Genomic DNA, 55,216 nt, shown 5'->3' on the forward strand with positions numbered 1-55,216 from the left:
CTTGTTCCAATAGGTAAAGGATCACCAGCTTTATGAATTTTAAAATCATGATCCCTGCCTTTATATGATTTCGAAACATTGCGAATTTGTCCAAATGAATTTACCCTTATTTCTGTTTTAAACGTATACTTCCTTTTCTTGCCTGAAAAATATTCCCTCTGTTTTTTGATAGGCTTTTCTATTATTTGCTCAGTAACATCAATTAGCTGGGCCGCCTCTTCGTAACTTAATTCTCGATTCTTCTCAATTGCAACTAGACCAGCCATAAGCGGCTCTAGCTTCTTTATTATTATTTCAAACTTTTCTAGCTCCATGCCTTCTAGCCCCATGTCAAATAATCTTAAAAAAACTCTTGGATGTTTAGCAATTTTACTGTATCTTATCATTGTGTGTAGTCTCTTGTTGGTTAAAAATCAAGTTCTATACACGCTTTATAAAAAATATCAACCCCTCCCTGTAAGTAATTTCCAATTCTATATACTTACGCAAGAGGTCTACTGAAAGGAAAAATGACAAAAAGTTATAGCAATGATTTAAGAGAAGAAGTAGTAGAATATTTAGAAGCTGGGAATAGTTATGACCAAGCATCTGAATTATTTAAAATACCTAATTCAACCTAAATTACTATAATGCCAAATAATCTTAAAAAAATTCTTGGATGTTTCCTGATTTTTGTGTATGATATTGCCATATATGAGGTAGTTTTGTGTTGAAATAAACTCCGTATATACCCTTGTCTTGAAAAATCAAGACTTCTTTCTATCATTAGGCGATATATTCTCACTTACGCAACAGGTCTACTATAAATCTTGCGTCAATTTCTACTAAATTCTTATCTGGATTTGCTATCACATACCCTTTTAAGGTAGCTATGTCTATCTTGCCCTTACTGCCCAATTTAGGCTTTGTTGCAACTTGTTTATCTTCTTTATAACGGATCCACCACCTATTTACAGCGCTCTTACTTACTCAAAATAATAACGCAGCTGAAGCTTGACTCTTTCCTGATGCAATATGTCTGATCACCCTAATTCTTATGTCCGTATTAAAGCCTTTGTATTCATTTTTTCATTTGAGCATACCACATATTATCCCTAATTCAAGTTAATTGACTATATATGCATCATGCCTCTTTCGAAACGCCACTCCTTCACATCAACGACGTTTGTCGATTCGAACCCCTTACGTTAACTCCATGTATACTCAACACCAAACTTCATTTCTCCTTACATTAGCTCCTCATGAGTGCATTTAGCAAGAGGTTCTTCACTCATTTTTCGTAAATTAGCGCTTGTCACGACCTACAAGACTGAAGCCATTAGCCTTCATACAGCAAGTAAACAAATCCTCATTTGTTTTTGTGTCACTCACGCTGGGCACAATCCATCTCCCTATTTTATAGGATTGCTGCGCTTTTTGTAGGCAACAATAGATCGCCTCATCCCTCTGCTGGACCGTCACCCCCTCTTTACTCCAGTTGCGCTGCCAGATTTTCTTAGCGCAACCAAAAAGAATAAGAGACAAAAAGAAAATTAAAAAAACTTTATGTAAAAAAACTTTATATATATTGTGAATATTATTGGACACGTTACGCTATATTATAAAATAAAACCTGTGTATATATGCAAATCCTCACCCCACACTCGTTCTTGATCTGAACGAGTTGCGCAAATGATTTGTTATTTACTTACCGACTACTTATCGATGACTTATCGATTATTTACTTACCGACTACTTTTTTGTTAATTGACGTTAGACATTTTATTAAAATAATAAACGCAACACGGAATAGATAGAAAATACAATATGATGCAAGCGGCAAGAGTATGCCAAGGATAGGTGATTATGCCTATGATAAACGCAAAGAAGAGAACTATGCAGTAGATAAGATATTTCGGTTGTATTCTACAATGCTTGATAATGAGAGTGGGCACGCGACTAATTACCAGCGCAGAAACAAACGAAGAATAACAGAAGATAAAAATAGAAGTTGTAGGCACAGCATTCATTTTTACATCACAAGCAAAATCAAAAATCATTGGAGCAAGCAAAAGAAGGGCGCCACACGGCGCAGGTACGCCTCTGGAGAAATATTTATCCTTTGATGTGAATTTATCAAGAAAAATTGCAGAATTGAACCGCGCGAGACGCAGTGCCATACACGAAACAAAAAGAAGCATAGCAGACCATAGCAAAAGATCGCTAGTTGTAGTTCCGTGCCACAGATATAAAACCAAAACCGGAGCTACACCAAAATTCACTAAATCACACAAAGAATCCAACTCAGCGCCGAATATACTAGTGCGATTCAACAACCTAGCTATTCTCCCATCTAATCCATCAATCATACCGCCTACTAAGATGCAGGTTACAGACTCATGCCATCTACACTCTATAGCAAGTCGTATAGAAGTCACGCCTATTAACAATCCCAAGATAGTAATCATATTAGGTAAAAGATAACTGAAAGGAATAGGCTTACTAAACGCAATCTTGTTAATTTTAAACATAAGGTTTTTATATGCAATACAGGAGATTAAAAAATAGAAAATCACAGTAAACACAGCACCTTTCAGTTACCAATGCTTATACTGACAGAGTTTATATCATAAGTAAAGAGGTAATCACAAAAACTCATAAAATATTATTACAACCCACCTCTCATTATCGCAGCAGTAAGAAAGTAATTTACGCCTAAATCATTAATCAAACGCCATTCTTGCTGCAAAAAACTATAAGATAGTCCAGTTAAATCTAATAATCGCATGTTGTATTTAGTAAACATTTCTACGATTTCAGATGGACGCAATAACTTAGCATAGCTATGAGTATTCTTAGGAATGATGCGTAAAATATATTCCGCCATCAGCACTGCGGTAAAATAAGACTTCGGAGTTCTATTAATCGTAGACAGCACAACAATACCGGCAGAATCTACTAATTGCGAAATCAGACCTACGAGATTCTGTGCACTTTGCACATGCTCTATCATCTCTAAGCACAATACCACATCAAAACACATTTTTAACTCTGCTAACCGAGAAAAGGTAATATAATTCACTTTAGAATTAGGATATTGTTTTTGAACAATCTTAACATGCCCTTCAGAAGCGTCAGCCCCAACCACATCATATCCCAAATTACTCAACGCCTCAGAAGCTAAGCCTCCACCACAACCTAAGTCTAATATTTTAATAGACCTCTTTCGAGAACGATTCTCGGCGGAACTTAATTCCTCAACCTGCACACGCAAGCAATAAGTAGCAATCATACGCTCTATATATTGAATGCGGATGGGGTTAATGCGATGTAAGGTTTTAAAACTACCGTTTACATCAAACCAATCATGCCCAGTGGCATCAAACTTCTTCACTTCATCTGAATTCAGGATATCAGCGAAATTTAAAAATGGCGCTTCATCTACGCTAGACATTAATTTTTATAACCATAGTTTTAGCAGTTTTAGCATGTATCAGTTGGCATGTACTAGTTAGTTTATGTAAATGCTGTTTAGTAAATATTTAAGCAATATTAAACATTTTATTTAATTCACCACTCTCATACATTTCAACAAAAATATCGCAACCACCAATAAACTGCGCATCGATAAAAATTTGTGGAATTGTTGGCCAATCTGTAAATTTTTTAATTGCAGATCTGATGTTCGGTTTTGAAATCACATCAATATAGGTATATTCAATACCTAAAGTCTTAGCAATATTAGTAATTTTAACTGTAAAACCACACGCGGGGCTTTCAGGAGTACCTTTAATAAAAAAAACCATTTTATTATTTTGAATGATAGAACGAATTTCATCTAATGCTAATGATTCGTCACTCATGTCCTTACTCGTCTCATCCTGCGTATTGAGAGGGGATTGAGCAATGAATTGATCGGAGTCAGCGGAGGTGTTGTGCATATCTATATATGTTTATATTGTGTTTATATTAATTAATAAAGGTAAGCAAATGGATGAAAAATAACTATATAACAATCAATGCTAAAGTCAGTTCACTATCTAGTTTATCGCATATTTACGTAATACGTTCTACAGCAGAACGCACTAAATGAAGAAGTGTATAGAAACTACCAAGAGAAATAAAATGAACTTCAGCCCAGAAACCAAGCTAACAGATGGGAAGATGAATGGCTCCCCGAGCTGGATTCGAACCAGCGACCGAACGGTTAACAGCCGTTAGCTCTACCGCTGAGCTATCGAGGAATAAACGCCATCGAGACTGAATGTATCATGTTTTTTTTTGAGCGTCAAGCAACTTAAGGGAAAAATATGTTATTTTTATTTTTTTCTCTGCAAGCCTTGAAAGCTGTGACTCTGAGTATTATAATATATATGTAGTTAGATTTGTGCTGCGCCCCTTTTTGCAAAAGTCTTCAATGAGATAGGCGTAAGCGTTAATTGCGCTATAATTAAAAATTATTTTATTATTTTTTTATTATTTAGTTGATCTTTGATTGATCTTTTAAAAAAGGCCTCTGTTATTTGCGTTTTTTCCTGAGTTGCCTTATCTATTTTTAAATATTTTAAATCTAAGAACCTATTAATTAAGCAATTTTTTAAGAATTTTTTAAGAGGTATAGTTTATGAATATGTTAGCATCCATAGATAATAATTGCTCTTCTAGCTTAGGTCTAACACATCTAGAAGGCTTAGGAAACTTAAATATTACTGAATATATTAGAAAAATTAATGCCATTCCATCTCTTTCTAAAGAAGAAGAATTAGATCTGTCCAATAAATATATTCAATTCGCTGATTTAAAAGCCGCCGCAGCGCTCGTTACGAGTCACTTAAAATTGGTAGTAAAGGTAGCTTTTGCTTATCAAAGCTCGGGGTTGCTCTTGTCTGACTTAATCTCTGAGGGGACCTTAGGCCTGATGCATGCAGTAAAAAAATATAAGCCAGATTTAGGTTTTAGACTTTCTACATACGCTACCTGGTGGATTAAGGCTTATGTGAAAGAATTTATTTTGCGCTCCTGGTCCTTGGTGAAGGTGGCTAGTACAGTGAGCCAGAGAAAGCTCTTCTTCAGTCTAAATAAAATTAAAAATAAATTGCGCCAAATACATTGCAGAGACATCGGGTATGATGATTTCCAAGAAATCGCAAAAAGTACTAATGCTTCTATAAGTGATATAGTAGAAATGGATGCTAGATTAAGTAAACGTGACGTTTCATTGGATGGAATAGTTTCTCATTCATCAGACGGCACTCCATGCAAATTAGTAGACTTGTTGCCATCTAACGCACCAAGCCAAGAAGCCGTAGTGATTGCGGAAGAAGAAACTGCGCTGCGCAAGGCGTTGTTACAGCAAGCCATCAACTCTCTGCATCCCCGAGAGGCTGAAATTTTTGTGGGGCGCATATTATCAAACCCCGCCTTGCCATTAAGGGAGCTGAGCGAAGCGCATGGTATTTCTAAAGAAAGAGTGAGGCAGATAGCAGAGAAAGCGCTAGAAAAGGTGAAGGCGTTCGTGCTATCCAACGCTTCGCATCTCCTGCATTCTACCGATAAATAGGCATTTGCAAATAGACCTCTTTCGAAACTCGCTCCTGAAAAACGCCGACTGTGTTTCGCTTTGAAACCATCACTTATGCTTTGTGCGCGCTCGAAGTTCCCCACCTTCACTCGTTTTTGCGTTTGTTTATGATTGAGCAGGTTTCGAAAGAGGTCCAATCAAGCTCATTGCAGATTGATTCGGCTGGTTGATTCGACCATTTATATCAGTAATACATCTAAAGGTTTTGTTTATGACTAGTGGTTTTTGTGTTTATATGTAATATGCGCAGCGCCCTGCCCTTATTCTCGCTCTTGCTTGTAGCGACATTGTTGTGTAGCTGCAAACCTATCGCAGATTTAACAGAAGTAGTATATAACGATTCATGGAGTAAGTCGGAATCTGACTCTAGCAACATACCGCTCACTCAGGAAAAAGGCGAAAATATCATGCATTTCGCCATCCAGAAATATGGGGAAAGCAATAAATATTCTTTAAAACTATATTGGCGCACCAATATGAACGAGAGGTTGTTTAGCGTTAAAAATAACCATCTGTCATTTCTTATAGACAAATCTGAAATTTATAATCTTGAGCCCATCACAGCACCAACCATCTTATCTTATAATCATGATAGAGGGCATGTTGAAGTCGCTGTCTTTGAGCTCACATTCGAACAAATCTATCGTCTCAGTTCAGCGAAAGATGTGCAAGTGCAAATCAAAAGCGCTACCCATTGTTCAAGCGCCGTTTTTAGTAGAAGAACTTTTATTGAATTCCGCGACTTCTTATCTTCTGCACATTTCTAATAGCACTTCAAACTTAATAGTGAATCAGAACTTAAAAAGTTAAACTAAATAGTAGACCTCTTTCCTAACTCTACTCCTGATGGCAACTTTGGCGACGCTGTCGATGCGCAAGTCCTCACGTACTTCAGTACGCTGCGGCTCTGTGCTTCGTATACTCCTCGCATTTGCTCATCAATGAGCGAGTTTCGAAAGAGGTCTAGTTAATAATTAGATAATCATCACAATTTGACTATTAAACATGAAACCTCTTTCCAAACCAGTTCATGATTAGACCTGTTGCGTAAGTGAGAATATATCGCCTAATGATAGGAAGAGGCCTTGATTTTTTAAGACAGAAGGTATATATGGAGTTTATTTCAACACAAAACTACTCCATATATGGCAATATCATACACAAAAATCAGGAAACATCCAGGATTTTTTTTAAGATTATTTGGCATTAGTTGCGAAGAATTTGATATTTTAGTGAAGAAACTTGAAGTATCATGAGCAAAGAAAGTCGTTGGCAAATACAAGAGGCCTGGTAGGTTTTATACTATAGTAATTTAGATTGAATTAGATATAATTTTTCGTTATAATGAAGGAAAAATGACAAAAAGCTATAGCAATGATTCAAGAGAAAAGGTAGTGTAGAATATTTAGAAGCTGGGAATGGTTATGACCAAGCATCTAAATTATTTAAAATAAGTGTATCAGCAATAGGAAGGTGGTACCGAAAATATAAAAAAGAAGGCAATTATCTTCTGGCCAAGTTGTAATTATGGACAATGCTTTTTTTCATAAATCTAAAAAGACAAAAGAATTGATTGAATCAGTAAATTGCAGAATCATTTTTTTGCCTCCATATTCACCAGATCTGAATCCAATAGAGAAATTTTGGGCTAATATGAAATGTTGGATTAAAAATCAAATTACTGAATTTGATCAATTATATGAGGCTATTTCTTATTTCTTTAAAATACCTAATTCAACCTAAATTACTATATCGTACTTACAGCACTCAAATGCAGATAGATTTTATGTTTGGGATCGATGTTTCGAGGGTATGCAGAATAATTAAAACTTTGAAACGATTGGTCGCGAAGTTGGTTGCGATAGAAAAAGATCGCGTCCTAAGCTATGAAGAGACTGAACAGTTAATAGATGTAACGGAGCAAATAATTGAAAGGCCTAGCAAGAAGCAAAAAGATTCTGGTAAGAAACGTAGGCACACGCTCAAGACTAAAACCCTACCACGGCAAGGTTCATGATTTTAAAATTCATAAACAAAAAGATCGTCTTCCGATAGATACCAATATTTATGCCGATTCCGGATATCAGGGGTTAAAGAAACTTTGCAAGAACGCCAAGACACCGATAAAAACACGAAAGAAAAAGCCCTTGAGTTACTGGCAAAAATATATATTGCTAAAAGACGTATAAAAGTTGAAAATATTATCGCTCAACTTAAAAACTTTCGCATTTTATCGAATCGTTACCGTAATAAATGCAAGGCTATTAATTTCAAGAATGGATTTTATAATAAAGCATTAGCGGCATAAAACACATCAGCTCTATACCTAACATACTCTGTATTTTTTAAGTTCATAACTACTTTCTTACTTACACAGCAGCTCTATTGACAAATGCGAGGAGCATACGAAGCGCAGAGCAGCAGCGTACATAAAAAGTATGTGAGGATATTCACACATCGACAGCGACGAAGCAGTTGCCATCAGGAGTAGAGCTAAGAAAGGGGTCCATTAAAAAAAGCAAAAGATTAATAATTCAATTCACCGCACGGTTCGATAATTTTCGTACCTAAATACGGCACCAAAACCGGCGGTACGGTGATAGATCCATCAAAATTTTGATAATTTTCCATAATAGCGATCATAGTCCTGCCAACTGCTAATCCAGAACCATTTAACGTATGCACTAGGCTATTAGTACCATCGCGAGATTTCAAACGAATCTTCCCCCTCCTGGCCTGAAAATCGGTACAATTAGAGCAGCTTGATATTTCACGATACTTACCCTGCGAAGGCATCCATACTTCTATATCATATGTTTTTGCCGCCGCAAAGCCAGTGTCTTTGCTACATAATAACATTATTCTATAAGGTAACTCTAAGCGTTTTAATATTTCTTCGGCGGAATTTAGGATATATTCCAGCTCCTGATGAGAGTCTCTAGGATTAGTAATAGATACTAACTCCACCTTAGTAAATTGATGCATTCTAATCATGCCCACAGTATCCTTGCCACTCGCGCCAGCCTCCGATCTAAAACAATGAGTAGCTGCTGTGCATCTTATAGGCAATTGCTCTTGCGGCGTAATGCTGTCCATAAACATACTCACTAATGGCACCTCGGAAGTAGGAATTAATCTGCGTCCATCGGTAGTGCTAAAAGATTCTTCCTCAAATTTAGGCAATTGACCAGAACAAAACATGGCGTGATCTCGCACAAGTAATGGTGGGGCAAATTCTTTGAAGCCAAATTCATTCACGTGCACATCTATCATATAAGATACTAACGCCCTTTCCATTTTTGCTAGCCACGAAGAAAGAATCACGAAGCGCGAACCTGATATTTTAGCAGCATGAGCAAAATTCATCATACCCAATTTCTGCCCTATAATGTTATGGGCGAGCGGATCTTCGATTTCTGGAATCTTACCAAAATCACGAATTAAAACGTTCATCTCCTCGCTTTCACCATATGGCACGCTCTCATCCAAAATATTAGGAATAACTTCTAGTAATGCTTGCAACGCATTATCATCTTCTTCTATTTGCGATTCCAGCTCACTAATTTGACTCGTGATATCAGCAATTTGATTTTTTAACTCCGCTAATGTTTCATGATTAGCCTGCGAAAACTGTTTACTGTATGTGTTTTTTGCATTTTGCAAATTTTGCATAGAAGTAATTTTTTCTCTTCTGCTTTTATCTAATGCAATAATCTGTGATGCAGCGGATGCTAAACCTCTTTTATTTAAAGCTTCATCAAAATCTTGTGGATGATCACAAATCCATTTTACATCTATCATACGCTCTCACTCTCATTATTTAATTAAAATTTTATTCTTAATTTAACTTATTAGCTACTCTCTTACAAGAGACCAACTGTCAAATCTCCCTTTTTTTCTTTTCCTGGACGTGCTTAAGATGATTATAATTATCTCTATCAGGTTCTATACCATATAAAACAATCATCCTCTGAATAATTTTACTCGCTGTAGGCGCAACATTCCAACCGGCAGTTGTAAAACCAAAAGTATTAGGTGTAGCTTGGGGGTTATCTAATAACACATACACCACATATTTAGGATTATTCATGGGAAAGGCTCCAATAAAAGAAGCTACGCGAGCATTGCCAGAATATTTACCGCCACTTACTTTATTTGCGGTACCAGTTTTACCACCTATCAAATACATATCAACATTAGCTTTTTTTGCAGTACCATCGGCCACAACTGCTCTTAATAGCCGACGCATAGTATCGGACGTTTCAGGCCTTAACACTCGCTTTGGTTCAATGCCGTCATTTTTATTTTTAATTATAGTAATTGGAAACATCAACCCACCATTCACTATTGGCAGAAAAGCTTTTAACAAATGCAATGGAGTAACCGACAAACTATAACCAAAAGAAACAGTAGCCAAAGTAATATCGGACCAATGATTTGGCGTAATTGGTATACCACGTTCAGCTAACTCTATTTCAATTTGCTTCAAAAAACCAAATTTCTCTAAATATTCTTTAAATGTATCCTTACCAACATCTAGGGCAACTTGGCTAACACCAATATTAGAAGATTGACAAAATACTTCATATAAACTGTGCATTCCCTTCTTAGGGCGGTGATCTTTAATAGAAAACCCGCCAATCTTCAAAGAATCTAAATTATATAATTTGTCTAAATTAGTTGTGTTTGTATCAAGTCCTATGGCTACAGTAAAAATTTTAAATACAGAACCTAACTCATACACTCCTAAAGAATTTACATGAAATAAATTTTCCGCTGCAAAAGATGCTGGATGATGGGGGTTAAAATCAGGTTTACTAACCATTGCTAATATTTCGCCATTGTTAGGGTTTGCAATAATTACAGCTCCTCCAATAGCTTTAAACTCTTCAATCGCTTTAGTTAATTCTTCATTTGCGATATTTTGCAATCTTATATCAATAGATAACTGTAGCGTTGGCTTTTCTGTGGCAGCAAACACATCTTGCTCAGGTTGTAGCATCGAATCGCAAAATTTCTCTAAACCGCTCAAACCTTTCTGATCTCTGCCAACATATCCTATTACATGAGAGAGTAAGTGGGAAAATAAATAAAATCTTTTATATTCTTTTTGAATCTCGAATCCTGGCAATGGAGTTTTTTCTATTTTAAATTGCAGTTCTGGCGTTAAATCACGCTGTACCCACACAAAGGTCTTATTTTGTCGCAATATCTTCTTAACTTTAGAGCGATCTAAATCTGGTAATAATTGCGATAACTTTTCTACTGCATGATCCACATCAGGTATTTTTTTAGGATTAGCGAAGAGCGAAGCAGAAGGGAGATTAACAGCAAGAAAAGTATTGTTCCTGTCCACAATCTCACGTCTTTGTTGAATTAATGTGCTTAATGATTCATTATATTTGCTACTATAATCACTATTCACTTGTCTCGTCATCACTTGCACTAAACGTATAGACAGAATGATAAAGACTAGACTAAAAACAACAATCAAAGTAAAGATTCGTTTTTTAGTAGTATGGGCGGAGTAATGGAAACGCCAGAACATTGAGTAAATGATATGAAAAATGAACGATAGTTACGGAAAATTCAAAAACCCACGCCAAAACTAGCTCTATACACACCGTTAGGATTATCGCTAAACTGATCGCTGAATTCCGAAAGAGGATTGGGCACAATCTGCGTTACTTTAATCGATCGCAAATCTTCGCGTAACGCAGCGATATTTGCAAGACTATCCGGCGATACTAAAAATGTTAACTCTGCTTTTAATATACGCAAGTTCACGCTTTCCTTCTCTATCTGCATTTTAAGTAAATCTAGCTGACGAGATACTTGTTCCACCCTGTCTTTTATGCAAAATAAACTACATACTATAGCAAGGTATACAGACAATACAATGAATAAAACTGGTTTAATCTTTATTAACATCTAATTTTATACATATGTTCTTGGTTCATACACAGCTACCCGCATCTTTGCAGAGCGCGCTTTATAATTTCTAACTATCTCTTGCCCTGATGGAGTAAGGGGTTTGGGATATACCAAATTAAGATATTCATCTCTCCGCGCTTCCTGTTCTATATCAACCTCTTCTGGTGCTATCATAGGTTTGGCACCCCCCCCACTATCTAGTATAACGTCATTGTTAGACCATTTACTCTTTTTTACCTTAGAAATTTTATGTAATTTGAAAAAATTTTTTACTATCCTATCTTCTAGTGAGTGAAAGTTAACTATTATTATTCTCGCTCCTATATTTAAAATCTTATGCATATTATAGCAAAAATATTCTAGCTCTTGCAGCTCTTGGTTCACGTGTATCCTTAATGCCTGAAAGGTCTTGGTTGCGTTGTCTATCTTACCTCTCTTAGGTAGTGATTTGCGCACTATATGGGCTAAATCGCGAGTATTTTTAATATTATCTTTATGCAAAAACACGGCTTTTGCTACTCGCCTTGCGCCAGTCTCTTCGCCATAATGATAAATCACGTCAGCTATTTGTTGTTGCGTTGCGGAATGTATAAAATCTAAAACATCATAATCATTCAATCCCATAGCCATACTTAGCTTTCCCGACGAATTGAATGAAAACCCGCGATTTTCATCGTCTAGCTGCATTTGCGATAAGCCAAGATCCATCACAATACCATCAAAGCGAATCTGCTGATCGCTACGTGTAAAAAGATTAATTGCGGAAGAATAGCGGGAATGTATAAAACGAAAACGACTGCCGTATTGCAATTCCATAGCTTTCGCAGTTTGCTTCGTCACTTCATCTCTATCAATCGCTATTACATTACAATTTGAGTAATTTAAGATAGCTGAGCTATACCCACCTCCACCAAAAGTACAATCTAAGTAAATCTCGTCATCTCTTGGCTCAAGACATTGCAGCATCTGTTCCAACATCACTGGCACATGAACACTTGCGTTACTAGCGCAAAGACTATCTGGTTGTATTGAGGATGAATTAGGCATAAAGTAGCAAATATAATCTAACTGTTACTTATATTTGCATATTTGTTAATTGTTCCCATGCCTTAGTAAAGGCATCGCGTAGCTTTGCGAGCGTAGCAAGTGTTTGTTGAGCGCTGCTCAAGGCTTTGTTTAATTCTATTACATTGTTGCTAAGCATAGCACTCCTTGCAGCCTCTACCTGTTTGCTCCACGAACTAACGCATGTTTTAACTATATTATCAGACGCAGCAATTTCATCGATAACGATAGGTTTGCTAGGCATAGAATTCCTTGCGTTGGGTGCAATACCCACACTGTCAATAATGTTCACTCCCTGCAATACGTTATGAGAAAGTTCTACTTGATCTTTTGGCATGAAGGTAGAATCTACGCTTCCTACAGACTGTTTATAGGAGTTGACGCGATCAATTATTTCCTCTGGCGTAAGTTTATGCAATCTATTAAAACTTACTTGCATTTGTTTATGAAACTCCACCGCATCTTGCACAATATTTTTCGACTCCTTGGCGTGCTCCTGATGATTTATCTTAGAAGCGTTGTATGCGTTTTGAGCTAGTAAAAAATCAAGAGAATTCATGGTCTTTATGCAATATTTTGTAATTTTGTATTTTATATAAGCTTTATTCTGGTAATACTGGTAATAGTAATGTAGCTTATTTAATAGAATCTATGGTTTTTTGTATCATATTTTTTGCAACGTCAGTTATAGCAAGATTCAACTCATAACTCCGCTGCGCTTCGGTTGCATCCGTCACTTCTATTTCGCGTTCTATATTTGGATAAACTACATATCCATCATCATTCGCATTAGGATGATTGGGATCATATCTATATCTAAATCTATCGCTCTTAGATTTATTAATTTTTTTTACCGAAATTAAATGGGCGCCAAGACGCTTGTTGTATTTATTTTGAACCACTACTACCCTTCTCACGTAAGCATCGCTGCCGTTAGTTACAGGCGTATCTATATTAGCAATATTTTCTGAAGCAACTTTCAATCTTTCTGACTGCAAATTCATTCCATTTATACCAACATTCATTGCCGCAGTTAAACCATCAACACGCTCGCCACTCTCCTGTTCGCGACTACTCTTGGCTATAACATTATAAGCGATACAGAAAGATATAGCTAATAACAATATTCTCATCATTTTCAACGCAAAAATCTACCTCGCTCCAATCACCGTATCTATGTATCCACGCATAGCATTACGCACGGCCAAGGCAGTATCATACTCACTTTTTGTTTTAGCAATCTTTTCGGCTTGTTCTATACTAGAAACATTATTGCCATTAATTTTTGTGTACTTGTCCTGAGTACCATCTACACTATTTTTCGCAATGTTTTTTAACTGAGGCGCAAGAATTCTACCATCATAACCATCCGGAACCCTTTTTAAACCAGAAGCAAAATGATGACTGTGTGGTTGAGCTAATTCTAAATCTGGCAAATCTTCATCTTTTAATGCTATATACAAATCGCGAGCTTTATAACCAGGGGTATTAACGTTAGCTGCATTCTCTGATAGAATTTTTAACCTCTCGGCGGCAGCGAGCATTTTTTTATCAGCTAGATCCATTGCATCGCGAGATACCGCAGACCACACGCTGCCTTCGGCGTAATCATCAGAATATGCGTAACACTGAGCGACACACACGCAGCACGAAAACAGAAATATTTTTAACAATTGCATCGCAAAATAAATAACAAATATAAGAGCGTATCAACAATTTTGGTAGTTTTTTGTAGACAATTTTACTACATAACTCATCCCATAGCAAGAGAATAGAATAACAAGATCGTATTTACTACTCTTCATCTTCGCTAACATCGGTAGTATTTTCGTCAATATTTTTAGCACCGTGAATATCACTCTCCTGCTTGTCATTATTGTCCGATTGAATCACGCGCACTTTTTTTGCTGGCTGTTGTTCTTCTACTGGTATTCCCTGCCCCTGCCATTGCGCTTCTTGTTGAGAGTCTATGCCGCCGCGTGCCAGGCAGTGATTAGCATAACACAACATATAAAAACTAAATAAAGAAAGGAATATCCATGCATGCTTTAGAAAAGATTTAGATATAGAGAACATAGAGTTATTGATTATAAATAATTATCCCTTACAATATATTGATGTAATTTACCGAATTAATAAAGTCAAGTTTTTGTTTACCTTTTTATAGATTGTAAAAAAAATATTTTAGATGTATATATATCTGTACTAAAAATATATAAAATAATCATATAAAATTTAATAAAAAAAATAGCAAAATGAGTGAAGTAATAGCAAAAAATGAACTACTTGCAATAGTGAATAAAATTGAAAAACTTGAAACTGATAAACAGGATATTAATCAAGAAATAAAAGATGTATATGCTGATGCAAAAAACCAAGGTTTTGACGTTAAAGCTTTAAAGCAAATTATAAAGTTAAAAAAAATGAAAAGGGATGAATTAATTCAACAAGATGAGATGCTAGAGTTATATCGAGAAGTTTTGAATATTTAACTTGTCGATTTTGCGCATTTGCCATTTAGGTAATGCGTAATGCTTAGAGCTATGCAACTCACTAAAGCGCCAATAAATACGCCTTTGATGTTACAGATGGTCATGTGAGCGTGCCAACTAGCAAACGCTACCCCGCCCAAAAACGAACAGATGCCCATCTGCCATTTACTCACCACTACTTTATATAGCGCGAATACTAAAGGCACGCAAACAATAGGCACCCAAAAACCAGTAATAAACACTACTAGATCCACAACATGCTCAAATTTCAATGCTAGTAAGATCGCGACAAGGGCTATTACTATATTAGCGATTTTAGCAAACATCAATAACTTTGTATTATTTTTAATATTAAAAATAGGGCTGATGATATCTTTGGTTAAACTGATTGAAATAACATTTAAATCTGAATCTGCGGTAGACATAGTGGCAGAAAGCAAACCGATAATCACTAAACCCTTCAACCCCACCGGAATAGTATCGTCTATCATATTACAAAATGCTAAGGCTGGGTCTTGCCCTGGAAATAGATAAGAAACAATCACGCCATTAGCCATGATTATTGCAATAAAAAAGAAGTATATTATAGACTTTATATAAATAGCCTTAGTAGTATTGCGCGCTTCTTTATCTAATAATATTCTTTGTATAAATGTAGGATAGATAGTGATAACACTAAAACTAATAGAGAGTGCCAAAACTTCTTGCGCTAGATTGTTGGTGATAAATTTACTATCCGTCATAAAATATTCTACTACGCTACTCCATCCCACAGTCTTTATTCCAATAATTGCAATTATAGGAACGGCGATGATCATAGTAAAAAACTGCAATAAATTAGTGAATACGATAGATTTTAATCCACCAAAAGTTGTATAAGCAATAACTATCGCATAACTAAAAAAAATGGCATATATTTTATTAATCTCTAATATATATTGAAAGATAGTGCCAGACACCAAAATCTGCGCAGCCAAATATCCCATAGAGCTAATAATAGTTCCTATGCCGGCGATAATTCTACCTAAAGTACCATAATACTGCGCCATAATATCTCCAGGCGTTTGTTTCTGATAATGCAGCGCTAATCTAGGCACGATATACTTAGCAATTAAAACATCGAACACCACATTAAACATAAAAGCGATGGGATATGCAATTGCCCCAATATAAGCTTTTTGCGTTAATCCAAAGACAGTACCACCACCAACAGCAGAAGCAAAAATAGTGGCTATCATTAATATACCGTATCCTCTAGAAATGTTCGCAATTGAAGAATAAGTTTTTAAATCCTTATTCTTCGCTCTATTCAGCAAACCAGTGAATAAAATGGATATTAAATAAACAAAGACAACTAAATTATCTATCATGTATATAAGAGCGGTAAATTTTATTAATGATAATCCAAGAGGGTACAAAAGTAAAAGTAGCCGCCAAAAAGAACAAGCGCCAACCACACAGTTCTACTAGATAACCAGAAATACTTGGCAAAATCGCGCGCGCTAAACCAAGAAAAGAAGTGAAGAGTGAATATTGCGTCGCTTTAAATTTACCGGTACACAAGGAATTAATGAAAGCCAGATATGCGCTCATCGTCATGCCGCAAGTAATGCTTTCTAAAATTGTAGTAATGATAAATAACCAGTAACATTTCTGAAGATCTTGATAGATATATAGTACATGGGCAAGGGAATGCACTGCACAAAACCAAATCAAGCAAAAACGAATCGTTTTTTTACTTAATATAGCCCCACCCACAACCCCTCCTAATATTGCTCCTATAGAACCTAATAACTTGCCAGATATAGCGATATCCTGAGCATTATAACCTACATGCAGTAAGAATGGAGTAAGTATTAAATTTAAACAATTATCTGGCAATCTGTATACTATTAAGAATAGTACTATCAAAGCAAATTTAATGCCAGAGTTGTAATGCGCATTATTGCTATCAAATTCCGGCCATAAAGCAGATAAGTATCTTTTAATTATAGACTTAGCGCTATTTTTGCGCGTTGACACAATAGCATCATATACAGTTACAATCTCTCTTTCATTTAAAGATTCTTGATTTTCTTGAAACCAACCACGAAAAAACAAAAACAATAATCCTGCATTAAACAAAAGCACTATGAGACTTAAACAACGATATATCTCTTGCCAAGAATAAAAGGCCGAGTAATAGATAGCTCCACTACTACAACATAACATTCCAGCTCTATAACCACACACATAAAAACCACAGGAAAATGGCTGATTTTGCTTCGCAACAATCCTCCCTCTCATACCCCCAAGCAACCCATCTTGTATAGAACTTAGTGATGCAATACAGAACGAAATAGAGCCGATTGCAACTATCTCCTGATGTGTATTAACATTATTGGATAATAGATAAATCAGCAGAGCTAAGCTATATTGCACAAAGCAAATACAAAGCAAGTTATTCGCCAACACCCTATGACCAGATAGTGAACTAAAGTATTCAATTATGGGTAACCAGAAAAAACTAATAGAGTATGGTAGAGAAACTAAAGAAAATAAACCTACGGTAGATAATGACACCCCATTTGCAGCTAAGAGGTAATTCAAATTGCTGCTAGTAATAACTAAACTAAAACCACTAATAATCCCAAAATAAAAAACTATTGCATGATCTTTGGAAAAGATTTTTGGCATAGAGCCTCACTTGTATTAACTGGTATTCTTTGATTGAATCTCATTCTCCATGTATTTGTAGGTTAATTATGAAATTTATACTGTTGATAGATGATCATAAAGAACATCATATTTCCTTCGCTTTTGCTCTATCCTGTTATCACGATAAAATTCACCTCTATCATGCATATTCTTACGATCAAGCCATGCGCCTTATGCATCAACATCATATCGATCTAATACTTTTGGATATTATGATAGAAGACAAATTCATAGAGCTCTACTGTTTCATCATGAAATTACAATCAACTCATCTTATATTACAAACTGGGCTAAACGAAGGATACGTCCGAACAACTTTTCCCAAAGAAAGCAATAAACATATTGTATTATACAAACCATACCACTTAACTCAATTATATGAAACCTTAGACTTTTATCTTAAAAAACATTAACATGTTTTTCATCATCAAAATTATCGATAACACCACACTAACATTTTTTCATACTTTATGCCAACAAAAACACAGATCATTCTAGCATCCTCCTCAAAAACAAGAATAAAATTGTTGCACAGTATATGCATTGAGCCCAATATGATCATCGCGCCGGAATTAAATGAAACCCCTATGAAACACGAACAAGCGCACCATTTAGCTACTCGTCTTGCTTATGCTAAAAGCAATAAAGTATTTGTACAAATTAGCACAGATAGCATAAATTGTCCAGAACAAGCGGTGATCATCGCTGCTGATACCGTGGCATGCGTGGGTCGCAAAATTCTGCCAAAGGCAATGAACAATTCAGATGTACAGAATTGTTTACAACTTTTGTCTGGCAAGAGACATCAAGTATATACCTCTCTATCTGTATTAAAGTTTGTCAAATGTCAAGACAAAGTATTAATATTACAAAAATCTCATAAAACTGTCAAAACTATTGTGAAATTCAAAACACTAAGTAAACAAGAAATCGAACGTTATTTGCTACTAGAGCAAGGCATTGGTAAGGCTGGTGGGTATGGTATAGATGGTTTTGCACAAAGTTTTGTAGAATTTATCTCCGGCTCCTTTTCTAATGTTTTGGGATTACCTCTATGTTCACTTACTAATATATTGCTGTCATATGGTGCATATTAAAAAAATCTTGCACAAAAAAGCTCACTCTTAACAAGAGACCTTTTGCATAGCTCGCGCGGTCAAGGGCGAATGAAAGTGCGAGACTTCAAGTGTGCATATAAGTCAAACGAGAGTTTTGAATTAGACCTCTTTCGAAACTCGCTCATGATGAGCAAATGCGAGAAGTATACGAAGCACAGAGCCGCAGCGTACATGAAGTACGCGAGGACTCGAGTATCGACAGCGTCGCCACAGTTGCTATCAGGAGTAGAGTTAGGAAAGAGGTCCATTGAAGCAACGCGGCAATTGGTGTGAAGGAGCAGCAATTGGCGTGAAGGAGTAGAATCTGAAAGGAGGTCTAATAAATAACTTGCGCTAAATTGGTTGCAATGCGTTTCGCCACGTGTTATCATTGCAAGTGAGTCATGTGGTGATGATAGTCTCTAAATTTTTAGTACCGCTGGTACTAGTTGCTATTTCTATCAGCAATATGATGCACCCCCTCCGTTTTTAATAATATATAAAGGTATAGTATTTCAATGAGCGACGATCAAGATTTAGAAGAACACGATATGCAAAACACCGACGAAATGAAAGATGACGCAGAGCAAGAAACCTTAACGGACGAAGAATTTCAAAAGATTATTGAGAATTTTGATACAGCCATAAAATACATAAAGGATGGTATGTATAGCGAAGATGCAACCAAGTTCTTGGATAATTTTTTTACTAATCTTAGCACTTTAGTAGATAGGGTTTCATTAGAACAATCTTATATCTTGCAAGAAAAAAATAAGGAATTATTAGATCTAGTGAGTGATTTTCAATCTACGGGTGATGCAAATTAATAACAATATTGCTAAATACACCTTAACGCACAAAACTTTAATTCTTAATGGCAGTGGCTTTGTATGTTTCTAATTATCCACTGCTCTGAGAATTCTTATATAGGCTATATTTTTAGAATATACTCTCCCCCCTCTCGACTAAAGAACAGTTGTCTCTTATGATGTATACAGTGTTACTCGCTCTTGCAGCAGTGCTTATAGCTGTTTATTTATTTGCTAGAGTGCTGCGCATAGTATACGCCAGGTATCATTTGCGCACTAACCACCTAAGCATGAATAACGTTGAACTCATCACTCATATCGACTCAGTTACAAAAGTAGTAAAATTACGTTATCTCGGTAAATCCTATCTAGTGCTAATGAACCCGAGTTCTGTGTTATTACTGGATAAATATGAAGAAAATTAAACAAGTAAATGGTGCGTCATGCACTACTTTCATCATCTTAACATCACTACTGATTTTTTTGCCATACACCACGGCAGTGGCGGACACAACTGTAGCCAAAAATATAGAGCATCTCATTAGTTCTGGCCCATTTAGCGCAAGAGTCATGGAGTTGCTGGTGCTGTTTGGGGTGCTATCAATCGCTCCATCTTTAGTGGTAATGACTACCTCTTACATCCGCATTAGTATAGTACTATCAGTTCTAAGAACTGCCTTAGGCCTGCAGCAATCCCCTCCAAACCAAGTACTAACGTCTTTAGCTCTATTTCTAACATTCTTCATCATGTCTCCTAACATTGAAACAGCCTATAATAATGGCATTAGGCCAATGCTTAATGATGAAATGGATATCGGAGATGCAATGCCTCATATTACTCAGCCATTTAAACAATTTATGCTAGACAACGCTCAACAAAAAGATATAGATCTTTTCTCTGGTATCGCAAAAATTTCCATTCAAAACCCAGAAGATCTGCCGTTTAGGGTGGTAATTCCAGCCTTTATCATTAGTGAGCTAAAAAGAGGGTTTGAAATAGCATTTTTAATCTTCCTGCCTTTCTTAATTATAGATATTGTAGTGTCTTCTGTGTTAATGGCTATGGGTATGATGATGATGCCTCCAGCCACAATCGCTTTACCCTTTAAGATAATATTTTTTGTTATAATAGATGGTTGGTATTTGCTCGCGGGTAGTCTTGTAAAAAGCTTCGGATTAGGATAATCTTGAGAATCACAGCGCCTACTCATTCTTTAGTTCAAACATGTGTAATTAAAGATATACGTCGCTTTTTACATTTTATATTTCTTTTTATATGATCAATCTCACTTTCCCAGACGGTAGCATCAAATCTTTCGACCAAAACATCACTGGCCAACAACTAGCGACAAGCATCTCAACCTCGCTTGCAAAAAAAGCGTTTTTGCTGGAAATCGATTCACAGATTGTTGACCTAAACCGCCTTATCACGCGCGATGCGAAAGTGAGAATCATTACCGAGCAGGATCAAGAAAGCGTAGAAATTATAAGGCATGATTGCGCACATCTACTTGCCCAGGCCGTTCAAAAACTCTTCCCTCAAGCTAAACCAACTATAGGCCCGGTTGTTGAGCATGGTTTTTATTATGATTTCGCAGATATATCATTCGCTCTAGAAGATCTGCAAAGAATTGAAGATGAAATGCATGTCCTGTCTAAAGCTAATCTCGAAATCAAGCGTTTAGTATATTCGCGACAAGAAGCTATTAATTTATTTAAAAACTTAAAACAGGAATATAAGGTAGAGCTCATAGAAAGCATCCCAGCAGGAGAAGAGGTGAGTTTATATCAGCAGGGCGATTTTATAGATTTATGCAGAGGACCACATGGCCCATCCACTGCTAGATTAAAACATTTTAAACTCACCAAACTCGCCGGAGCATACTGGCGCGGAGATAGTAGCAAGCCGATGCTGCAAAGAATTTATGGGGTCGCTTTTGCATCCAAGGAAGATCTAGATAATTATTTCGTTATGCTAGAAGAGGCGGCAGCGAGAGATCATAGAAAAATCGGTAAAGATATGCAACTTTTTCATCTTCAAGAAGAAGCACCTGGCATGGTATTTTGGCATCCAAAAGGTAGAGAACTTTATTTGATAATAGAACAATATATACGTCAAAAGCTTAAAAATGCTGGCTATGTAGAGGTTAAAACTCCCGTGTTGCTTAGCAAAAGCCTATGGGAAAAATCAGGCCATTGGGATAAATTTCGCGAAAATATGTTTGTGGTGGAAGATGATGGTTTTACTTCATCTCTAAAACCCATGAGTTGCCCGTGTCATATTCAAATTTTTAAACAAAATATCAAAAGTTATCGCGATCTACCAATGCGTATGGCGGAATTTGGGTTTTGTCATAGAAATGAACCATCTGGCTCATTGCATGGGTTGATGCGCGTACGAGGTTTTGTGCAAGATGACGCCCATATCTTCTGTACGCCTGAGCAGGTAATAGACGAAACCATCGCTTTTTGTGACCTACTTAAAGAAATGTATACAGACTTCGGCTTCCATGACGTGCAAGTGAAATTTTCCGATAGGCCAGAGGCGCGCGCTGGTAGTGATGAGGTGTGGGATAAGGCGGAAAAAGCATTAAAAGACGCTGTACAGGCGGTGGGGTTAGAATATTCCGATAATAAAGGAGAAGGTGCGTTCTATGGCCCTAAGTTAGAGTTTGTTCTAAAAGATGCCATAGGCAGAGACTGGCAGTGTGGTACATTGCAGGTAGACTTTGTGCTACCAGAAAGGCTCGATGCATCCTATACTGCAAGTAATGGCAAAAAGGAGCGTCCAGTAATGTTACATAGAGCTATTATAGGTACCTTTGAAAGGTTCATTGGTATATTAATAGAGCAATATAAAGGGCGTTTGCCGCTGTGGTTGGCGCCTGTGCAAATAGTGGTGGCCACTATTACTCAAGCATACGAAGAATATGCGCGGCAAATTTTTGAACTGTTGCGTGCCGCGGGTATAAGATGCGAGTTGGATATTGAAAATGAAAAAATAGGGTACAAAATACGCAAACACGCGTGTGCCAAGGTGCCATTTATCGCTATTATAGGTAAAAAAGAAACGCAAGAGTGCGGAGTAACCATCTCTAGTACTTCTACGGCACAAACGGAGGATGAATGGGTTATGAAAGATGATTTAGTAAGCTGGATACAAAATATCGTAAAACAAAATAACTAAACTCTTATTAATTAATTCTTTTTAACTAAATCCTCTTGGCGAACTCCTATAACTAACCCTTATATTGTATAGAGTGATGTTTTTATTCAAAATACTGTTCTGGTGCAGCCATTATCAAATCTTCATTAAAAATAATGGCATACTGAAACTTTCACTCCAAACCAAAATTCTCGCTTTCATCATCAATCTTCTTTTTGCACCCTATAGCTTCTTCTTGCCACGCACTTCGTTTGAAGATCGGTTGGTGCTATGCATACAAAAAATTGGATGCATCTATATTAAATTTGCGCAAATACTATCTACCAGGAGTGACCTGCTTGGTCATGATCTAGCAGTCGCTCTATCTCTCTGTCAAAATAGCCCAATGTTACGCGAACACATCAACATTACACAAACTATTCAAAATAACTTGCACACCCCCCCCTTCTCCTTTATCTGCCCAACGCCGATAGCATCAGCATCTATCGCTCAGGTTTACTCTGCTCAAATGCGCGATGGTAGCAAGGTTGTTATCAAGATATTAAAACCTAAAATTCGCGCAAACTACCATCAATGTATCAAACATATGGCGAGTTTGTTAAGGATGTGGAGTTGGTTAAACAATAATACTAATCACGAATCATATGATGATAAACCATATGATGATAAGGAAGGCAATCATAGTCTTCTCATGAGAGGTGCGGGAATAATATCGCAATTAAAACAAATCATGTTACAAGAACTTGATTTGCGATTAGAAGCTGCAAACATAGAGCAGATGCGTCAAACAAACAAGACATGTATTATACCGTGCGTATATTGGCAAGCCACTTGCTCTAACCTCATTACTATGGAAATGATGGAGGGCGTGAGCGTGAGTGAATATATCAAGAGTTGCACGAGTCAAACAAGAAAATCTAAGGTTGCAAAAAATATGATTTTAACCTTCTTGCAGCAAGTGTTTGATGATGGACTATTTCACGCAGATTTACATCATAGCAATATACTTATTAGCCCACATGATGAGATAATTTTATTAGATTTTGGTATAGTTAGTTACATAGAAAAAAAAGAAAGAATTGCGATAGCACAAATTCTATTCAGTTTAATAAAGAAAGATTATTTGCGCGTTGCTCGCATTCATAGAGACATAGGTTTTATTCCAAGCTCGACGAATCTACATCTCTTTGCGCAAAGTTGTAGGGCCGTGGTAGAACCAATCTTAAACTTGCCAGCGAACCAAATCTCCGTTGCAACTCTTATGGCTGATTTATTGCGTTTGAGTCGAAACTTTAATATGCCAACACAGCCACAACTTTTTTTATTACATAAATCATTATTTATGTTAGAAGGAATGGTGAGGGAATTGAACTCAGAAATTAATTTATGGAATATAGCAGCGCCCTGGATTGCATCGTGGGTGCAGCGCAATTTTGTGCATATCAATAAAACTGATAGGGATGGAGGGATAGATAATGGTTTAATATCAGAAATCCTTAATAAGCTAAGTAGTGTCGACATTTATTTCAGCCATAGATAGTGTACCAATTCAAACTTCATCTGACGGATAGTATTTTTTTACAAGTGATAGTCAGATAAGTTAAGACTGTCAGATGTGTTATTATTATACATAGACTCATTAGATTTTTCAAGACAGAAGGTATATATGAAGTTTATTTCAACACAAAACTACTCCATGTATGGCAATATCATACACAAAAATCATGAAACATCCAGAAATTTTTTAAGATTATTTGGCATTATAGTAATTTAGGTTGAATTAGGTATTTTAAAGAAATAAGAAATAGCCTCATATAATTGATCAAATGCAGTAATTTGATTTTTAATCCAACATTTCATATTAGCTCAAAATTTCTCTATTGGACTCAGATCTGGTGAATAGACCTCTTGCATAACCTAAAAATGAGGAAGGCAGCATACTCTAGTATGTGAGGAGCGCAAAGGAGTTTTGACAACAAAATTACCATTTAGAATAGGTTATGCAAGAGGTCTATTTTATCGCATTATATACTCAAATTTCAACTTAATTTACTATATCACCTCAAATTTCATATTTATAGGTGAGATTGTAAACTTGAAAAATGACTTCTTGAATCAACGGATAGTTTTTTAGATAAAAAACATATATAGATCTATACATCTAGACCTCCTAAGATAAACATTACACTCCGTTGACTTATGCGGTAGATCCGCTGTTAGAACACAGTATTACCGGTATCTTTGCTATGTCCAGTAATCATACCTAAAATAGATTGCGCATAAGCATTCAGAGCACTCACAGTCATACAGTATAGAAAAAAAGAGAATACTCGCTGCGTATATGACAACAGATATAAAAACACATCCTCGTTTTGCGCCGTCATTACTACGCTAAAAAATGATATACACGTAAATGTTTTACACTCCATTGTAAACGGAAGAAATAAAGCAGCCATAGAATTAGCGATAATGCCTGAGAAAAATACTAAAAATACTAACATCAATATTGGACGTAACGCCTGAAAAAATAAAATAGATAACCATTGCTTTGTAATATCTTTCGTAGTTTCAAACATAAAACAGATTATTACTAAAGGACCAACGCATATCATTACCATAATACCTAAATAACTAGTTATAAATGAAAGCAGGACGCTCAAGAATACAATAGAAAAGCAGCATATACCTATTATAATTAACATCGCATAAAAAGTAGACCAGGAACTGAACAGCTCCGACAACAAAGACATAATCGTGTGATTCTGTTGAAAGATGCTGAGTATTGTAGTGACGATATCACTCAATACATACAGCGCGCCCTGATCTCCAGTATCTTGTATATAATATAAAATGTTATCAACAAAAGAAGTAAAAAAATCTAAGAAATAATAATTAAAAATATACCAACTCTCAGGTTTGATCAAAAGCACAACCAATATAACTTTCATGATACGTGATATCAACTCGTCAAATTTAATGCTTGCATACCCCGTCAGCACTAATAAAGAATACAAAGAGATGTAAAGAGCGGCAGCTATCATTGCTAAGTTCTGAAAGTTACCGTCTCTTACGAGATTCGAATAAAAGTCCATACTTGCTTGCTTAATCATGGCTTTAGTTGTGTCTAATATATTATCTCGTATCCATAACAATACATTAGAACCAGATATCTTATTCTTAATGTTTACAACTACAGAGCCGCTTAAATTCTTATCGCTCGCGCTAGCTCTCAGCCATAAAGACCCAGCCTCTTGCGCAATAAATATCTTGGCATCTTTGTCTATTGGAGTTCCGGCCATACTACTAGGAGGTGCGGAGTAACCCGAGCCAGGACTAAAGTTATTATGCACTAAGTATTCTGTGCGCACGCTAGCCTCCTTCACGGGCGCTCCCCCTATCTCTACTAAAAAAGCATATCTACCAAAATGTACTCGCTTTATTTTGCCATTAGCTGTGGTAGCGCGTAACTCATTTAGGGAACGATAATCCCATTGATTCATTATGGAATTAAATCCACTGATCGCTCCTTCCGTTTCAAACGCACTCTCAAAGCTCAAAAACCCATCTTGCGTGACGATAAAATCACAAAAATTATCTCCACTGCACAAACTAATATTTTGTTGCCCTGAATTAAGCTCATTTTTTTGGACATCCTTGTGTATAAAACTAATAGATCCATCTTTTATAACCTGCTTGGGTTTAAGAGAGTTATCTAATATCACAACCTTCACTCCTACTCCTTTGTCTAAGTAACACACTCCACCAGGATTATCACCGCAAGCCAAAATAGATTGAAATGGTATATTGGCATCTACAACATTCCCGGTAACCCATCCAGATGGATCATTGGAAATTTTATAACTCATATCGCCCATCTCATCCTTCTCGCAATAATTCGCTTGGATATTTTTTGGTAGCGCATTACACCAATCGCGCATATTATCGCAATAAATAATACGATTATCAAAACTACCACTACCAGTATATGTGATACTAGGTACGTTTTTCTGGTTACCGATAGCAGTTAATTCTGGCCCGAATACATTAAAAAAATCGGTGACGGGAACAATCTCTATATGTACTACATCACCAGTTTGCACTTTCATTAGCGTTGGCGCTCTTTGATTGAAATATTCAGAATAGTCACGAAACATCGCTGGGTAGTTATCACTACTCTCATAATTAGCTTGATATTGAGAAATATCGCCATTCCGTCCCTTGTACTCTAAAAAATCTTTATCCACAAAAACCTGCGCCCTTTTAAACCTAGAATCTACTCTATATAGCACCAAATATTTCTTCGGTTTCTTATGCACAGCAACAGTGTCCCAATTTATTTCGAAAACAGAAGAAGTGAAATCTTTGATACCAGTATTATACCACATTGGATCATTAAGAGTTAATTCTTCGGTTTTTAGTACCGTCTTACCATCAGGAGCTTCTATATACTTTCCACTATATTTTGCAATAAATGATTGAAAAAACTCTGCGCCATATACATTATTTGTGATCAAAAAACACAACAGAAATGCCGCATGTATCAGAGGATATCTTAACAATTTTATATAAAAATGCATGATCAACTGGTATAACAACATTGCTTTAAACCTGAGGAAATGTAATCGGGCTTTACTAATATAAAAATTATATAACAAATTTTTATATTAATATGCATAAAATTGATTTTTAGTTGCAAACAAAGTTTTGAATAACTATAAGTTAATTGTATTTTGTTTGCATTTTGATATAAGTATGCCAATGAAATTCCTTAGCAAGTGTATGAAGTATATGTTCGCACACTCTTGGACCATAAAAAGATAATGCATCAGGATGTATGCAAACAGAGAGGATGAGAGCGGGTTGCGACAGATGCATTTGTTGCAAAAATTTTCTAGCTTCTAATAGCGATAACACTTGGTACAAACAAGCATCAACATCAAACATTTGTTTCAAACGAGAAAAGGTATTGGAGAGCGTAAACAATAGACCTCTTGCATAACCTAAAAATGAAAGAGGAATTTTTAGGAAAAATGATGTTGAGCGCCGCAGCATACTCTAGTATATGAGGAGCGCAAAGGAGTTTTGACAACAAAATTACCTCACGGAATAGGTTATGCAAGAGGTCTAATAAATAAAAGCGAGTAACTCCCATCATACACAGAGTAGCGAGGATTTGAGCGTGGGAGCAACAGCGCAGTTGCCATCAAGAGTAGAGTTATGTAATGGATTTAATAAAACAGCAAAAACTCGCATATATTCTTTAGAAGATATACTCGCTTTTTTGCATAACTTTCTGTAAAAATTGATAATTAAGAGCATGGCTCGGTTTGTAAGACGTAACATTTGCAACTAAGTTACCGACACAATAAAAATCACCTATGCTATCCAACATTTTGTGCCTCACAAATTCATCATGATAACGCAGCCCCTCTTGATTCAACACATTAGTCTCGTCTAACGCTATAGCATTTTCTAGTTTCGCGCCTAAGGCAACACCCCTACTTTTTAAAACATCTAATTCCTTCACGAAACCAAAAGTACGTGCTTTAGATATCTCGGACTCAAAAGATTTATCGCTAGAAAAAGTAAGAGCTTGGTGACCTATGAGTGGATGATCAAAATTAATACTAAGAGTGATGTTCAGGGCCTTAGAATCGCAAGGAACGCCAACAATATAGCTGCCCCCACACTCTACCCTCACTTCTTTGGTAAGTTTAAGATATCTCTTATAAAACGCCTGCTCAACAACACCTGCGCAATGCATCAGAAAAAGAAATGGCTGGCTACTACCATCCATAATAGGAATTTCGCGACCATCTACCTCCACCACAGCATTGTCTATACCAAGAGCCCACATAGCAGAAAGTAGATGCTCAACGGTCATAATTTGTACATATCCATTAGTAATGGAAGTGCATAGCTGAGATTCTATAATATTAGACAGATTGAGCGGGATAACATTATTTTTGCTACAATCGGTGCGGATAAACACTATCCCTGTGTCTGCTGGCGCTGGTTTGATGGTTAAATTAATCAAATCGCCGGAATGTATACCTATACCACAGCAATTCACTAGATTACATATTGTGCGCTGCGTTTCTTTTCTCATATTTTTTTATAACAATAAATATCTTCACAACTAATCACGAACTTCTATCTTCTAAACGCATACCGTCAATATGAATAATAGAAAGAGTGCGAAGTGCGAGTGTTTTACCGCAGCACATCATCTGAATTATCATGCAAAAAGTCTCGCTTTGTAAGAAGCTTGTCTTACTCAAGATCATACTCCATATATCCCGTAGAACCAAACCCACCTTCTCCCCTAATAGATTCCGATAAATCATCTACCACAAGCCATTCTATCTTCTGATAAGGCGCCACAACCATTTGAGCAACTTTCATACCATCAGTCACTACGAATTGCTCTTTAGTATGATTCATTAATATCACTTTTATCTCCCCACGATAATCGCAATCAATAGTTCCCGGAGAATTAAGAACAGATATTCCTTTACTAGCTAAGCCAGACCTACTACGTATTTGCGCTTCAAACCCACGAGGAAGTTCTATGCCAAATCCGCACGGCACTATTACTATTCCTTGTGGAAAAAGCACCACTTCTTCTCCCCCTAAAGTCGCCACAAGATCCATACCAGCACTATCAGGTGTAGCATATTTTGGTATTGATGCAAATTCCAATATTTTTTTAATTTTTATTAACATACTTACACTATTTATAAAAGAATCAAATGAGCTTCTCATAGGTGCGTTAACACCTAATAACTATAGAATCCTGCCTAAAACTTTTAGTATTGTAATGAATCATATGATATAATTCAACTCTATAATAAAAATTTTATTACTCGCATGATTATACCTCTTACAAAACTCTATTCCCAACGATAACTGCGCCGTTGATTCGAAACCTACGCTTAATTTCACGTACATTCGAAGCTCCACGCTTGCATTTGCTCTTTACCTTAAGTGAGTTTTGCAAGAGGTCTATTATTATATTTTATCAATCCTTTATCTACTCTTCTTTGCTCGCTTGTATCTTCTGAGTAAGATTTTTTAGCAACTGCTCTGCACCTTGAGAATTAATCACAGAATCAAATTCTGCCATTTGAGTATTAATTAAGCTAATACCTTCCGTAATAATATCAATGACTTTATACGTACCATCTCCTTCAGCGCGTACAAGATAGGCGACATTCACTGGTTGGCCACTACCTTTGATTTGCGTTTGAATCAAAAAATCATTTCCATTCATATGCCGCACATTCATGATTTGAATTTCTTGGTTTTTATACGAAGACACTAAGTTAGTATAAGTTTGTATTATGTATTCTTTATACAACTTTGCCATATTTTCTAATTGCTCTGGCTGCATGCTTTTTTTATGAAATCCTAGAGCCGAATTCATCATTGCTTCAGTATTGAGGTTAACGACAATCAATTCCCGAATATTTTTCTTTTTCGACGCTTTATCAAGAGTTATATCATTCAATATACTCTTACCCTGCTCTATGAGTTTATGTACATAATTTTTCACCTTTTCACCCGCACCAGAGTCATCTTGTGGGCTAGCCGCGCTAATATTAGCTAGACTTAAAGTAAATGTTAAACAAAACATACATAACATTTTGAGGAGAGAGGAGAGTGTGTTATTAGTAGTATTATTAGTAAAATATTGCATATAAATACCTATGATTTTGTTAATTTTTAGTCTTGATAGGAGATATCAGTTGCCCATTAGGTCTCTTTCCAAACTCACGCAAGATCAGGCACAAATGCAAGAATCATACGAAGCGCAGAACGCTAAAACATACATGCAACACAAAAGATTCAAGAATCGTCAGCAACGATGCAGTTACCATCGGTGATAGAGTTTGCAAGAGGTCTACTATAAGGTATTTATCGCCTATTACTTCGGGCATATAAAACCATCTGGATAACGTACCATAAATTCTGCGCGCTGAATAATTGCCGAACGCATTGCAATATACTTATCCGTAGAGCTTCTGTCAATGATAGTAGTAAATGGCAATACAATACTTCTATCATTTATTATTTTAACAGTATTTGCGGTAAAATTAAAGATTCTATTTGGTACGAGATTTACTGGATGAAAAAGATTATTATATATCACAGTATCAAAAAAACCACGAGCCGTAGTATATCCTATAAACGGCACCACTAAAAACGGACCAGGGCCAACTGCATAATGAGCAAGCGTAGAGCTTAAATTTTGCCTTGTAGGATTGAGTTGAAAGGGGGTTGCTACATCCACCAGTCCTGCAAAACCAATACTAGAATTAATTGCAAAGCGCCAGAAACTCTCAATCATACCCCTGCCATTACCCTGCAAAAGATAACTTATAAAGGTGAATGGCATATTAATGTTATCTATCGCATTAGTTATCGCAGATTTCGCTACCCCGGGGGTGACAAAAAAATATACTGCAGCTATTGGGCGCAAGATAAAATGATCTAAATTATCATTGAATTTGAAGAAAATACGATTAATTGTTTCATACGGATCATATACTGGGCAAGCTTGAACGTTATAAGGCATCATATCGTCTTGCTGTTGTTTATAGATAAAATAATCTTCTTGCTCGTTAAAACCGCATAAACATAGTATTAACATACATTTTATACAACAACTACTCCACGCCCTCATTGCACTTTTTGTATTAAGCTTTTTAGTTAGAAAGTATAAGCATTGCATATTTTAAAACTTCAAATTCTTATATTATGATACCTAGGTGTATTGTATTATTAATATCAAAAATATTCACTAAATATAACATTAAACTTAAATATGCATTAAGTATTTCACAAAAGAAGTTATGAATAAAAATAATCAAGAGATCATCTCTCGCAAATTACAATTTATTAATGAATCTGGCACTCTAGCCATGGCAAAGAAAACCCAAGAATTGATAAAACAAGGCCATGAAATAATATCTCTCACATTAGGCGAGACAGTATTATACACTCCAGATAATGTAAAAAAAGCTGGAATTAAAGCGATTGAACAAAACTTTACTTATTATACTAATAGCGGTGGAACGGATGAACTTAAGCAAGTTATTGCGCAAAAATTTTATAGAAAAAATAATCTCAAATATAACATCGATCAAATCATCGTATCCAATGGAGCAAAACAAGTGTTATTCAATCTATTCTTTGCCTCTTTAGATGTTGGTGATGAAGTGATTATACCAACCCCATATTGGGTTTCTTATCCAGAAATAGTAAAGCTCGCCTCTGGTAAGCCGGTATTTTTAGATTGCTCAGCACAAGATGGATTTCAGATTAACGCGCAAAAACTAGAATCATTCATTTCAGATAAAACTAAATGGCTATTGCTTAACTCTCCAAATAATCCCACGGGCTGCATTTATACTAAGGAAAACTTAGAAGCTATAGCTCAAGTATTACGCAAACATAAACATGTGCATATCGTATCTGACGATATTTATGAATCTTTAACATTCGATGATCAACTGGTCTGTAACATGGCCATGATAGCTCCAGATTTGCAAGATAGAGTGTTTGTAGTAAACGGAGCGTCTAAAAGTTACTCTATGACTGGCTGGCGCATTGGCTATGGAGCCGGAAATAAGGAGCTTATTAAAGCCATGAGTATAATACAGACACAAACCACTTCTAGCCCCTCATCCATTAGCCAGAAGGCCGCGGTGGAGGCGATTGCGAACGGTGATCATTTTATTGAAATCAACAGAGCGGATTTACGACTAAAGAGATCAATCATGATGTCTTGTCTGCAACCGCCACTTTCTTATGTGCGGCCGCAAGGAGCATTTTATTTATTTTTGAACTATCAAGAGGCGCTGAGTGATGATATTAAAAACACCTATCAACTCCATACCTCGTATGATGTGAGTCAATTTTTATTAGAAAAACATCACGTAGCTACCGTAGCAGGAGCGTGCTTTGGATTAGATGGATACCTGCGCCTTTCTTATTCTGGCGACGGCGATAAAATTCGGCAAGGATGTGAAAAAATAGCTATGGCTCTACGCCAATAGACTTCAAGATGAATTAATCATAAAAATTTTAAGATGAATAAGTATTGCTAACGCAAGATTGAATATAACAATGTTTAAGAAATATACAGCCAATAAGTGGCGCGAAAGCCATCGTAGGTTAAGGGCGATGGGCGCGTTGGGTCGTTTTGCTAATGTTATTAATGCACCAAACATCAATACATCAAATATGAAGGGTCCAATAGCCTGCATATCTTGCATATACATTAGGCAAAATATAAATTGTGCGCAAAAAGCAAGAAAAACACATAGTTCGTAACGTTTAGGATTATGCCTGGCCAAATAACCTAAAATCATAATACCCCAAATTCCAACGCCATACTCCAGCGCAATACTTGTGAACGGCGAAAGAGCAACAAGCGCAAACGCCTGCATTAGAGCCCTAGCGGTGGAAACGCATTTTGTATGCATATACGTTAAATATAATTGCCCTAGAAAAATTACTATTAAAATGTTCATGGGAATTTTCCAAGACACAACCAAGATGGTAGTTAATTGCACTGCAAGGCCAACGTACAGTATCTTTGAACGCGCAATGCGAAAATTATATCCAGCAAAAAAAACAAAAAGAGGCATCGCCATTCTTCCAATAATACGACAACTAACGGCAAGATCGCCAAGATGTGGCCATGGTTCTAAGAAATACAATGCGGTATGATCGATAATCATGCACATCACCGACAAAACCTTTAATACGTCTTGATAATTAGATTTATTCAACTCGCTTACTTGCTGCGAATGATTTAGATGTTGTTTTTGCTCCTTATTAGCTTGCGATAAGTGAGGATGATTATGATGAGCGCACATTTTTTGTTTAGATTTGATAGTTTATATATGATAGAATTTATATAAGTCTTGAACAATATCAGTAATTAATTTATAATGTTACCTTACAGTGATACTCGCTGTATTGTTAGCTAGTTATAATTATTAGTTAGTTAACCTAGTGTCACGTTTTTTTAATTTAATTTTATTAACAATAAGTTTTAGAGGATTTATTATATGGACGCAACTGCTTTAAAATATATAGGAGCCGGTCTCATGGCCTTTGGTATGCTAGGCGGCGCAATTGGCGTGGGTAATATTTTTAATGGTTTGCTCAATGGAATAGCTCGCAACCCTAGCGCAAGCGAACAGCTGCAGCGCATGGCTTTTATAGGAGCGGGCTTGGCAGAAGCGATGGGATTATTTTCTTTTGTAATTGCAATGTTATTAATTTTTAGCTAAAACAGAATTATTATGTTGCCACAACTCGAAATCGAATACTATCCGTCACAAATTTTTTGGCTGTTGGTTGTATTTGTTTTTTTATATGCTTTGATTCGTTTCTGTATAGTACCTCGTTTACAGAAAGTGTTTAAAGCTCGTAGCAATGCAATGCAAGATTTAATAGATCAAACGCGAAGCTTAGTGGAACGAGCTCAGGAGTTGCGTTCTATCAGGTCTAGTGAATATCTAGATCTGCAGAGTGAGGTTCAAATTATCTCCGAAGAAGCCAACAAAGCTCTAGAAAAGTTAGGTGCTGCGCGTAAATTGGAGTTTAATAAATGGTTGGAAGAGCTGGAAGCTGATTATGGTCAACAAATGAATAAAACACTTACTGTTTTTGAAAATAAAAAAACAGACTATGCTTTTGATCTAGCTCAACTTCTCTTGAAACAGATGTTGCCTAATGTTGACGCAACTAAGCTCAAGCAGTATATTGAGACAAAATAAAAAGAAATAGAAGATCATGCACCACATCATTAGTGAAAACTTTATAATAGCCCTCTGCTTTATCGCGTTTATATACGCATTATATCGGCCTGTGCGCAAAAATTTTTTAGGGGTTTTAGATAAGAATATCGACGATATCAAGAAGAAATTTGAAGAGCTAGAACAACTTAAAAATGAAGCTCACACTTCCCTACGTCGCGCCGAAGAGGGGATAGGTAAACTTAATGCAGAAAAGGGGTCAGTGCTTGCAAGTGCTCGCACTCAGGCGAAAGATATGCTAGAGCGCAAGACTCTCGAGCTAGAATCTTTTATTGAGCGTAAGAAGGTTGATGCTACCTTACGCTTCGAAGCCAGCGCGCGTGCATCGCATGAGCAATTTGAAACTCAACTGAAAGATATAGTATCTGCAGCTGTGGTAGAGTATTTAAAAGGCGCGGAGGTAAATGCTAGTGATTTAGAGATAGCTCAGAAGTTAGGCTTCTCATCGGAACCAGAACGCAAGAAGAAGCGCGTCACAAATTAAACGAAACCACGTCAACACACAAGCGGGTTATTTTTCCTCCAAACTCCACCTCGCTCTGGGTCTAAATAGTAAGTCGTTTTGTTTCTGAGCGCAAAATCGCTCCCATCCTGCTTGCGCTATCATCACTCCATTATCAGTGCATAAATTAATTGGTGGTACAAGAAAATTATATCCCATCTCTGCAGCGCTCTGAGTTAACATTTGTCTAATATATAAGTTAGCCCCTACCCCGCCTGATAAAACAAAACTGCGCTCGCCACCGCCCGTTTCAAACTGTTCATACAATTGCATAGCTTTGAGGGTTTTAACTCGCAGCATCTGAGCTACCACTTGCTGAAAACTAGCGCATACATCATTAATCTTTTGTTCGTCCATAGGAGCGAGTTTCTCGATTAATAACTTTGCTGCGGTCTTTAAGCCAGAAAGAGACAAATTGCAATGGTCCTGATTAATTAATGGCTTAGGTAAATCGTATATAGGAAAGCCCTTACTCGCCCTCCTTTCTATTTCTGGCCCACCTGGAAATCCTAAATTCAGCATCTTAGCCACCTTATCAAAAGCTTCGCCTACGGCATCGTCTAATGTAGTACCTAATATCTTGTATCTACCTAACCCCCGTACCTGAATGAACTGCGAATGTCCACCAGAAACTAGCAGCAATAAATAAGGATAGTCTAATTTATACACCAAGCGCACCATGAGCGCGTGTCCTTCCAGATGGTTTACTGCAATGAAAGGTTTTTTTAAAATGGACGCTAAAGTCTTGCCAAACACACACCCAACCATCACCCCTCCAATCAACCCTGGGCCACATGAAGCCGCCACTACGTCAATTTGATCACTTCTAATTTTAGCTTCCTCTAAGGCTCTTAGGAATGCAGTTTGGATGTTTGTTACATGCGATCTAGCCGCTATTTCTGGCACAACGCCAGCATAAGGTTTTTGCTCGATATGTTGTGAGATAATTACATTCGCCAATATTTCGTTATTGTTGATAATTGCCACACACGTGTCATCGCAACTAGATTCTATACCTAATACAAACACTATTTTTACCTAAAATTTTATCTAAAACTAAACGCTAATATAATTGAGGGAAGTATTTTTTAATCATCTCACTAGAACAATTAGCCACCTGATCTGGCTTCAGATCTCCTAGCTTAAACGGCCCATAGCCTACGCGAATTAATCTACTAACCTGGGCATGAAAAAATGTGCAAATTTTACGAATTTCACGATTTTTACCTTCCCACAAAATTAATTTTAACCAATGATGATTTTGGCTGCTGGAAATGAGAGAAATGCTGTCTAAAGAGTAATCTATACAATCTATACTAACAGTTTTATTGTTCTTAAAATATCGAAACATCTCCTCGATGTAATTTTTTTTACAATATACTCGCACCTTATACTCCCGCGCTATCTTGTTCTGCGGCAGCTCTAAATAGCGTGCAAATTGGCCGCTATTGGTTAGTATCAACAACCCCTCACTATTAATATCTAACCTACCAACGCTTATCATTTTTTGTTGAGCAAGATGCGCATATCTCCCTTTCACCCTTTCAAATACACAATCCCGCCCTTGAGGATCGCGCGCGCTGGTTATCACTCCAACTGGCTTATAATAAAGCCATACTGCAGGCTGAGTAATGTCGCTCACATTAAGCAATTCGCCATCGATGCAAATTTTATGAGCCGCTACATCGCCTATTTTAAAACCAACTTCAGAAACTACAATACCATCCACATCCACCCTTGCATCTAAAATTAATCGCTCAGCATCTCTTCGAGAATAAACGCTATGAGCTGCAATAATCTTTGCTAATCTTTGGGTCATAAATTTTTAAATGATATTATGTGATGGTGGTATCATAACTTAAACTCATCAATTAATGCATTGTGTAAACTTTCAACAAAATGATGTAAATCTATCGAATTCACATACGCACACATCACAAGCTCTCCTATTTCTAACATCACCACGTCTAAACAAAAACTCTCCAGCTTCTGCGTTAAAATTTGCAAAAGCTTTGCATGATTTTTTATTCCGTATCCCACTAAAGATACTGCGCCTATTTGCATATTAATATGATAACGAATATCTGCTTGATTCAGTATATTCTTCACTTCCTCCACTTCGTTTAGTGGTAAAATGCATCTTACGCTCTTAGTCACGCCCTGTGTATGATGTATAATTTTCATAATCTCCACCTCTTTTTCGATTAATAGCGACAACCCACTCTGCCAACTATCCTCATCCATCGTTAACAGAAAAAGAGATTTGTTTACGACTATAGATTCCACTCGCACCCCTTCTAATCCCTCTTGAACGCAGTTATTCATTTCTCGCACTTCGTTAAACTCATATTCTTTTTTCGCGCCGCGCCCTTGTTCATCGACGTTATTAATAATTGGATCTTTTGCAGTATGGTAGATGCTCGTACCATCCTCGCTACAGTCAAAGCTAGAAAGCACCCTCACATCTATCTTATATCTATAACAAATTTCCATACATCGAGTAGCTAACACCTTCGCCCCACTCGCAGAGAGCGCTAGCATTGTTCTTGCATCAATGATTGGAAATTTTTTGAGTTGTTCTTGAGGTATGATGCGTGGATCGGCACTATACACCCCATTGACATCAGTATAAATATCACATCTTTTGGCATTAAGAGCTGCTGCCAATAATAACGCGGTAGTGTCAGAACCACCTCTTCCTAATGTTGTAACGCGCCCAGTTGTTTCGCTCACACCAGTAAAACCTGTGATGATGGGAATAACGCCACTATCTAACATTTTATGCACCGCTCTCACGTCTATCTCTTTTACTAACGCCTTGCCATGGCTAGAGTTGGTGATGATAGGTATTTGCCAAAATTGCAAAGAGCAAGCGGCGTATGAAAAGCTATTTAACGCAATGGCGAGCAGGGCCGATGCTAAGCATTCGCCAGTAGCAAGCGCAGCATCTTTTTCAATAAGTGTATTATAACGACAATTAAGATATTTTAGCCGTGAAGAAGATAAGGAACTATAATGTTTATTTGATGAAATTTGATTAAAAATACTAGAAGAGTCAGCTTGCTCTACTTCTGCAATAACCTCATGACATAAGTCTAAGAGCGAATTAGTTGTGCCAGACATAGCAGACACAACTATCACAGGTTTAACACCTAACTTCAGAGTATTTGTTATAATGCGCGCAACTCGCGCTATGCGCGCCGCACTACCTACAGAGGTGCCACCAAACTTCTGCACAATAATTTTGGAGTTATGAGTGACAGTAGACATAAACTCTTGAAACTCTCAAAACTTTTTACTTACTCGCTGATGCGCTCACTAAATTGAAATACTTGCATTCTATTCAGTTTGCATTCTGCTCGGTTTGAATTTTACGCAGCTTATTGCATAATTTCAATTGCGGCAAAGAAAAAAGCAATCTCTCTTTTGGCGCTCTCAATGCTATCTGAGCCATGTACAGTATTTTTGCTAATATCTACGCCAAGATCACGTCTGATAGTACCCACTTCGCACTGAGCGGGGTCAGGATAAGCGCCCATAATTTTGCGGTTCATAGATACAGCATCATTGCCTTGCAACACCTGCACCACAACATATCCGTCGGTAATATTTTCTACCAATTCATTAAAGAAAGGTCTTTCTTTATGTTCCGCATAAAAAGCAGATGCCTGTTGTACAGTAAGCTTTAGCATCTTCTGCGCCACTACCCTCAGCCCAGCTTTTTCAAAATAAGCATTGACCGCACCAGTAATATTTCTCTTAGTTGCGTCAGGTTTAATAATGGATAAAGTGTGCTCCGTCATATATAAAATCCTTATTTGCATAAAATTTAGCTATTCTAGAATCAAAACTATACACGTTTTCTTGCTGTTATGTCAATATATTGTTAATCTTTAATGCTTTGATGGATATACGGAATATTTTATTAAAGCTACCATGGATATTATGAATAGAGGTGAATATGCGAAAGTTAGTGCGCGATGAAATTCCTAAAATTATCGAGAAAACTGGGCGAGGTTGTAATGTACGTGTACTTGATGAGGAAGAATACTTTCTAGAACTTAAAAAAAAGCTAGTCGAAGAAGTTGATGAGTTTCTTGCGGAAACAAACCTGGAGGAGCTAGCCGATATCGTAGAAGTGATCTATGCATTAGCAAAAGCCATCGGCCATGATGTTAAAAAGCTTGACTCGATGAGACGTAAAAAAAAATCTGAACGAGGAGCGTTCGAACAAAAGCTATTCTTAGAGTCGACAGATAATTAATAACATGCACGCAATATACAATAGTCTTAAGTCAAACTAACGTCTTGTATTATTGATCAGACAAAAGTAGTATGCTATAATCGCAGTTAATTTTTTTTAGAGTTAAAAAAGAGTTAAAAAGCAAACTACATATACTTAAAAATATTTATTGATGACAAAAGAAGAATTAATGGAGTTTTCTGGCACAGTTCTAGAACTCCTACCAAACGCACATTTTAAGGTTCAACTAGATAATGGTCATATAATTATTGCTCACACTTCTGGTAGGATGCGTAAAAATCGCATCAGAATTTTAATGGGTGATAATGTGGTTGTAGAGATGACGCCCTATGACTTAACGAAAGGACGAGTGGTGTTACGCAAATAAACAAACTAGTTTAAAAAATAAATAATCCAGTTTTAGGTTCAGCATATAATCGCACATACATTTTGAGTATACTTGCACATGAAGGAAGAGATGAAAAAATTATTTATTAAAACTTACGGCTGCCAGATGAATGTTTATGATTCAGATAGAATCGAAGGCTTGCTTAGCTCATGCGGATATGTGAGCACTCAAGACAAAGACGAGGCAGACGTTATTGTTCTAAACACCTGTCATATTCGCGAAAAAGCAGCGGAGAAGCTTTATTCTGAACTCGGTAGAGTGAATAAAATCAAACAGGCAAGGCAAAACCAACAAAAAGACATGACAATCGTAGTGGCGGGGTGTGTTGGGCAAGCAGAAGGTAGCGAGATCTTTTCACGCGCACCATATGTAGATGTGGTGGTTGGCCCGCAATCTTATCATAACCTGCCATCATTGCTGGAAAAAATTAAATTGGAAGGAAGGCATTTAATAGATTTAGATTTTGGTTTTGAAGAAAAATTTGATAAACTGCCAGAAAATTCCAAAGCGCAAGGAGTGGTGAGCTATCTTTCAATTCAGGAAGGTTGCGATAAGTTTTGTCATTTTTGCGTAGTGCCATATACTAGAGGAGCAGAGTTTTCTCGCCCAGTAGAGCAGGTATACAATGAAGCATTGATGCTGGCTGCGAATGGCGCGAAAGAAATTGTGTTGTTAGGTCAGAATGTGAATGCGTATCATGGTAGTTTTAATGGTTCTACTTATTCTTTAGCAGACCTCATCTCTAAAATCGCTCAAATTTCTAGCTTGCAAAGAATTAGATACACCACTTCTCACCCAAGAGACATGAGCCAAGATTTAATCGCATTGCATGGCAAAGAAGAAAAACTCATGCCATTCCTACATTTGCCCATTCAATCAGGTTCAGACAAAATCTTAAGTGCAATGAATAGAAAACACACTGCGCAGTATTATTTAGAAGTCATAGACCAGCTCAGGGCTGCTAGGCCAGATATTGCCTTGCATACAGATATTATAGTAGGCTTTCCCACCGAGACCGAAGAAGATTTCGAGCAAACTATGAAGTTAGTAGAGCAAGTGGGATATATGAACTGTTTTTCTTTTATGTATAGTCCAAGGCCAGGCACGCCAGCTGCTACGGCAGAGCAAATACCATCGGAAGTGAAATATGAAAGGTTGCAGAGGTTGCAACAACTAATACGCTCGATGTATCATAATTTTAATAAAGCGTGTGTTGGTCATGTCATGCCAGTACTGTTTGACAAAATTGGTAAACATCCAAACCAAGTAGTTGGCAACTCTCCTTATATGCATTCTGTTTATATAGACAATGCTCAAGATTTATTAAATAAGTTAGTGGATGTGAAAATTGAGAAAGGTTATGCTAATAGTGTGCGAGGAGTAGTGGTGTAAAAACATTATATAGTTTTAGGATATTCGTTTAAATTCATTTAAATTTAAATGTTATATATCCTTGTATTGTTTTTATATAATATGTAGACAAAAAAAATAATAAAAGAGGTTTGTTTGTTCAAAGTCTTCGCGTTCTGTCTAAAATGCTTAGCCGTCGCCTCCACTCTTGGCGCAGCTCTGTTCGCCGTTTTATTTTTTTATTACTCCAAGGACTTACCAAACTACAGCGAGTTAGAAAACTACTACCCTCCCTGCGTTACACGCATTTATTCCTATGATGGTAAGTTGTTAGAAGAATACGCAACAGAGCATCGCATATTTGTACCATTCAAACTTATTCCAAAATCTTTAGTAGACGCATTCGTTTCAGCAGAAGATAAAAATTTTTTTCAACATCAAGGTTTAGATCTAGTTAGTACCACTAGAGCTGCAATCAATAGCATCATTAATCTCCTACAAAATAAAAGGGTAGAGGGTGGATCAAGCATCACTCAACAAGTAGTCAAAAACTTTTTATTAGGCAATGAGCGCTCCATTTCGCGCAAAATCAAAGAGGCTATTTTATCATATCGAGTATCTCAGATTTTTAGCAAAGAAAGAGTGTTAGAACTCTACTTAAATCAAATTTTTCTAGGCAAGGGCTATGGGGTAGTCGCTGCTGCCCAAGCGTATTTTAACAAATCTCTTGATGAATTAACTATAGAAGAGTCTGCCCTACTAGCCGCCCTACCTAAAGCACCGTCTTCGGTTAATCCTGAAAAAAACTATAATCGCGCAAAGATTCGTAGAGATTATGTGATTAATAGAATGCTAGAAGATGGCTACATCACCACTCAAGCAGCGCAGAAGGCTATAGATACTCCTATTGTGTTAACTAAAAGACCAAAAACAGAAACGGTATCAGCGCATTATTACGCAGAACATGTGCGCAATGAGGCAATAAAAATAGTAGGAAAAGAAAATTTTTATAATGATGGTTTATTCATCGTCACCTGCCTAGATAGCGTTATACAAGAAAACGCCAAGAATGCTCTGCGCAAAGGTATAGAAGATTACGATCGCTCGAAAGGTTTTAGAGGTAGCTCTGGCAAAGTAACGGATCTAAAGAATGCGCAACAAGAATTAAATAATTTTACACAACAAAACCCCCTCCCTCCTGGTTACGAGTGGGCCTGCGTGATGGAAGTGCAAGACAAAAATGCTAAAATTCTTTCAGTAAGCGCCGCAGAACACAGCCTTAACATCAAAGATGCAAATTGGGCTAAATCTAACCTCACATCCATAAAACAAATTCTCAATATATGCGATATTATTGCTGTTACGCATCAAGATGGGCGAGTATTACTAACGCAAAAACCGAAAATCAATGGAGGTATTATAGTAATAAATCCTACGGACGGCAAAGTGTTAGCTATGCAAGGAGGATATGATTTTGAGGAAAATAAATTCAATAGAGTCACGCAAGCTATGCGCCAACCAGGCTCTACAATCAAACCTTTCGTTTATCTCGCAGCTCTAGAAGATGGTATAGAACAAACTAAAATCTTTAGCGATGGTCCAATAGATATCTACCAAGGCCCAGGCCTTCCTATCTGGCGTCCAAAAAATTATAGAAATAATTTTTTAGGACAAATTACTATGCGTACGGGTCTAGAAAGATCTCGTAATTTAGTTACCGTGCGCGTCGCAAAGGAGGTGGGATTAGAGCATATAGTATCTCTAATTAAAAGACTGGAAATCCATCCAAATCCCACTCAAAGATATTCGGTGGTGCTTGGCGCACTAGAAACTACTTTAGAAAAAATGAGCTGCGCCTATGCAGCCCTTGCAAATGATGGCTGTAAAGTGAATTTACATTTTATAGAAATGATCAAAGATAGAAACGGCAGAGTGTTGTATAGGCGAGATACGAGAGCTGGCAAAAAATTCGCTATTACCGATAATCAAGACACCCCCCCAGACATCCCCCCAGTGCAAACGCAGCGCTTGATAGACTCAGCCACGAACTATCAGTTAGTCTCCATGCTCACTGGAGTTGTGCAAAGAGGCACTGCGCGCAAAGCGCTTTGTCTTGGTAAAACAATAGCTGGTAAAACTGGCACAACTAATGATAGCAAAGATGTATGGTTTATGGGTTTTACTCCTTATGTAGTGGTGGGCACCTACATGGGGTTTGACCAACCTAAATCACTGGGGCAATCAGCTACTGGCGGCAGTGTAGCACTACCTGTATTTATAGAATTTATGCAACAATCTTATGCTTCTGTTGGTTCTATTGAATTTGTAGTGCCTTCAGATATTGCATTTAAAGAAGTGCATGGCATTCAGGAACCTATGAGAAAATTTTTAAACAATATGCATCATAATGATGATATATTCAATAAAATCGACAAAAAGAATGATAAAGATAATTATAATGGTATTATTTATTAATAAACCTTTAGTTACTTACTCTTCATAATCTCAGAAAAAATTATTCTATGTATAGCATATTCGCTCTATTGTTGATTGTAGTGAGTCATGAACTAGGCCATTATTTTTTAGCTATTTTGAATAATGTTAAAGTTATAGAATTTTCTATTGGCTTTGGTAAAAAAATACTTTATACGAGTTTTGGGAACGGTACACAGTGGCAAATTCGCCTAATACCTCTTGGTGGGTTTGTTAGTTTGCATGGATATCATGGCACAGATATAAACGACTCTTCAGCCTTTTGCAATAAATCTTTGATGGCGAGATTTGCAATTGTAGTAGCGGGGCCACTGGCGAATTTCATATTAGCATTCATTCTACTATTTTCTCATTACTTCCACGATGGGGTGCCCCAGATAGGTAATGTTGTAGATGGGGTGGTACCTAGTTCTTATGCGCAAATGGTAGGCGTGAAAAAGGGCGATACTTTGCTGAGCGTCAACAATATCCCATTGGATGAAAAAAGCGGAACAACTAAAATAATTAAAAAGGCTATATCATCAAAACTACCTATATTAATGCAGTTTCGCAGAGCGAATAACAGCTCATACACTCTACAAATAGAACCTGAGGCTTTGGAAGAGAAGCAAATTATCGGAATAGTTTTCAAATATACATCAGGCTCACCTCATCAATTTTTCAGCAGCATTTCGACTACTGTGCATCATATTGCTACGCAAACACAAGATATAATTCGACAATTATATCGAGCCTTCACAACCCATCAATACTCTCAAATCAATGGCATTATTAGCGTGTATACTGCAGCTAGTGATTTAAGTAAAAATAATAATACATTCTGGGGCGCGTTTTTAATGCTTGCTACAACACTATCAATCAATCTGGCAATATTCAATTTATTGCCAATTCCACCTTTTGACGGAGGAAAATTATTTTTGATGTCCCTAGAATTACTGTTGCCAAAACAATTTATACTGGTTTTAGAAAAAATTATGGGGTGGATAGGTAGCGCTTTAGTACTGTTCTTACTTGTAATTTCTTTATTAAATGATATAAATGCTTTGTAATACTTAATAAAATAGATTAGAATTTACGCATCGAAGCGTAAGTTTATCATTAGCAATAAAATATGAAGCGTTTATTATTTTTCTTTTTTTCTTTTGTTCTATTATTCTCCCAAGTACAGGTACAAGCGCAAGTAATCAAATCGGTAAAAATAGATGGAAATTATAGAATAGAAACATCTACGATTTTAAATTATTTAAATCTAGATGTTGGGCAAAATTTAACAGAAACCAAAAAAGACCAAGCTATTAAAGCATTATTTGCTAGTGGTTTTTTTGAAGATGTACAGCTAAATTGCGATAACGGTGTTGTGTTAGTGTTGGTAAAAGAAAATCCGCTGATTCATAAAATTATTTTTTCAGGAAATAGTAAAATTAAATCAGACGCATTGGGTAACGAGGTTTACAGTAAGGCTGGCCAAGCGCTAAATAAAACCAAAATAGCCGCAGACGTGGAAAGAATGGTTGAGTTATATAAGGCATCTGGTAGATTTAACGTAAAAATCACCCCGCATATTAAAGCAAGAACTAGTAATGTTGTGGATATTACTTTCAAAATAATAGAGGGGCCCAAAACGCTCGTACGTCATGTTTATTTTGTAGGTAACGACTGCTACTCCTCCCGTGAGCTACAGGCTGTGATAGTTACTAAAGAGAGTAGATGGTATCGATTCTTTGCAAACGATACATATAGCCCATATAAGGTGGAGTATGATAAAGAGCTACTCACTGCATTCTATAAGTCAGTTGGTTTTGCAGATGCGCAAGTGCTCTCAGCCACAGCAGAACTATCGCAGGCCAAGGACTCATTCTCTATCACTTATACTATTTCTGAAGGTATCAAATATTCTTTTGGCAAGGTAGGTCTAACCGATAATATACCAGACTTAAAGGAAGACTTCTCTAAATATCTCAAGTTTATTAAGACTGGAGATGTTTTTAACATTAATCACGTAAATGCAGTAATAGAAGCGATTAATGCCCGATTAAGCGATATAGGCTATGCGCAAGCTAATATTACTCCGCAAATTCAAACAGATCCTAATACTAGGATAGCAAATGTGCACTTCTCTATTGATTTAGGAGCGAAATACTACGTAAATCGCATCAATATCATTGGTAATGTTAAAACAAAAGATTCCGTAATTAGAAGTAGATTTAAATTATCAGAAGGCGATATATTTAATAGCTCTATGTTTGCAGGTGGGGTTTCGAATCTAAAAGCGCTAGATTATTTTGAACTGAATCCTACCGTTACGCAGGCAGAACAAGGGCTGGATAAATATAATATTAATCTAGAAGTTCAGGAAAAAAGCACCGCTCAAATTGGCGCTGGCGCTGGATATAACACTACTAGTGGCATCTTTGGTAATGTGTATTTCAAAGAAAGAAATTTCTGTGGTACTGGTAAAAACCTTAATTTAATGGCTCAGATTGCTAAAAATAGCAAGCTCAGCTTTGTAGGTTCTATTACGGAACCGCGTTTTTTCGATAAAGATTTGGAGTATACTAGTGCGCTATATATTGGCGTACAGAAGGGCGGCAAAAAGGCAGTGAATGTGAGCGAATCTTATAATCAAAAAACTTTTAGTTTTGATAATAGTTTGCAATATGATATCACAGACCGCCTATCTCACTCAGTGAACTATCTCATCAAAGATGATAATTTAAAGGCGCCTAGCAGCACCTCCTCACCTTTATTGCGTGAGCAGATGGGTAATTTTGTCACCTCTGCCATAGGTCAAAAACTACGCTATTTTGCTATGGATAGTAATATTGCTGCACGACGCGGTTATAACGTTGTGTTCTCTGAGTCATTCGCTGGTCTTGGTGGTAATAATAAATATTTTAAAAATGAATTGGAGTTTAGGGTTATTCAGTATTTTAAAAATAATTCGATATTTTTAAAAGTTGGCGCATCCGTTGGTAATATTATGGCTGTAGATAATATGCTTAGAATTAATGATCGCTTAAATTTAGGTGGTATTAGTTTGCGTGGCTTTGCTTATGGCGGCGTGGGTCCTATGGATACTAAAACAAAAACTCACTTGGGTGGACAAAACTATTATGCTGGCTCTGCAGAACTGCAGTTTCCTATAGGCGCACCTAAAGAATTTAATGTAAAAGGTGTGGTGTTTTGTGATGTAGGAAATGTGTGGGGTATTTCTAAAGCTATACAAAATAAATATGGATATGAGATATCTGAGGGTAATTATTTTCGCACTTCTGTTGGAGTTGGCATCAACTGGCAAACAAGTTTGATGCCTATTCAGATATACTTTAGCTGGCCAGTACGATATTTGAAAAAAGAGGATGTAGTGGAAAGATTCTTTATTAATATGGCGACTGATTTTTAAATAGCTCGCTCGCTCACTCTACTTTTTGCTTTAATTTGCTATTCCATGCATTAAACCTCTTTTTGAAACCACGCAGCAGAGGTTGGGCGAAATGCATGGAGCAGGGAGCAAACAAAGCGCATGATGCGGAAGTTAGCCGACGCAAGCATTGGAGCCCAACACGGTTAGCGTCAGGAGCTTATCGGGGCTGTGTTTTTATCGTTTTATCCATCCCAAGCCTCCATTTCCTTCTCTTCTGCCGTTATTATCTTCTCTCCACGTCTTTGAACCAGTATTTGCTTGTTGGCGCTTTCTGTCGCTTTCTGTTTTGCTTTCAATTCTTGCCGCCATCTCTTTCACGTTAGGTCTAGATTGGGACTTATCACGCTCTACGCTCTCTGATATTTTACGCTCATCAGTCTTTTGCCCGCTTGTTTTTGTTTTCTTTGTTAGGTCAACAATGCTCTTGATCTGCTGCGCCTTCTGTTCATTAGACCTCTTTCCTAACTCTACTTCTGATGGCAACCGCTTCGTCGCTCCGATGCGCAAGTCCCCACGTACTTCATGTACGCTGCGGCTCTGTGCTTCGTATACTCCTCGCATTTGCTCATCATGAACGAGTTTCGAAAGAGGTCTATTATTCAAATGCTGTACTGTATGAGCGCTCTTATCCACATTCGTCCATTTCGCACCTCCATTTCCTTCTCCCACACCTGCCTCATCTACTTTCCATCGCTTTCCGCTCTTATGACGCCCTGCTATCGCGGAGCCGGCGACCTGCGACTGGAGCTGTTGCGTATCTCTTTGATTCCGAATATTCCGCGAATCCTGCTTTGTATGATCCGAGTTTTGTGCAATAGGAGTCTCGCGTCTATCTGATTGTGTTAGCTGATCTTGTACGTGAATAGAATGCGATTTTTTCGGAGATTTACTTAGCTGCACCTGTTTTTGGACGTTTTGCACCAATGCCACGACGTCTTGATTTACTTGCGTACTCTTCAGTGTATCTTTGTTATGTCGCACACCATTCTTATCATTCTGCATCTCATTAACTTTCTTCATTATTTCATGCTGATTGTTTCTCGCGTATTCATGCATCGACCCGCCAACGAACTTTTCCGTATTTATATTCTGATCTATTTTGTGATTCAGCCCCTGCATAGTATTATTTATAGTGTTTGAGATATTCTCATCAACTTTTTGCACAAACTGTTCAGCATTACTATTTATACTATTCACAGCATTATCTATACCTTCTTGTATATTATCAATAGCACTTTGCGTTTTAGATTGTATTTGTTTCTCTATTTTTAGTTGTCCTTGACGAACTTGCTCTGTTGCATACTGAATCTTTCGCTCGCCAGTTTGTACTAACTGCTCCGCTTTATTCTGTATACTATCTAAACTTTTTTCCGCATTATTTTTAATAGTATGAATGGTGCTGATCGCATTACCTATTTGGTCATTTAAATGCGTTACTTCTTTAAATGCAAGAGACTTTACTTGATCAGTTTGCTTTAAAAACAATAGTTTTATTCGTTGATAAAGTAGCGCAAACATTTCTTTTATTTTAGTTATAATACCCTGACTCACCTGTCTCTCTTCCATCGCTTTTAAAGACAAATACTGATAATCTTTGTCATATATATCAGTCTCTGTAATAAGATCATCTATATCGTCAGGATTAGTAGTTTCCGTAATATAAGACTTTGTATCATTGTCATCATATCTACTGTTATTCGCATTATCTCTATCACTCTCTGTATACAATGAAGAATTGTAAGGTGCAGATTCTCTATATGGCTCGTCAAATCTATCACTTGAACTGACGGGTAACACCTGAGGATTGTTGCTAGCTCCCTGCCCTGCATTGTCCACCTTTACATCATCTTGGCCAGCTGTGGAGGGTGTTTGATTATTTGTTTGCTTCGTATTGGTAGTATTAGATGAGTTATTATTAATTGCAGGGATTACAGTATCTGGCTGCACATTAGAATTATTCGGAACCGGAATAGAATTATTAGTATGGGTAATAACATACTGCGATGGATTAACAATCTCCGATACACGTGGTGTTTGCTGCTGCAATCCTTGGTTACTTAGAAAGTTATCATTAGGCGTAGAAGACGTTTGATTATTTGTTTGCTTCGTATTGGTAGTATTAGATGCGGTATTAGATAAGTTATTATTAACTTCAGGAGTTGTAATTGTCTGCTGCGGTTCTTGCGGCCACGGCCTGATCGGTTGCTGGGTTTGATTACTTGGAATGTTATTATTAATATTCGCACCTGGAGTATTTATACTCGCTCCCGGAATGTCTTTCTGAACAGTCAAAGTATCTTGCTGTGGAACGGAAATATTCTGCTGAACCCGCTCCTGCGAGCGCGCCAAATCATACTCTCGCACTCGTGCCGTCAATGCCTCATACTGTGTTTTATTTACTGGCACAGTATAGCATTTATTATTTACCTCAAAAAACCCAATACCAGTTTTTGGATCAAATTGCAGAGGCGTTGGCGTTACCACAGAAGCTATCTTTCCATTTGAATCAAAGGTGACGCTAAAATGCAAAGCGTTATTTCCTTCAATAGGTATCATGGATCCGCCACTTGTATCATATAAAACCAAAGACACGGTTACATCTTTAGCTGTATATTTTGTAAAATCTACAGTTCTATAGCCTTGCAACTGATATTTACTCCCGCTGGTACTGGTTATAGATATAGATGAATCATAATTATATTTCGTTTCTACAAGTGAGTTATCGACACCATCTCCACCTAACTTTCTCTGTATAATCTTAACGCCTTGTTGTTGATTATTGAAATTATTAGTACTGTCTTCCTGCCAAGAAATTTTACCTTTGCCCTTATCGTCGCCAGCTGCTGCAAAAATAATCTTTTGTACTTTTTGAAAATCATTTAATGCGCCACGAATACTCTGCTCATTGAACGTCTTATGCATTTCCTCCATTTCTTCCACGCTAAGAAAGTGATGAGAAGATCCACTATACTTTTGTGCTTGGAGAGAGTCAACTCCATGAAAAATACTGCGAACATTGGTTAAATGTGCTCGATATGCATTTCTTAGGTTTTCTATATCTACCTTAGCCTGTTGATCATTTACATTCATAGATTGCTCTGAACCCGATGCGAGTCGTATATTACCTTGCACTCCAGTGAATTGTGACATAAATACCTATCAATAATAAAAAACATAAGAAACTTTTCTACTATTGATTGTAACATAAAGCAACGAGATAATATAGAGGGGGTAAGTAGAAAATAAAAAAAAAAGGGGGGGGTAAGGGGTATAAGAAGAGAAGAATATAAGAAGTAGATTATACTGGAGCGGGTGAAGAGATTCGAACTCTCGACTTCGACCTTGGCAAGGTAGCGCTCTACCCCTGAGCTACACCCGCAAACAGAACAAATTCATTTTAATCAAGATTTATACACAAGTCAAGAATATATTAAAAAAATATCACGCAAATATTCGGTAATAAGTTAATTAAGAAACTTATTAAAATAAAATGGCAGAGGAGCGCTTAACTCAATCTCATTACCCAATAACGATGAAGGGATAGTTAATTCCTTAGCATGTAACAACATATATTTTTCTTCGCGTCCACCATACTTACGATCCCCTACTATAGGACAATCAATACTGGCTGCATGTATGCGAATCTGATGATTACGTCCGGTTTTAGGCCGAAACGCTATCAAACTTCCCTGCCAATCTACGCCATTTTCAATACCTCTTAATTTAGTAATTAATTGATAATGAGTCACGCTATTATTTGCTTGCACCTGCATCTGGCCTTTTGAATCTTTCGAAGCAATATAACTATCTATCACACCCCGATCCTTTGGGGGATGACCAGACACCACGGCATAGTAAGTTTTCGTAATATCATGCATTTTAAAACCATGTGCAATTTTCTGTGCTGCAGTTAGGTTTTTGGCAATCATTAACACTCCACTAGTGTCTTTATCTAACCTATGTACTAAACGCCATAAATCAAAATGCGAATAGTTATTAATGTAATTAATGTAGGCGATAGCATGGTCAATCGATATTAAAACCTTACTACCACCCTGAGTAGGAATTTTAGTAGGTTTGTTAATTGCAATTAGGTTATCATCTTCATACACACGCCACTGATCTAGCATCTTATTTGCCAAACCAACAACATTATCGCAAAATCGCACGTTTTGAACTGTGCTTGGCGCTATAATAGAAACTAAAGAGTTTAATCTGTAAATCGTAATCTCGTCGCCATTTTGTACCCTATAAGCGCTATGAGTTTTGTGAGAATTCACAAGAATATCTCCTTTTCTTATAGCCTTTTCAATATTAGACTGTTGAATGGACCCATATTCGATTCTAAGGTATTTATCTAACCTTACGGCATAGTTAATTTGTACCGTCAATACGGTGATGTGAGATGTGCGCATAGCAGTTTAGTAAAGTTATTTAGCAGTTTTACTTTCTAGCGTTAAACCTTCTTACAAAATTAATAATTTGGTTATACATTATAAATTTGAATTCAAGTTTAAGCTATAAATTTTTATGAACAGCATAAAAAGTGATAAAAAAATCGAATTATTCGAAAATTACTTAGACGTCGCATCTGGTTATGAGCTATTAATTTCAAACGCCCCTTTGATAGAACAAATATACCAAGACTACTGCGCTAATCCATCTAGCGTATCGAGCCAATGGCGCATCTTTTTTGAAGCAATAAAAAGACAAGATACTATCCGCCCGCCATCTCATTCACTGCATATTGATGAAGAAATTCGTAATTACTATAGAAAATATGGGCATTTCTTAGCGCATCTTGACCCACTCACTACTCATAAGAAAAACAAAACATCGCAATATTCGCAATACCTAAAACAACTCAAAACTCACCCGCATGACGCTCAAAAAGCAATGATATCTCGTAATCGCTACGCTGGTTCTATCGGAGTAGAATTTGATTACATCGATGATATTCAGAAGAAAGAATGGCTATTTAGTCACTTTGAAGACTTAATGGATCAATTACTCGCAAAGAAGAGTCGAATTCCTACTCAATCCACTCATGATTATCCTAACCAGCAATCAACTTCAGCAATCTCCCATTTAGAATTAATTATGAAAGGGGAAATGTTTGAACAATATCTACACACCCAATTTCCTGGCGCCAAGCGCTTCTCTCTAGAAGGGTGCGAGGCGCTGCTAGTATTTTTGCAATCTATACTAGAGCAGTCAGAGCAAAGTAACGTAATATTAGGCATGGCTCACAGGGGCAGGTTAAACGTGCTTACAAATATCCTGGGTAAACCTTATAGTGCAGTAATAGCCGAGTTTATGGGTCATGGCTTAGAGTTTGAATGCTGCGGTGACGTGAAATATCACCTAGGTTATTCTGGTAGCGTTGATGTGAATGGTAAAAAGTTAAACGTAACTTTAGCCTACAACCCATCTCATCTAGAGTCAGTAAATGCAGTTGTATGTGGCATGGCAAGAGCTAATATAGACCGTGGTATACCTACCGGCACCATACTCATACATGGGGACGCGGCTTTTTGTGGCCAGGGTGTAGTTGCTGAGTCTTTGGCGATGTCAGATCTAGAAGCATATAATGTGGGAGGTAGTATACATGTTATTATTAATAACCAACTTGGATTCACCGCTAACGCTAAAGATACTAGAGGGCAAAGATATGCAAGCAATTTTGCCAAAATTATCTCTGCACCTATTTTGCACGTTAATGCCGAACAAGTAGATGAAGTTGTCATGTCCGCCGATTTTGCTGCTAGCTATATTAGACAGTTTAAGCAAGACGTTGTGATAGATTTATATTGCTATCGCAAATATGGACATAATGAGGGTGACGAACCCATGTATACTCAAGCGCCTATATACAACATTATTAAAAACAAACCGAGTTTGCTGCAACTATTTAGTAAGCAGCTATTGGATGCTAAAATCTTAAAGCAGGAAGTTTTTTTAGAAATGCAAAAACAGTTTAAGCAAACTCTCGAATTGAATCGCCAGAAAGCTTTGCAATACAAACCATCTTTACCAGCAAGTGATATCAAGCCATTTAATATACAACACGCTACAGAAGAGGAATTGATAGAGCTGGGATTGGAATTATGCAAGATCCCTGCGGGCTTTCCAGCTAATCACAAAATTACTAAAATGCTTGATGCTAGAGCAAGGACATTGCAAAACCGCAGCCCATTAGATTGGGCTAGTGCAGAGCAACTAGCTTATGCTTTGTTAATTAAGCGAGGAATGAATGTGCGGTTAGTGGGGCAAGATGTTGGCCGTGGCACTTTTTCTCATAGGCATGCCGTACTACATAGCCAAATTAATGATGACCGTTATATACCGCTAGCACAATTAGAGTCTGCACAAGTAACGCATGGACAAACCAACAAATGCGGTAAATTCGAGGTATTTGATAGCATCTTATCAGAATATGCGGCGCTAGGGTTTGAGTATGGTTATTCGCTCGGCAATTCCGATACATTAGTGATTTGGGAGGCGCAATTCGGTGATTTTGTGAATGGAGCACAAATAATGATCGATCAGTTCATTAGCAGCGCCGAAGCAAAATGGGGTATCAAGAGTAATTTACTGTTATTTCTCCCGCATGGCTTAGAAGGGCAAGGACCAGAACACAGCTCTGCACGATTAGAAAGATTTTTGCAACTTTGTGCACAAAATAATATGCAGGTAGCTTATCCCACTACTCCATCATCTTTCTTTCATCTCATTGTGGAGCAGGCTAGCGCTAAGCAGGTCAGGCCATGTGTAGTGATGACCCCTAAGTCTTTGTTGAGACATCCTGCAGCTGTATCCAATATAAATGATTTGGTTAGCGGGGTCTTTCGAAGCGTTTTGACTGATCAGATCAACGCAGATCTTGAGAAGGAGGTGGAAAAAGTAATTTTCTGTAGTGGTAAAATTTACTATGATTTGCAAAACGCCTCGCTGAATGTTAATAAAAATATGTTATTAATCAGGTTAGAAAGAATATATCCTCTAGATGTGGTAGCGATAGAGAGTGTTTTAAATAAACTACAATATAAATCAAATGTCCAATTTATTTGGTGCCAAGAGGAGCCGGAGAATATGGGGGCTTGGAGCTTCCTGCGCGAACAATTGTTAAAGATTATACCAGGGCAAATGACGTATATTGGCAGAGATGCGCGCTCTTCGCCGGCGGTAGGATTAGCTGCGCGCCATACATTGGAGCAGGATCAGATTATTCTGCAAGCTGTGCAATAAGATTCGCGTCAAGCATGACTTTTGTGATGTTGATTTGACTAACTCGTTATCGGAATATCACTAATCATTGTAATAATGTATCCACTGCATACATCTCTCATTAGACCTCTTGCGTAAGTATTTAATTAACAATTAGCCAATGTGAAGGGTGAAGAAGGTTGTTCGTGATTATTAGACCTCTTTCCTAACTCTACTCCTGATGGCAACTGTGGCGACGCTGTCGATGCGCAAGTCCTCACGTACTTCATGTACGCTGCGGCTCTGTGCTTCGTATACTCCTCGCATTTGCTCATCATGAGCGAGTTTCGAAAGAGGTCTATTTTAGCATCAAGCGGCAAGTAATTTATTAACGAAATCATTTTTGAAATTAACAATTCCAGCAACAATATTAAACTTTAGATTATAACCCCTACGCTTATTGCGATATCTATGAGATAAAATACGAAAATTCTTTAGCTCTGCAATAATATTCTCAACCTTGATCCGCCTCTTAGAGACAATATGGTTGTATTTCTTTTGCCAGTAAGTTAAAGGCTTTTTCTTTGTTTTCTTAATAGGCGTTTTAGCATTATTATGTTTTTTCTTTAAGCCCTGATAGCCAGAATCAGCATAAACCCTTGTTCCAATAGGTAAAGAATCATCAGCTTTATGAATTTTAAAATCATGATCCCTGCCTTTATACGATTTCGAAACATTGCGAATTTGTCCAAATGAATTTACCCTTATTTCTGTTTTAAACGTATACTTCCTTTTCTTGCCTGAAAAATATTCTCTCTGTTTTTTGATAGGCTTTTCTATTATTTGCTCAGTAACATCAATTAGCTGGGCCGCCTCTTCGTAACTTAATTCTCGATTCTTCTCAATTGCAACTAGACCAGCCATAAGCGGCTCTA

General features: G+C 37.0%; 56 protein-coding genes, 2 tRNA genes and 2 pseudogenes. 28 read left to right on the forward strand and 32 right to left on the reverse strand.

The features are described from left to right. Window positions 1-386, reverse strand: a 386-nt coding sequence (locus Sarmat_RS00005; RefSeq protein ID WP_341826588.1) for a transposase family protein, incomplete at its 3' end; no start/stop codon positions are given. Between the two features lie 123 nt (window positions 387-509). On the opposite strand from Sarmat_RS00005, the gene Sarmat_RS00010 reads away from it, so the two are divergent. Then, window positions 510-620: an IS630 transposase-related protein gene (locus tag Sarmat_RS00010; protein ID WP_202148813.1), complete on the forward strand. Its 111-nt coding sequence runs from the start codon at window positions 510-512 to the stop codon at window positions 618-620. Between the two features lie 664 nt (window positions 621-1,284). Here the strand turns inward: Sarmat_RS00010 and Sarmat_RS00015 are convergent. The 5 genes from Sarmat_RS00015 to Sarmat_RS00035 form a co-directional block, all read right to left on the reverse strand. Continuing rightward, window positions 1,285-1,524, reverse strand: a complete 240-nt coding sequence (locus tag Sarmat_RS00015) for a hypothetical protein (RefSeq protein WP_202148814.1) — start codon at window positions 1,522-1,524, stop codon at window positions 1,285-1,287. A 218-nt stretch (window positions 1,525-1,742) separates the two neighbouring features. Next, window positions 1,743-2,510: a CDP-alcohol phosphatidyltransferase family protein gene (locus Sarmat_RS00020; RefSeq protein WP_202148815.1), complete on the reverse strand. Its 768-nt coding sequence runs from the start codon at window positions 2,508-2,510 to the stop codon at window positions 1,743-1,745. Between the two features lie 137 nt (window positions 2,511-2,647). After that, window positions 2,648-3,433 (reverse strand): bifunctional 2-polyprenyl-6-hydroxyphenol methylase/3-demethylubiquinol 3-O-methyltransferase UbiG, encoded by a 786-nt coding sequence (ubiG, locus tag Sarmat_RS00025; RefSeq protein WP_202148816.1) that lies wholly within the window; start codon window positions 3,431-3,433, stop codon window positions 2,648-2,650. Between the two features lie 88 nt (window positions 3,434-3,521). After that, complete coding sequence (grxD, locus tag Sarmat_RS00030; RefSeq protein WP_202148817.1) at window positions 3,522-3,842, reverse strand: Grx4 family monothiol glutaredoxin; 321 nt, start codon at window positions 3,840-3,842, stop codon at window positions 3,522-3,524. Window positions 3,843-4,148: 306 nt separating this feature from the next. Then, window positions 4,149-4,223 (reverse strand) — tRNA-Asn (locus Sarmat_RS00035). 380 nt (window positions 4,224-4,603) lie between these two features. On the opposite strand from Sarmat_RS00035, the gene Sarmat_RS00040 reads away from it, so the two are divergent. The 6 genes and pseudogenes from Sarmat_RS00040 to Sarmat_RS00065 all read left to right on the forward strand — a co-directional run bounded on the left by Sarmat_RS00040 (window position 4,604) and on the right by Sarmat_RS00065 (window position 7,868). Continuing rightward, window positions 4,604-5,539 (forward strand): RNA polymerase factor sigma-32, encoded by a 936-nt coding sequence (locus Sarmat_RS00040; RefSeq protein ID WP_202148818.1) that lies wholly within the window; start codon window positions 4,604-4,606, stop codon window positions 5,537-5,539. Window positions 5,540-5,832: 293 nt separating this feature from the next. Then, window positions 5,833-6,327: a hypothetical protein gene (locus Sarmat_RS00045; RefSeq protein WP_202148819.1), complete on the forward strand. Its 495-nt coding sequence runs from the start codon at window positions 5,833-5,835 to the stop codon at window positions 6,325-6,327. 629 nt (window positions 6,328-6,956) lie between these two features. Beyond that, a pseudogene (locus tag Sarmat_RS07245) lies at window positions 6,957-7,085 on the forward strand (helix-turn-helix domain-containing protein); the annotation flags it as partial. After that, window positions 7,061-7,303: pseudogene (locus Sarmat_RS00055) on the forward strand (transposase); the annotation flags it as partial. The pseudogenes Sarmat_RS07245 and Sarmat_RS00055, both read left to right, overlap by 25 nt. Window positions 7,304-7,391: 88 nt before the next feature. Next, complete coding sequence (locus Sarmat_RS00060) at window positions 7,392-7,577, forward strand: hypothetical protein (RefSeq protein ID WP_202148820.1); 186 nt, start codon at window positions 7,392-7,394, stop codon at window positions 7,575-7,577. A gap of 84 nt (window positions 7,578-7,661) precedes the next feature. Beyond that, window positions 7,662-7,868, forward strand: coding sequence for a transposase (locus Sarmat_RS00065; RefSeq protein ID WP_202148821.1), 207 nt, complete (start codon window positions 7,662-7,664; stop codon window positions 7,866-7,868). Between the two features lie 218 nt (window positions 7,869-8,086). Here the strand turns inward: Sarmat_RS00065 and serS are convergent, their stop codons facing one another. From serS to Sarmat_RS00105, 8 genes are all read right to left on the reverse strand, one after another. Continuing rightward, window positions 8,087-9,361, reverse strand: coding sequence for a serine--tRNA ligase (serS, locus tag Sarmat_RS00070; RefSeq protein WP_202148822.1), 1,275 nt, complete (start codon window positions 9,359-9,361; stop codon window positions 8,087-8,089). Between the two features lie 79 nt (window positions 9,362-9,440). Further along, window positions 9,441-10,997, reverse strand: a complete 1,557-nt coding sequence (locus tag Sarmat_RS00075; protein ID WP_202148864.1) for a peptidoglycan D,D-transpeptidase FtsI family protein — start codon at window positions 10,995-10,997, stop codon at window positions 9,441-9,443. A gap of 152 nt (window positions 10,998-11,149) precedes the next feature. Continuing rightward, window positions 11,150-11,491, reverse strand: a complete 342-nt coding sequence (locus Sarmat_RS00080) for a hypothetical protein (RefSeq protein ID WP_202148823.1) — start codon at window positions 11,489-11,491, stop codon at window positions 11,150-11,152. Between the two features lie 6 nt (window positions 11,492-11,497). Next, window positions 11,498-12,541, reverse strand: coding sequence for a 16S rRNA (cytosine(1402)-N(4))-methyltransferase RsmH (gene rsmH, locus Sarmat_RS00085; RefSeq protein WP_202148824.1), 1,044 nt, complete (start codon window positions 12,539-12,541; stop codon window positions 11,498-11,500). 28 nt (window positions 12,542-12,569) lie between these two features. Further along, the gene (locus Sarmat_RS00090) at window positions 12,570-13,118 is read right to left on the reverse strand and encodes a hypothetical protein (protein WP_202148825.1); all 549 of its coding nucleotides are present in this window, start codon (window positions 13,116-13,118) and stop codon (window positions 12,570-12,572) included. Between the two features lie 76 nt (window positions 13,119-13,194). Beyond that, window positions 13,195-13,695 carry a flagellar basal body rod protein FlgC gene (gene flgC, locus Sarmat_RS00095; protein WP_202148826.1) on the reverse strand — a complete coding sequence of 167 codons (501 nt, stop codon included), beginning with the start codon at window positions 13,693-13,695 and terminating at the stop codon, window positions 13,195-13,197. Between the two features lie 15 nt (window positions 13,696-13,710). Beyond that, window positions 13,711-14,232: a flagellar basal body rod protein FlgB gene (locus Sarmat_RS00100; protein ID WP_202148827.1), complete on the reverse strand. Its 522-nt coding sequence runs from the start codon at window positions 14,230-14,232 to the stop codon at window positions 13,711-13,713. Between the two features lie 121 nt (window positions 14,233-14,353). Next, a complete protein-coding gene (locus tag Sarmat_RS00105) occupies window positions 14,354-14,635 on the reverse strand; it encodes a hypothetical protein (RefSeq protein ID WP_202148828.1) in 282 nt (93 codons plus the stop codon). A 179-nt stretch (window positions 14,636-14,814) separates the two neighbouring features. Here Sarmat_RS00105 and Sarmat_RS00110 point away from each other — a divergent pair, with 179 nt between their 5' ends. Then, a complete protein-coding gene (locus tag Sarmat_RS00110) occupies window positions 14,815-15,051 on the forward strand; it encodes a DUF2312 domain-containing protein (protein ID WP_202148829.1) in 237 nt (78 codons plus the stop codon). Here the strand turns inward: Sarmat_RS00110 and Sarmat_RS00115 are convergent. Together Sarmat_RS00115 and Sarmat_RS00120 are read right to left on the reverse strand one after the other, a co-directional pair. Further along, window positions 15,048-16,421 carry a sodium:solute symporter family protein gene (locus Sarmat_RS00115; protein ID WP_202148830.1) on the reverse strand — a complete coding sequence of 458 codons (1,374 nt, stop codon included), beginning with the start codon at window positions 16,419-16,421 and terminating at the stop codon, window positions 15,048-15,050. The two genes, Sarmat_RS00110 and Sarmat_RS00115, sit on opposite strands and share 4 nt — an antisense overlap. Beyond that, window positions 16,411-17,727, reverse strand: coding sequence for an MFS transporter (locus Sarmat_RS00120; RefSeq protein WP_202148831.1), 1,317 nt, complete (start codon window positions 17,725-17,727; stop codon window positions 16,411-16,413). The genes Sarmat_RS00115 and Sarmat_RS00120 overlap by 11 nt, the downstream gene beginning before the upstream one ends. A gap of 68 nt (window positions 17,728-17,795) precedes the next feature. On the opposite strand from Sarmat_RS00120, the gene Sarmat_RS00125 reads away from it, so the two are divergent. The 8 genes from Sarmat_RS00125 (at window position 17,796) to Sarmat_RS00160 (ending at window position 24,360) form a co-directional block, all read left to right on the forward strand. Then, complete coding sequence (locus Sarmat_RS00125) at window positions 17,796-18,161, forward strand: response regulator (protein WP_202148832.1); 366 nt, start codon at window positions 17,796-17,798, stop codon at window positions 18,159-18,161. 57 nt (window positions 18,162-18,218) lie between these two features. After that, a complete protein-coding gene (locus Sarmat_RS00130) occupies window positions 18,219-18,845 on the forward strand; it encodes a Maf family protein (RefSeq protein WP_202148833.1) in 627 nt (208 codons plus the stop codon). A 144-nt stretch (window positions 18,846-18,989) separates the two neighbouring features. After that, a complete protein-coding gene (locus Sarmat_RS00135) occupies window positions 18,990-19,139 on the forward strand; it encodes a hypothetical protein (RefSeq protein WP_202148834.1) in 150 nt (49 codons plus the stop codon). Between the two features lie 224 nt (window positions 19,140-19,363). Next, window positions 19,364-19,672 (forward strand): hypothetical protein, encoded by a 309-nt coding sequence (locus Sarmat_RS00140; RefSeq protein WP_202148835.1) that lies wholly within the window; start codon window positions 19,364-19,366, stop codon window positions 19,670-19,672. A gap of 158 nt (window positions 19,673-19,830) precedes the next feature. Further along, window positions 19,831-20,079 carry a hypothetical protein gene (locus Sarmat_RS00145; RefSeq protein ID WP_202148836.1) on the forward strand — a complete coding sequence of 83 codons (249 nt, stop codon included), beginning with the start codon at window positions 19,831-19,833 and terminating at the stop codon, window positions 20,077-20,079. Next, on the forward strand, window positions 20,066-20,839 hold the full coding sequence (gene fliP, locus Sarmat_RS00150) for a flagellar type III secretion system pore protein FliP (protein ID WP_244127072.1): 774 nt from the start codon (window positions 20,066-20,068) through the stop codon (window positions 20,837-20,839). The genes Sarmat_RS00145 and fliP overlap by 14 nt, the downstream gene beginning before the upstream one ends. A 91-nt stretch (window positions 20,840-20,930) precedes the next feature. Then, window positions 20,931-22,841 (forward strand): threonine--tRNA ligase, encoded by a 1,911-nt coding sequence (gene thrS, locus Sarmat_RS00155; RefSeq protein WP_202148837.1) that lies wholly within the window; start codon window positions 20,931-20,933, stop codon window positions 22,839-22,841. A 214-nt stretch (window positions 22,842-23,055) separates the two neighbouring features. Then, window positions 23,056-24,360: an AarF/UbiB family protein gene (locus Sarmat_RS00160; RefSeq protein WP_202148838.1), complete on the forward strand. Its 1,305-nt coding sequence runs from the start codon at window positions 23,056-23,058 to the stop codon at window positions 24,358-24,360. Between the two features lie 676 nt (window positions 24,361-25,036). Here the strand turns inward: Sarmat_RS00160 and Sarmat_RS00165 are convergent. From Sarmat_RS00165 to Sarmat_RS00185, 5 genes are all read right to left on the reverse strand, one after another. Further along, window positions 25,037-27,334 carry a TrbL/VirB6 family protein gene (locus Sarmat_RS00165; RefSeq protein WP_202148839.1) on the reverse strand — a complete coding sequence of 766 codons (2,298 nt, stop codon included), beginning with the start codon at window positions 27,332-27,334 and terminating at the stop codon, window positions 25,037-25,039. A gap of 422 nt (window positions 27,335-27,756) precedes the next feature. Then, window positions 27,757-27,939 carry a hypothetical protein gene (locus Sarmat_RS00170; protein ID WP_202148840.1) on the reverse strand — a complete coding sequence of 61 codons (183 nt, stop codon included), beginning with the start codon at window positions 27,937-27,939 and terminating at the stop codon, window positions 27,757-27,759. A gap of 141 nt (window positions 27,940-28,080) precedes the next feature. Further along, on the reverse strand, window positions 28,081-28,929 hold the full coding sequence (gene lpxC, locus Sarmat_RS00175) for a UDP-3-O-acyl-N-acetylglucosamine deacetylase (protein WP_202148841.1): 849 nt from the start codon (window positions 28,927-28,929) through the stop codon (window positions 28,081-28,083). 164 nt (window positions 28,930-29,093) lie between these two features. Next, window positions 29,094-29,546: a dUTP diphosphatase gene (gene dut / locus Sarmat_RS00180; RefSeq protein ID WP_202148842.1), complete on the reverse strand. Its 453-nt coding sequence runs from the start codon at window positions 29,544-29,546 to the stop codon at window positions 29,094-29,096. 307 nt (window positions 29,547-29,853) lie between these two features. Next, window positions 29,854-30,519 carry an MlaC/ttg2D family ABC transporter substrate-binding protein gene (locus tag Sarmat_RS00185; protein ID WP_202148843.1) on the reverse strand — a complete coding sequence of 222 codons (666 nt, stop codon included), beginning with the start codon at window positions 30,517-30,519 and terminating at the stop codon, window positions 29,854-29,856. Window positions 30,520-30,535: 16 nt separating this feature from the next. Here Sarmat_RS00185 and Sarmat_RS00190 point away from each other — a divergent pair, with 16 nt between their 5' ends. After that, complete coding sequence (locus tag Sarmat_RS00190; RefSeq protein ID WP_202148844.1) at window positions 30,536-30,706, forward strand: hypothetical protein; 171 nt, start codon at window positions 30,536-30,538, stop codon at window positions 30,704-30,706. A 41-nt stretch (window positions 30,707-30,747) separates the two neighbouring features. Here Sarmat_RS00190 and Sarmat_RS00195 read toward each other — a convergent pair whose 3' ends face one another. Continuing rightward, on the reverse strand, window positions 30,748-31,473 hold the full coding sequence (locus Sarmat_RS00195; protein ID WP_202148845.1) for an MlaA family lipoprotein: 726 nt from the start codon (window positions 31,471-31,473) through the stop codon (window positions 30,748-30,750). 202 nt (window positions 31,474-31,675) lie between these two features. Here Sarmat_RS00195 and Sarmat_RS00200 point away from each other — a divergent pair, with 202 nt between their 5' ends. Beyond that, a complete protein-coding gene (locus Sarmat_RS00200; RefSeq protein ID WP_202148846.1) occupies window positions 31,676-32,881 on the forward strand; it encodes a pyridoxal phosphate-dependent aminotransferase in 1,206 nt (401 codons plus the stop codon). Window positions 32,882-32,884: 3 nt separating this feature from the next. Here the strand turns inward: Sarmat_RS00200 and Sarmat_RS00205 are convergent, their stop codons facing one another. Next, window positions 32,885-33,619: a TraX family protein gene (locus Sarmat_RS00205; RefSeq protein ID WP_207187021.1), complete on the reverse strand. Its 735-nt coding sequence runs from the start codon at window positions 33,617-33,619 to the stop codon at window positions 32,885-32,887. A 282-nt stretch (window positions 33,620-33,901) separates the two neighbouring features. On the opposite strand from Sarmat_RS00205, the gene Sarmat_RS00210 reads away from it, so the two are divergent. From Sarmat_RS00210 to Sarmat_RS00220, 3 genes are read left to right on the forward strand one after another with little or no spacing between them, the layout of a single operon-like run. Then, window positions 33,902-34,126, forward strand: coding sequence for a F0F1 ATP synthase subunit C (locus tag Sarmat_RS00210; protein WP_202148848.1), 225 nt, complete (start codon window positions 33,902-33,904; stop codon window positions 34,124-34,126). A gap of 12 nt (window positions 34,127-34,138) precedes the next feature. Next, complete coding sequence (locus Sarmat_RS00215) at window positions 34,139-34,615, forward strand: F0F1 ATP synthase subunit B family protein (RefSeq protein WP_202148849.1); 477 nt, start codon at window positions 34,139-34,141, stop codon at window positions 34,613-34,615. 16 nt (window positions 34,616-34,631) lie between these two features. Further along, window positions 34,632-35,138 carry an ATP synthase subunit B family protein gene (locus Sarmat_RS00220; RefSeq protein WP_202148850.1) on the forward strand — a complete coding sequence of 169 codons (507 nt, stop codon included), beginning with the start codon at window positions 34,632-34,634 and terminating at the stop codon, window positions 35,136-35,138. Between the two features lie 27 nt (window positions 35,139-35,165). On the opposite strand, the gene tsaD is transcribed toward Sarmat_RS00220, so the two are convergent. From tsaD to ndk, 4 genes are all read right to left on the reverse strand, one after another. Continuing rightward, entirely contained in the window at window positions 35,166-36,188 is a 1,023-nt protein-coding gene (gene tsaD, locus Sarmat_RS00225) for a tRNA (adenosine(37)-N6)-threonylcarbamoyltransferase complex transferase subunit TsaD (protein ID WP_202148866.1), read from the reverse strand. 31 nt (window positions 36,189-36,219) lie between these two features. Beyond that, window positions 36,220-36,975, reverse strand: a complete 756-nt coding sequence (locus Sarmat_RS00230; RefSeq protein WP_202148851.1) for a pseudouridine synthase — start codon at window positions 36,973-36,975, stop codon at window positions 36,220-36,222. Between the two features lie 32 nt (window positions 36,976-37,007). Next, window positions 37,008-38,426 (reverse strand): aspartate kinase, encoded by a 1,419-nt coding sequence (locus Sarmat_RS00235; RefSeq protein ID WP_202148852.1) that lies wholly within the window; start codon window positions 38,424-38,426, stop codon window positions 37,008-37,010. Window positions 38,427-38,536: 110 nt separating this feature from the next. Further along, complete coding sequence (ndk, locus tag Sarmat_RS00240) at window positions 38,537-38,959, reverse strand: nucleoside-diphosphate kinase (protein WP_202148853.1); 423 nt, start codon at window positions 38,957-38,959, stop codon at window positions 38,537-38,539. Window positions 38,960-39,117: 158 nt separating this feature from the next. Between ndk and Sarmat_RS00245 the strand changes: the two genes are divergently transcribed. The 6 genes from Sarmat_RS00245 to bamA all read left to right on the forward strand — a co-directional run bounded on the left by Sarmat_RS00245 (window position 39,118) and on the right by bamA (window position 47,054). Further along, window positions 39,118-39,420, forward strand: a complete 303-nt coding sequence (locus Sarmat_RS00245; RefSeq protein WP_202148854.1) for a nucleoside triphosphate pyrophosphohydrolase — start codon at window positions 39,118-39,120, stop codon at window positions 39,418-39,420. A gap of 151 nt (window positions 39,421-39,571) precedes the next feature. Continuing rightward, window positions 39,572-39,787 (forward strand): translation initiation factor IF-1, encoded by a 216-nt coding sequence (gene infA, locus Sarmat_RS00250; RefSeq protein ID WP_202148867.1) that lies wholly within the window; start codon window positions 39,572-39,574, stop codon window positions 39,785-39,787. A gap of 90 nt (window positions 39,788-39,877) precedes the next feature. Next, window positions 39,878-41,200, forward strand: a complete 1,323-nt coding sequence (gene miaB / locus Sarmat_RS00255) for a tRNA (N6-isopentenyl adenosine(37)-C2)-methylthiotransferase MiaB (RefSeq protein ID WP_202148855.1) — start codon at window positions 39,878-39,880, stop codon at window positions 41,198-41,200. Window positions 41,201-41,314: 114 nt separating this feature from the next. Beyond that, window positions 41,315-43,633 (forward strand): penicillin-binding protein 1A, encoded by a 2,319-nt coding sequence (locus tag Sarmat_RS00260; protein ID WP_202148856.1) that lies wholly within the window; start codon window positions 41,315-41,317, stop codon window positions 43,631-43,633. 47 nt (window positions 43,634-43,680) lie between these two features. Further along, window positions 43,681-44,700, forward strand: coding sequence for a M50 family metallopeptidase (locus Sarmat_RS00265; protein WP_202148857.1), 1,020 nt, complete (start codon window positions 43,681-43,683; stop codon window positions 44,698-44,700). Between the two features lie 62 nt (window positions 44,701-44,762). Further along, window positions 44,763-47,054, forward strand: a complete 2,292-nt coding sequence (gene bamA, locus Sarmat_RS00270) for an outer membrane protein assembly factor BamA (protein ID WP_202148858.1) — start codon at window positions 44,763-44,765, stop codon at window positions 47,052-47,054. Between the two features lie 195 nt (window positions 47,055-47,249). Here bamA and Sarmat_RS00275 read toward each other — a convergent pair whose 3' ends face one another. The 3 genes from Sarmat_RS00275 to Sarmat_RS00285 form a co-directional block, all read right to left on the reverse strand. Continuing rightward, window positions 47,250-50,225 (reverse strand): hypothetical protein, encoded by a 2,976-nt coding sequence (locus Sarmat_RS00275; protein WP_202148859.1) that lies wholly within the window; start codon window positions 50,223-50,225, stop codon window positions 47,250-47,252. A 154-nt stretch (window positions 50,226-50,379) separates the two neighbouring features. After that, a tRNA-Gly gene (locus tag Sarmat_RS00280) sits at window positions 50,380-50,454 on the reverse strand. An 85-nt stretch (window positions 50,455-50,539) separates the two neighbouring features. Then, window positions 50,540-51,490, reverse strand: coding sequence for an RluA family pseudouridine synthase (locus tag Sarmat_RS00285; RefSeq protein WP_202148860.1), 951 nt, complete (start codon window positions 51,488-51,490; stop codon window positions 50,540-50,542). A gap of 115 nt (window positions 51,491-51,605) precedes the next feature. Here Sarmat_RS00285 and Sarmat_RS00290 point away from each other — a divergent pair, with 115 nt between their 5' ends. Beyond that, on the forward strand, window positions 51,606-54,323 hold the full coding sequence (locus Sarmat_RS00290) for a 2-oxoglutarate dehydrogenase E1 component (protein ID WP_202148861.1): 2,718 nt from the start codon (window positions 51,606-51,608) through the stop codon (window positions 54,321-54,323). Window positions 54,324-54,448: 125 nt separating this feature from the next. On the opposite strand, the gene Sarmat_RS00295 is transcribed toward Sarmat_RS00290, so the two are convergent. After that, the gene (locus Sarmat_RS00295; RefSeq protein ID WP_202148862.1) at window positions 54,449-54,619 is read right to left on the reverse strand and encodes a hypothetical protein; all 171 of its coding nucleotides are present in this window, start codon (window positions 54,617-54,619) and stop codon (window positions 54,449-54,451) included. Window positions 54,620-54,650: 31 nt separating this feature from the next. Further along, on the reverse strand, window positions 54,651-55,216 hold a 566-nt coding region (locus tag Sarmat_RS00300; RefSeq protein ID WP_207187022.1), incomplete at its 5' end, for a transposase family protein.

Source organism: Candidatus Sarmatiella mevalonica (genome assembly GCF_016751895.1).
Lineage (GTDB): Bacteria > Pseudomonadota > Alphaproteobacteria > Rickettsiales > Rickettsiaceae > Sarmatiella > Sarmatiella mevalonica.

Excerpts from the sequence above, each read along its gene's own strand:
- Sarmat_RS00010 (WP_202148813.1), top strand. The coding sequence starts at position 510 with ATGACAAAAAGTTATAGCAATGATTTAAGAGAAGAAGTAGTAGAATAT.
- Sarmat_RS00020 (WP_202148815.1), bottom strand. The coding sequence starts at position 2,510 with ATGTTTAAAATTAACAAGATTGCGTTTAGTAAGCCTATTCCTTTCAGT.
- ubiG (WP_202148816.1), bottom strand. The coding sequence starts at position 3,433 with ATGTCTAGCGTAGATGAAGCGCCATTTTTAAATTTCGCTGATATCCTG.
- grxD (WP_202148817.1), bottom strand. The coding sequence starts at position 3,842 with ATGAGTGACGAATCATTAGCATTAGATGAAATTCGTTCTATCATTCAA.
- Sarmat_RS00040 (WP_202148818.1), top strand. The coding sequence starts at position 4,604 with ATGAATATGTTAGCATCCATAGATAATAATTGCTCTTCTAGCTTAGGT.
- serS (WP_202148822.1), bottom strand. The coding sequence starts at position 9,361 with ATGATAGATGTAAAATGGATTTGTGATCATCCACAAGATTTTGATGAA.
- Sarmat_RS00075 (WP_202148864.1), bottom strand. The coding sequence starts at position 10,997 with ATGACGAGACAAGTGAATAGTGATTATAGTAGCAAATATAATGAATCA.
- Sarmat_RS00080 (WP_202148823.1), bottom strand. The coding sequence starts at position 11,491 with ATGTTAATAAAGATTAAACCAGTTTTATTCATTGTATTGTCTGTATAC.
- rsmH (WP_202148824.1), bottom strand. The coding sequence starts at position 12,541 with ATGCCTAATTCATCCTCAATACAACCAGATAGTCTTTGCGCTAGTAAC.
- Sarmat_RS00090 (WP_202148825.1), bottom strand. The coding sequence starts at position 13,118 with ATGAATTCTCTTGATTTTTTACTAGCTCAAAACGCATACAACGCTTCT.
- flgC (WP_202148826.1), bottom strand. The coding sequence starts at position 13,695 with ATGATGAGAATATTGTTATTAGCTATATCTTTCTGTATCGCTTATAAT.
- Sarmat_RS00105 (WP_202148828.1), bottom strand. The coding sequence starts at position 14,635 with ATGTTCTCTATATCTAAATCTTTTCTAAAGCATGCATGGATATTCCTT.
- Sarmat_RS00110 (WP_202148829.1), top strand. The coding sequence starts at position 14,815 with ATGAGTGAAGTAATAGCAAAAAATGAACTACTTGCAATAGTGAATAAA.
- Sarmat_RS00115 (WP_202148830.1), bottom strand. The coding sequence starts at position 16,421 with ATGATAGATAATTTAGTTGTCTTTGTTTATTTAATATCCATTTTATTC.
- Sarmat_RS00120 (WP_202148831.1), bottom strand. The coding sequence starts at position 17,727 with ATGCCAAAAATCTTTTCCAAAGATCATGCAATAGTTTTTTATTTTGGG.
- Sarmat_RS00125 (WP_202148832.1), top strand. The coding sequence starts at position 17,796 with ATGAAATTTATACTGTTGATAGATGATCATAAAGAACATCATATTTCC.
- Sarmat_RS00130 (WP_202148833.1), top strand. The coding sequence starts at position 18,219 with ATGCCAACAAAAACACAGATCATTCTAGCATCCTCCTCAAAAACAAGA.
- Sarmat_RS00135 (WP_202148834.1), top strand. The coding sequence starts at position 18,990 with ATGATGAGCAAATGCGAGAAGTATACGAAGCACAGAGCCGCAGCGTAC.
- Sarmat_RS00140 (WP_202148835.1), top strand. The coding sequence starts at position 19,364 with ATGAGCGACGATCAAGATTTAGAAGAACACGATATGCAAAACACCGAC.
- Sarmat_RS00145 (WP_202148836.1), top strand. The coding sequence starts at position 19,831 with ATGATGTATACAGTGTTACTCGCTCTTGCAGCAGTGCTTATAGCTGTT.
- fliP (WP_244127072.1), top strand. The coding sequence starts at position 20,066 with ATGAAGAAAATTAAACAAGTAAATGGTGCGTCATGCACTACTTTCATC.
- thrS (WP_202148837.1), top strand. The coding sequence starts at position 20,931 with ATGATCAATCTCACTTTCCCAGACGGTAGCATCAAATCTTTCGACCAA.
- lpxC (WP_202148841.1), bottom strand. The coding sequence starts at position 28,929 with ATGAGAAAAGAAACGCAGCGCACAATATGTAATCTAGTGAATTGCTGT.
- dut (WP_202148842.1), bottom strand. The coding sequence starts at position 29,546 with ATGTTAATAAAAATTAAAAAAATATTGGAATTTGCATCAATACCAAAA.
- Sarmat_RS00185 (WP_202148843.1), bottom strand. The coding sequence starts at position 30,519 with ATGCAATATTTTACTAATAATACTACTAATAACACACTCTCCTCTCTC.
- Sarmat_RS00195 (WP_202148845.1), bottom strand. The coding sequence starts at position 31,473 with ATGTTAATACTATGTTTATGCGGTTTTAACGAGCAAGAAGATTATTTT.
- Sarmat_RS00200 (WP_202148846.1), top strand. The coding sequence starts at position 31,676 with ATGAATAAAAATAATCAAGAGATCATCTCTCGCAAATTACAATTTATT.
- Sarmat_RS00210 (WP_202148848.1), top strand. The coding sequence starts at position 33,902 with ATGGACGCAACTGCTTTAAAATATATAGGAGCCGGTCTCATGGCCTTT.
- Sarmat_RS00215 (WP_202148849.1), top strand. The coding sequence starts at position 34,139 with ATGTTGCCACAACTCGAAATCGAATACTATCCGTCACAAATTTTTTGG.
- Sarmat_RS00220 (WP_202148850.1), top strand. The coding sequence starts at position 34,632 with ATGCACCACATCATTAGTGAAAACTTTATAATAGCCCTCTGCTTTATC.
- Sarmat_RS00230 (WP_202148851.1), bottom strand. The coding sequence starts at position 36,975 with ATGACCCAAAGATTAGCAAAGATTATTGCAGCTCATAGCGTTTATTCT.
- Sarmat_RS00235 (WP_202148852.1), bottom strand. The coding sequence starts at position 38,426 with ATGTCTACTGTCACTCATAACTCCAAAATTATTGTGCAGAAGTTTGGT.
- ndk (WP_202148853.1), bottom strand. The coding sequence starts at position 38,959 with ATGACGGAGCACACTTTATCCATTATTAAACCTGACGCAACTAAGAGA.
- Sarmat_RS00245 (WP_202148854.1), top strand. The coding sequence starts at position 39,118 with ATGCGAAAGTTAGTGCGCGATGAAATTCCTAAAATTATCGAGAAAACT.
- infA (WP_202148867.1), top strand. The coding sequence starts at position 39,572 with ATGACAAAAGAAGAATTAATGGAGTTTTCTGGCACAGTTCTAGAACTC.
- miaB (WP_202148855.1), top strand. The coding sequence starts at position 39,878 with ATGAAAAAATTATTTATTAAAACTTACGGCTGCCAGATGAATGTTTAT.
- Sarmat_RS00265 (WP_202148857.1), top strand. The coding sequence starts at position 43,681 with ATGTATAGCATATTCGCTCTATTGTTGATTGTAGTGAGTCATGAACTA.
- bamA (WP_202148858.1), top strand. The coding sequence starts at position 44,763 with ATGAAGCGTTTATTATTTTTCTTTTTTTCTTTTGTTCTATTATTCTCC.
- Sarmat_RS00275 (WP_202148859.1), bottom strand. The coding sequence starts at position 50,225 with ATGTCACAATTCACTGGAGTGCAAGGTAATATACGACTCGCATCGGGT.
- Sarmat_RS00285 (WP_202148860.1), bottom strand. The coding sequence starts at position 51,490 with ATGCGCACATCTCACATCACCGTATTGACGGTACAAATTAACTATGCC.
- Sarmat_RS00290 (WP_202148861.1), top strand. The coding sequence starts at position 51,606 with ATGAACAGCATAAAAAGTGATAAAAAAATCGAATTATTCGAAAATTAC.
- Sarmat_RS00295 (WP_202148862.1), bottom strand. The coding sequence starts at position 54,619 with ATGATGAGCAAATGCGAGGAGTATACGAAGCACAGAGCCGCAGCGTAC.